The sequence below is a fragment of the Amycolatopsis iheyensis genome (assembly GCF_024703995.1).
Lineage (GTDB): Bacteria > Actinomycetota > Actinomycetes > Mycobacteriales > Pseudonocardiaceae > Amycolatopsis > Amycolatopsis iheyensis.
The window spans coordinates 56014-112964 of the sequence record NZ_JAMXQV010000030.1 but is presented as its reverse complement, the minus strand read 5'-3'; the positions used below and the strand labels follow the sequence as shown (position 1 = coordinate 112964).

General features: G+C 73.3%; 50 protein-coding genes and 2 tRNA genes (1 of these 52 running past the window's edge). 13 read left to right on the top strand and 39 right to left on the bottom strand.

Translation table 11 applies throughout. The features are described from left to right. The first annotated feature begins 417 nt into the window (after positions 1-417). Positions 418-2400 (top strand): glycosyltransferase, encoded by a 1983-nt coding sequence (locus M8542_RS40825; RefSeq protein WP_257925747.1) that lies wholly within the window; start codon positions 418-420, stop codon positions 2398-2400. A 76-nt stretch (positions 2401-2476) separates the two neighbouring features. Beyond that, positions 2477-3373: an undecaprenyl-diphosphate phosphatase gene (locus tag M8542_RS40820; RefSeq protein ID WP_257925746.1), complete on the top strand. Its 897-nt coding sequence runs from the start codon at positions 2477-2479 to the stop codon at positions 3371-3373. A 100-nt stretch (positions 3374-3473) separates the two neighbouring features. Here the strand turns inward: M8542_RS40820 and M8542_RS40815 are convergent, their stop codons facing one another. Continuing rightward, positions 3474-3818: a hypothetical protein gene (locus tag M8542_RS40815; protein WP_257925745.1), complete on the bottom strand. Its 345-nt coding sequence runs from the start codon at positions 3816-3818 to the stop codon at positions 3474-3476. Beyond that, a complete protein-coding gene (locus M8542_RS40810) occupies positions 3815-3958 on the bottom strand; it encodes a hypothetical protein (RefSeq protein WP_257925744.1) in 144 nt (47 codons plus the stop codon). The genes M8542_RS40815 and M8542_RS40810 overlap by 4 nt, the downstream gene beginning before the upstream one ends. Before the next feature lie 222 nt (positions 3959-4180). On the opposite strand from M8542_RS40810, the gene M8542_RS40805 reads away from it, so the two are divergent. Beyond that, entirely contained in the window at positions 4181-5617 is a 1437-nt protein-coding gene (locus M8542_RS40805; RefSeq protein WP_257925743.1) for an NsdA family TPR-like regulatory protein, read from the top strand. Between the two features lie 16 nt (positions 5618-5633). Here M8542_RS40805 and M8542_RS40800 read toward each other — a convergent pair whose 3' ends face one another. From M8542_RS40800 to M8542_RS40775, 6 genes are all read right to left on the bottom strand, one after another. Further along, positions 5634-6257 (bottom strand): nitroreductase family protein, encoded by a 624-nt coding sequence (locus tag M8542_RS40800; protein WP_257925742.1) that lies wholly within the window; start codon positions 6255-6257, stop codon positions 5634-5636. A gap of 47 nt (positions 6258-6304) precedes the next feature. After that, positions 6305-7105 (bottom strand): hypothetical protein, encoded by an 801-nt coding sequence (locus M8542_RS40795; protein WP_257925741.1) that lies wholly within the window; start codon positions 7103-7105, stop codon positions 6305-6307. 60 nt (positions 7106-7165) lie between these two features. Continuing rightward, on the bottom strand, positions 7166-7570 hold the full coding sequence (locus M8542_RS40790) for a peptidase inhibitor family I36 protein (protein ID WP_257925767.1): 405 nt from the start codon (positions 7568-7570) through the stop codon (positions 7166-7168). 134 nt (positions 7571-7704) lie between these two features. Continuing rightward, entirely contained in the window at positions 7705-10461 is a 2757-nt protein-coding gene (locus M8542_RS40785; RefSeq protein ID WP_257925740.1) for an AfsR/SARP family transcriptional regulator, read from the bottom strand. 124 nt (positions 10462-10585) lie between these two features. Continuing rightward, a complete protein-coding gene (locus tag M8542_RS40780; protein ID WP_257925739.1) occupies positions 10586-11224 on the bottom strand; it encodes a hypothetical protein in 639 nt (212 codons plus the stop codon). Positions 11225-11283: 59 nt separating this feature from the next. Further along, positions 11284-11796, bottom strand: coding sequence for a lytic polysaccharide monooxygenase auxiliary activity family 9 protein (locus M8542_RS40775; protein WP_257925738.1), 513 nt, complete (start codon positions 11794-11796; stop codon positions 11284-11286). A gap of 274 nt (positions 11797-12070) precedes the next feature. Between M8542_RS40775 and lexA the strand changes: the two genes are divergently transcribed. Then, positions 12071-12724, top strand: coding sequence for a transcriptional repressor LexA (gene lexA, locus M8542_RS40770; RefSeq protein ID WP_257925737.1), 654 nt, complete (start codon positions 12071-12073; stop codon positions 12722-12724). A gap of 9 nt (positions 12725-12733) precedes the next feature. Here the strand turns inward: lexA and M8542_RS40765 are convergent, their stop codons facing one another. Next, positions 12734-13939, bottom strand: coding sequence for a cytochrome P450 (locus M8542_RS40765; RefSeq protein WP_257925736.1), 1206 nt, complete (start codon positions 13937-13939; stop codon positions 12734-12736). Positions 13940-14122: 183 nt separating this feature from the next. Between M8542_RS40765 and M8542_RS40760 the strand changes: the two genes are divergently transcribed. After that, complete coding sequence (locus tag M8542_RS40760) at positions 14123-15484, top strand: MFS transporter (RefSeq protein WP_372508731.1); 1362 nt, start codon at positions 14123-14125, stop codon at positions 15482-15484. A gap of 112 nt (positions 15485-15596) precedes the next feature. Then, a complete protein-coding gene (locus M8542_RS40755; RefSeq protein WP_257925734.1) occupies positions 15597-16343 on the top strand; it encodes an SDR family oxidoreductase in 747 nt (248 codons plus the stop codon). 433 nt (positions 16344-16776) lie between these two features. Here M8542_RS40755 and M8542_RS40750 read toward each other — a convergent pair whose 3' ends face one another. Both M8542_RS40750 and M8542_RS40745 read right to left on the bottom strand, forming a co-directional pair. Continuing rightward, positions 16777-17028 carry a DUF4287 domain-containing protein gene (locus M8542_RS40750; RefSeq protein WP_257925733.1) on the bottom strand — a complete coding sequence of 84 codons (252 nt, stop codon included), beginning with the start codon at positions 17026-17028 and terminating at the stop codon, positions 16777-16779. Between the two features lie 68 nt (positions 17029-17096). After that, complete coding sequence (locus M8542_RS40745) at positions 17097-17879, bottom strand: class I SAM-dependent methyltransferase (RefSeq protein WP_372508728.1); 783 nt, start codon at positions 17877-17879, stop codon at positions 17097-17099. Positions 17880-17956: 77 nt separating this feature from the next. On the opposite strand from M8542_RS40745, the gene M8542_RS40740 reads away from it, so the two are divergent. Then, the gene (locus M8542_RS40740; protein WP_257925732.1) at positions 17957-18556 is read left to right on the top strand and encodes a TetR/AcrR family transcriptional regulator; all 600 of its coding nucleotides are present in this window, start codon (positions 17957-17959) and stop codon (positions 18554-18556) included. A gap of 89 nt (positions 18557-18645) precedes the next feature. On the opposite strand, the gene M8542_RS40735 is transcribed toward M8542_RS40740, so the two are convergent. Then, positions 18646-18717, bottom strand: a tRNA-Val gene (locus M8542_RS40735). Between the two features lie 41 nt (positions 18718-18758). Next, positions 18759-18833, bottom strand: a tRNA-Val gene (locus M8542_RS40730). A gap of 190 nt (positions 18834-19023) precedes the next feature. Here M8542_RS40730 and M8542_RS40725 point away from each other — a divergent pair. Further along, on the top strand, positions 19024-20463 hold the full coding sequence (locus tag M8542_RS40725; protein ID WP_257925731.1) for a DHA2 family efflux MFS transporter permease subunit: 1440 nt from the start codon (positions 19024-19026) through the stop codon (positions 20461-20463). Between the two features lie 218 nt (positions 20464-20681). Here the strand turns inward: M8542_RS40725 and M8542_RS40720 are convergent, their stop codons facing one another. Beyond that, the gene (locus M8542_RS40720) at positions 20682-21089 is read right to left on the bottom strand and encodes a MarR family winged helix-turn-helix transcriptional regulator (protein WP_257925730.1); all 408 of its coding nucleotides are present in this window, start codon (positions 21087-21089) and stop codon (positions 20682-20684) included. 73 nt (positions 21090-21162) lie between these two features. Between M8542_RS40720 and M8542_RS40715 the strand changes: the two genes are divergently transcribed. Next, complete coding sequence (locus M8542_RS40715; protein ID WP_257925729.1) at positions 21163-22077, top strand: quinone oxidoreductase family protein; 915 nt, start codon at positions 21163-21165, stop codon at positions 22075-22077. Here M8542_RS40715 and M8542_RS40710 read toward each other — a convergent pair. The 14 genes from M8542_RS40710 to M8542_RS40645 all read right to left on the bottom strand — a co-directional run bounded on the left by M8542_RS40710 (position 22067) and on the right by M8542_RS40645 (position 40057). Beyond that, a complete protein-coding gene (locus M8542_RS40710) occupies positions 22067-25402 on the bottom strand; it encodes a serine hydrolase (protein WP_257925728.1) in 3336 nt (1111 codons plus the stop codon). The genes M8542_RS40715 and M8542_RS40710 overlap by 11 nt on opposite strands. Positions 25403-25430: 28 nt before the next feature. Beyond that, on the bottom strand, positions 25431-26363 hold the full coding sequence (locus M8542_RS40705) for an ABC transporter ATP-binding protein (protein WP_257925727.1): 933 nt from the start codon (positions 26361-26363) through the stop codon (positions 25431-25433). Beyond that, a complete protein-coding gene (locus M8542_RS40700) occupies positions 26360-28243 on the bottom strand; it encodes a dipeptide/oligopeptide/nickel ABC transporter permease/ATP-binding protein (protein WP_257925726.1) in 1884 nt (627 codons plus the stop codon). The genes M8542_RS40705 and M8542_RS40700 overlap by 4 nt, the downstream gene beginning before the upstream one ends. Position 28244: 1 nt before the next feature. Beyond that, positions 28245-29225 (bottom strand): ABC transporter permease, encoded by a 981-nt coding sequence (locus M8542_RS40695; RefSeq protein ID WP_257925725.1) that lies wholly within the window; start codon positions 29223-29225, stop codon positions 28245-28247. Beyond that, on the bottom strand, positions 29222-30811 hold the full coding sequence (locus M8542_RS40690) for an ABC transporter substrate-binding protein (RefSeq protein ID WP_257925724.1): 1590 nt from the start codon (positions 30809-30811) through the stop codon (positions 29222-29224). The genes M8542_RS40695 and M8542_RS40690 overlap by 4 nt, the downstream gene beginning before the upstream one ends. Further along, positions 30808-31698: a serine hydrolase gene (locus M8542_RS40685; RefSeq protein WP_257925723.1), complete on the bottom strand. Its 891-nt coding sequence runs from the start codon at positions 31696-31698 to the stop codon at positions 30808-30810. Before M8542_RS40685 ends, M8542_RS40690 begins: the two co-directional genes overlap by 4 nt. Further along, positions 31695-33074: a serine hydrolase domain-containing protein gene (locus M8542_RS40680; protein WP_257925722.1), complete on the bottom strand. Its 1380-nt coding sequence runs from the start codon at positions 33072-33074 to the stop codon at positions 31695-31697. The genes M8542_RS40685 and M8542_RS40680 overlap by 4 nt, the downstream gene beginning before the upstream one ends. A gap of 100 nt (positions 33075-33174) precedes the next feature. Further along, a complete protein-coding gene (locus M8542_RS40675) occupies positions 33175-33351 on the bottom strand; it encodes a hypothetical protein (protein WP_257925721.1) in 177 nt (58 codons plus the stop codon). A 26-nt stretch (positions 33352-33377) separates the two neighbouring features. Further along, a complete protein-coding gene (locus tag M8542_RS40670; RefSeq protein WP_257925720.1) occupies positions 33378-34622 on the bottom strand; it encodes an MFS transporter in 1245 nt (414 codons plus the stop codon). Then, positions 34619-35725, bottom strand: a complete 1107-nt coding sequence (gene menC, locus M8542_RS40665; RefSeq protein WP_257925719.1) for an o-succinylbenzoate synthase — start codon at positions 35723-35725, stop codon at positions 34619-34621. Before menC ends, M8542_RS40670 begins: the two co-directional genes overlap by 4 nt. After that, on the bottom strand, positions 35722-36603 hold the full coding sequence (locus tag M8542_RS40660) for a GNAT family N-acetyltransferase (protein WP_257925718.1): 882 nt from the start codon (positions 36601-36603) through the stop codon (positions 35722-35724). Before M8542_RS40660 ends, menC begins: the two co-directional genes overlap by 4 nt. A 32-nt stretch (positions 36604-36635) precedes the next feature. Further along, on the bottom strand, positions 36636-37748 hold the full coding sequence (locus tag M8542_RS40655; protein WP_257925717.1) for a M20 family metallopeptidase: 1113 nt from the start codon (positions 37746-37748) through the stop codon (positions 36636-36638). Further along, entirely contained in the window at positions 37745-39217 is a 1473-nt protein-coding gene (locus M8542_RS40650; RefSeq protein ID WP_257925716.1) for an amidohydrolase family protein, read from the bottom strand. Before M8542_RS40650 ends, M8542_RS40655 begins: the two co-directional genes overlap by 4 nt. Before the next feature lie 198 nt (positions 39218-39415). Beyond that, positions 39416-40057: a TetR/AcrR family transcriptional regulator gene (locus tag M8542_RS40645; RefSeq protein ID WP_257925715.1), complete on the bottom strand. Its 642-nt coding sequence runs from the start codon at positions 40055-40057 to the stop codon at positions 39416-39418. 128 nt (positions 40058-40185) lie between these two features. On the opposite strand from M8542_RS40645, the gene M8542_RS40640 reads away from it, so the two are divergent. The 3 genes from M8542_RS40640 (at position 40186) to M8542_RS40630 (ending at position 43992) form a co-directional block, all read left to right on the top strand. Next, positions 40186-40602 carry a DUF6010 family protein gene (locus M8542_RS40640; protein WP_257925714.1) on the top strand — a complete coding sequence of 139 codons (417 nt, stop codon included), beginning with the start codon at positions 40186-40188 and terminating at the stop codon, positions 40600-40602. A 2-nt stretch (positions 40603-40604) separates the two neighbouring features. After that, positions 40605-40805, top strand: coding sequence for a hypothetical protein (locus M8542_RS40635; protein WP_257925713.1), 201 nt, complete (start codon positions 40605-40607; stop codon positions 40803-40805). Between the two features lie 469 nt (positions 40806-41274). Continuing rightward, positions 41275-43992, top strand: a complete 2718-nt coding sequence (locus M8542_RS40630) for an AfsR/SARP family transcriptional regulator (protein WP_257925712.1) — start codon at positions 41275-41277, stop codon at positions 43990-43992. Here the strand turns inward: M8542_RS40630 and M8542_RS40625 are convergent. Next, positions 43989-45278 (bottom strand): MFS transporter, encoded by a 1290-nt coding sequence (locus M8542_RS40625; protein WP_257925711.1) that lies wholly within the window; start codon positions 45276-45278, stop codon positions 43989-43991. The genes M8542_RS40630 and M8542_RS40625 overlap by 4 nt on opposite strands. Positions 45279-45345: 67 nt before the next feature. Here M8542_RS40625 and M8542_RS40620 point away from each other — a divergent pair, with 67 nt between their 5' ends. Beyond that, entirely contained in the window at positions 45346-46329 is a 984-nt protein-coding gene (locus M8542_RS40620; RefSeq protein ID WP_257925710.1) for an ArsR/SmtB family transcription factor, read from the top strand. On the opposite strand, the gene M8542_RS40615 is transcribed toward M8542_RS40620, so the two are convergent. The 10 genes in view from M8542_RS40615 to M8542_RS40570 are tightly spaced (at most 48 nt apart) and all read right to left on the bottom strand, a layout consistent with a single transcriptional unit that may run on beyond the window. Further along, positions 46318-47544, bottom strand: a complete 1227-nt coding sequence (locus M8542_RS40615) for a hypothetical protein (protein WP_257925709.1) — start codon at positions 47542-47544, stop codon at positions 46318-46320. The genes M8542_RS40620 and M8542_RS40615 overlap by 12 nt on opposite strands. A gap of 48 nt (positions 47545-47592) precedes the next feature. Then, on the bottom strand, positions 47593-48408 hold the full coding sequence (locus M8542_RS40610) for an HpcH/HpaI aldolase/citrate lyase family protein (protein WP_257925708.1): 816 nt from the start codon (positions 48406-48408) through the stop codon (positions 47593-47595). Beyond that, positions 48405-49613 carry a CaiB/BaiF CoA transferase family protein gene (locus tag M8542_RS40605; RefSeq protein WP_257925707.1) on the bottom strand — a complete coding sequence of 403 codons (1209 nt, stop codon included), beginning with the start codon at positions 49611-49613 and terminating at the stop codon, positions 48405-48407. Before M8542_RS40605 ends, M8542_RS40610 begins: the two co-directional genes overlap by 4 nt. Beyond that, complete coding sequence (locus tag M8542_RS40600) at positions 49610-51451, bottom strand: SUMF1/EgtB/PvdO family nonheme iron enzyme (protein ID WP_257925706.1); 1842 nt, start codon at positions 51449-51451, stop codon at positions 49610-49612. The genes M8542_RS40605 and M8542_RS40600 overlap by 4 nt, the downstream gene beginning before the upstream one ends. After that, entirely contained in the window at positions 51448-52329 is an 882-nt protein-coding gene (locus M8542_RS40595) for a ribokinase (protein ID WP_257925705.1), read from the bottom strand. The genes M8542_RS40600 and M8542_RS40595 overlap by 4 nt, the downstream gene beginning before the upstream one ends. After that, entirely contained in the window at positions 52326-53597 is a 1272-nt protein-coding gene (locus M8542_RS40590; protein WP_257925704.1) for an ADP-ribosylglycohydrolase family protein, read from the bottom strand. The genes M8542_RS40595 and M8542_RS40590 overlap by 4 nt, the downstream gene beginning before the upstream one ends. Continuing rightward, the gene (locus M8542_RS40585) at positions 53594-54748 is read right to left on the bottom strand and encodes an ADP-ribosylglycohydrolase family protein (RefSeq protein ID WP_257925703.1); all 1155 of its coding nucleotides are present in this window, start codon (positions 54746-54748) and stop codon (positions 53594-53596) included. Before M8542_RS40585 ends, M8542_RS40590 begins: the two co-directional genes overlap by 4 nt. 13 nt (positions 54749-54761) lie before the next feature. After that, a complete protein-coding gene (locus M8542_RS40580; protein WP_257925702.1) occupies positions 54762-56039 on the bottom strand; it encodes an ABC transporter substrate-binding protein in 1278 nt (425 codons plus the stop codon). Positions 56040-56070: 31 nt separating this feature from the next. Next, complete coding sequence (locus M8542_RS40575) at positions 56071-56898, bottom strand: carbohydrate ABC transporter permease (protein WP_257925701.1); 828 nt, start codon at positions 56896-56898, stop codon at positions 56071-56073. Further along, positions 56898-56951: the final stretch of a carbohydrate ABC transporter permease gene (locus M8542_RS40570; protein ID WP_257925700.1), read on the bottom strand. 891 nt of this gene lie beyond the right edge of the window; the window shows 54 of its 945 coding nt (coding positions 892-945); its start codon lies off the right edge, out of view — the gene reads right to left on this strand; it ends in the stop codon at positions 56898-56900. Before M8542_RS40570 ends, M8542_RS40575 begins: the two co-directional genes overlap by 1 nt.

Below are 56951 nucleotides of genomic sequence, written 5' to 3'. Positions count from 1 at the left end.
GCTCCACGGTCCGCCCCTTCGAAGGCCGCCCGATGACCGCCATCGCCATCGTGCCGCTCGCCTTGCGGCGGGCCGCCCGCGCCCCACGGCTCACCCCCTCGGAGGCCACCCGATGACCGCCATCGCCATCGCGGCGCCCGCCCCGCGACCGGCCGCCCACACCCCACAGTCCACCCCACCGGAATCCACCCGCACCGTCGCGACCGCGCCGCTCCCCCCACGACCAGCCGCCCACCAACCACAGCCCACCCCACCGGAATCCACCCGCACCGTCGCGACCGCGCCGCTCCCCCCACGACCAGCCGCCCACCAACCACAGCCCACCCCACCGGAATCCACCCGCACCGTCGCGACCGCGCCACCCGCCCCACGACCAGCCGCCCACCAACCACAGCCCACCCCACCGAAGGCCACCCCATGACCCCCATCGCCGTCGTGTGCGCGCTGCTCGCCGCCGTGTTGTTCGCCGTGGCCGCGACCCGGCAGCACGCCGAAGTCACCGACCTCGCCGTCCAAGGAACGCGCGGCGTGCTTGCCCTAGCCCGGTTGCTGCGCTCCCCCGGCTGGTGGGCCGGGACCGCGCTGGCCGTCGGCGGGAGTCTGCTGCACCTCGTCGCCCTCTCGCTGGCTCCGCTGCCCGTTGTCCAGCCGCTGGGTGTGTTCAGCCTGGTCCTGACCGTCCTCTTCGGACGGCGAGCCCGCGGTCGCCGGGTGGTGACCGCGGTCGCGCTCGTGGTCGCCGGTGTGGCCGGGTTCGTGGTGTTCGCCGCTTCCGCCGCACCGGCCGCCGCGATCGGCGCGGGGACCGCCGAAGGGGTTGCCGTCGCCGGGTTCGTGGTCGCGGGGCTCGCCTGGTTCGCCCGGGCCGGGTGTGCCGCCCTCGCCGCGGCGTCGGCCGTCCTCTTCGGACTCGGCTCGTCGGTTGTGCACGCCGCCGCGTCGCAGCCGTTGCCCAGCGCGGTCCTGCTCGGCGGCCAAGCCCTCCTGCTGCTCGGCGCCGGTGGCGTGCTCCTGCACCGGGCCTATGCCGCCGGTCCGACGGCCGTCGTCGTCGGCACGACCACCGTGCTCGATCCCCTCACCGCCGTCGCCGTTGCCGCCCTGGCCTACGGCGAAGTCCCCCAGCCCGCCGCCGCGCTCGCCGCGGTCGTCGCGCTCGCCGGCGTGCGCGTGCTCGCCGGTGCCGTTTCGCACACCCACCCGCAATCCGAGGAGAACCCCGTGCACCCGACCGGTCTTCGCGTCCTGATCGGCGCCGACACGTTCCCGCCCGACATCAACGGTGCCGCGTTCTTCGCCGCACGCCTGGCCCGGGGACTCGCCGGCCGCGGCCACGACGTCCACGTCGTCTGCCCCTCCGACACCGGCCCCGCCCGCACCGAACAGCACGACGGCTACACGATCCACCGCCTCCGCTCACGCGCGATCCCGTTCCACGGCGACTACCGGTTCTGCACCCCCGGCGGCGCGCGGGCGGCGCTCGACGAGGTCCTGGACCGGGTCCGCCCCGAGGTCGTCCACGTCCAAGCCCACTTCGGCGTCGGCCGTGCGCTGCTCGAAACCGCCGCCCGGCGCGACATCCCGGGCATGGCCACCAACCACTTCATGCCGGACAACCTGCTCGGCTACACCCCGTTCCCCCGCCGCGTGAAGGCCGCGCTCGCCCGCTGGGCCTGGCGGGACCTGGTCCGCGTCTACCGCGACGCCCGGATCGTCACCACGCCGACCCCGCGCGCGGCCGAAGTCCTCGCCGGGATCGGGCTCGGCCGGCCGGCCCAGGTCATCTCGTGCGGCATCGACCTCGCCCACTACGCCGGTCCGGCCCGCCCCGCCGACCGGCCGGTGTCGGTCCTGTTCGTCGGGCGCCTCGACGCGGAGAAGAACGTCGACCAGCTGTTGCGCTCCCTCACCCCGCTGCCGCACGTCCGCGCGGACCTCGTCGGCGACGGCACCCGCCGCCAGGACCTCGAAGACCTCGCCGCCGAGCTGGGGATCGCCGGCCGGGTGGCCTTCCACGGGTTCGTCTCCGACGCCGACCTCGTGCGCCGGTACGCGGAGGCCGACGTCTTCTGCATGCCGGGCACCGCCGAGCTGCAGAGTCTCGCGACCATGGAGGCCATGGCCGCGGGCCTCCCGGTCGTCGCCGCCGACGCGCTCGCGCTGCCGCACCTGGTCCACCACGGCGAAAACGGCTACCTGTTCGCACCGGGCGCGGTCACCACGATCTCGCGGTGGATCGCCGAGCTGGCCGCGGACCCGGACGCGCGGGCGCGCATGGGTGAGGCGTCGCGGGCCATCGTCGCCGGCCACGACCTCGCCGGCGCGTTGGCCGCTTTCGAGGCGCAGTACCGGATTCTGCTCGGGCTGCCCACGCCCGCCGCCGTCGGCCAGGCCGCCTAGCCCGTCCCCCGGCCCGGGTCAGCACCCGGGCCGGGGATCAACATCCACAGCACCGTAGAGACACCGGGAAGGCGTCATGCTGGACTACTTCGAAGCCATCGTCGTGGGGGCCTTCCAAGGCGTCACCGAGCTGTTCCCGGTGTCCAGCCTGGGGCACTCCGTGCTGCTCCCGGCGGTCGTCGGCGGGAAGTGGGCGCGGGACCTCAGCGTGTCGACGCCCGAATCGCCCTACCTGGCGTTCATCGTCGGCCTGCACGTGGCGACCGCCGCCGCGCTGCTGCTGTTCTTCCGGCGCGACTGGGTGCGGATCACCGGCGGGTTCTTCAGCTCGATCCGCCACCGCCGGGTGCGGACGTCCGGCGAGCGGCTGGCCTGGCTGATCGTGCTCGCGACCATCCCGGTCGGGGTGAGCGGGCTGCTGCTGGAGCACCTGTTCCGCACCACGCTCGGCAAGCCGCTCCCGGCCGCGGCGTTCCTGATCGCCAACGGCGTCGTCCTCTACGGCGGGGAACTGTTGCGCCGCCGGGCGGTGACGGCCGTCGACGCGCCGGGCGCCGCGAGCGCCACCGACGTCGCCGCCGACGAACGGCTGTCGCGCATGTCCTTCGGCCGCGGCGTCCTCATCGGCAGCGCCCAGGTGCTCGCGCTACTGCCCGGCATCAGCCGGTCCGGGGTGACGATGGTCGCCGGGTTGCTGCGCGGGCTGTCGCACGAGGACGCCGCCCGCTTCTCCTTCCTGCTCGCGACCCCGGTGATCCTCGCCGCCGGCGTGCTCAAGATCCCCGACCTGTTCGGGCCGCTCGGCGCCGGCATCCACGGCCAGGTCCTGGTCGGCAGCCTCGCCTCGTTCGTCAGCGCCTACCTGGCCGTCCGGTTCCTCACCCGCTACTTCCACACCCGGACGCTGACGCCGTTCGCGCTCTACTGCGTGCTCGCGGGGGCGGGTGCGCTGGCCGTCCTCACCCTCCGCTGATAGGACAGCGGTGTGGAACGCCGGGCGGGCCGGCGGTAGCGGTCGATGCGCTCGCTGGAGGAGGACGCTGTCGCGGTCGGGCTCGGCGTCGAGGTCTTCGTCATCTCGCGGGCCACGAGGCCGGCTTCGTCGTCGACGCTGCGGGCCGCGGACCTCGTCTCGCCGCACTGACTCCCGCGTCGCGGCGCGGCGGTGACAGGGCGAGCAGGGCGGCGATCACCGACAGCGTGTCGCCGTCCCGGCGCCACACCGGCTCCTCGACCGGATCGGTCCGCGTGCGCGCCGCCGAGGCCTCGTGCTCGCCGTGGATCTCGATCCGGTCGGCGAACCCCGGCCAGCCGTAGGTGCCGACGATGATCGCCAGCTCGCCGTGTTCGTCGGCGATGTGCTGGAACCGGAACCCGCGGGTCATGAGCGCGTGCAGCGCCTCCTCGAGGGCACTCACCGGCGGTCCCGCTCGTCCGCGGCCCGCCGGGCGGGTGGGCCCGCCGGTTCGGCCGCGCGGGCGCGCGTGGTCCGCGCCGACCGGACGCCGTCGGGCGGTGTCTCGCGGGGGCGGGTGTTTTCGACCCAGCGCACGGTCATGACCGCCGCCCCGGGTGGGTACCAGCGGTGTCGCGAAGCACGGATCCTCCACTTGGCTCGGTGCGGCGGACCAGCATTCCCGATCGACGCGGCCGGCGGGATTCCCGCCGGGTGGGAGTTTTCCCCGGAATTTCCGGGTGCTGTGGCGAAAGGCGGTGATGCGCTACGGTGACCGACCGTCGGCGGTGGGGTGCATCCCTTATTCGGTCTCGGAGCGGCGTCATGGGAACCAGCAGGTCGAAACCCGGGAGCAAGCCCGAGCGGGAGCGGCTGCGTCACGAGCTGCTCGCCGCCGGCTGCGGCCCGGCCCGGATCGCGGCCGAGATGTCCGGCCGCTGGCAGTTCAACCCGCGCCAGGCCTGGCGCTACACCCACGGTCTGTCCCAGACGGCGGTCGCGGCGCGCTGCAACGACCTGCTCGGCGACGGCCGGGCGCCGATGACCGGCAAGCGGATCAGCGAATACGAGGCGTGGCCGCAGCGGGGCATCCGCCCCACCGTGCACGTCCTCGCCCTGCTCGCCCGGGTTTACGGGACCGTGCCCAGCGCCTTGGTCGGCGACGACGAGCGGCCGCTGCTGCCCGAGTCCGAGCGGCTCGTGCTCGACCAGCTGCCGCCGGCCGAACAGGACACCGCTCCCCCGCCGCCGGAACCCGGACGGCTCAGCCCCGCCGCGGTCCGCGCCGCCGCCCACGCGTCCGGCGCGCACGCCGAGCTCGCCGAAGTGACCGAGGTCGGCGCGATCACGCTCGAGCAGCTGGACCACGACGTCGTCGAGCTCGCGCGCGCCGCCATCCGCACCCCGCCCGCCGAGGTCTTCGGCGAGCTCGTCCGCGTGCGCGACCGCGTCTTCCGGCTGCTGGGGCGGCGCGCCCACCCGGCCCAGCAGTCGCACCTGTACCTGCTCGCCGGCCAGACGTGCGGGCTGCTGGCGAACGCCAGCATGGAGCTGGGCTGTTACAGCGCCGCCGCCGAACAGTCGCGCGCCGCCTGGGTCTACGCCGAGATCATCGGCCACAGTGGACTCAAGGCGTGGCTGCGCGGCACCCAGGCGCTCATCGCGTTCTGGTCCGGGAACCCGCGGGAGGCGGCGGACCTGGCGCGAGCCGGTCGCGAACACCTCAAGCACGGCACCGGGTTCGTGCGGCTGTGCAACATCGAAAGCCGGGCCTGGGCCCACCTCGGCGACGTCCGCGAGACCCGGAACGTGATCGGCCTGGGACACCACGCGCGCGAGCACACCACCGAGCTCGACGAGCTGCACGACGTCGTCGGCGGCGAGTTCGGGTTCGACGAGGCACGGCAGTTCTTCTGCAACGCCGGCGCCTGGGTCCAGGTGGGCCGGCCGGTGCTGGCGATCGACGCCGCCGAACGCGCGCTCCGCCTGTACGCGACGGACGCCGAGCGCACCCGCCGCTACGGCGGTGAAGCGTCCACCCGGCTGGAGATGACCGACGGGTACCTGGCCATGCGGGAGCTGGACGCCGCCGACGCCGCGCTCGACCCGGTGATCAGCACGTCCGACACCGCCGGCGTCGCCCACCTGGCCACGCGCCTGTCCGACATGTGCGCGACGCTGGACAGCCCGCCCTACCGCAACTCCCGCGAAGCCCGGGAGCTGGCCGAACGGATCCGCGCCCACCCGGCGACCGGGCTTTAGCGGGAAGTCCAGGTCCCTACCCTGCGGCCTCGCCGTTTCCCCAGGTGTCGAAGTACGTGACGTCTTCCGCGGCCGGGCGCGCCGCCGCCCGGAAGTCGGGCTGGGTGGTGTACGCGACCGCCAGCAGGGTCACCGGCATGACGTCCTCGGGGATGCCGAGCACGGCCGCGACCTCCGCTTCGTGGTCGCGCAGGGGGTAGCCGCAGATCGAGCTGCCGAGGCCGCGGGCGCGCAACGCCAGCTGGAAGCTCCAGATCGCCGGGTAGGCGGAGCCGAAGTACGCGGACTGCCCGAACTCGTCGCCCGGCGGGCGGGTGAGCATGCACGGGATCGCCAGGACGGGCACGCGCGCGAGGTTGCGGACCAGGTGCTGGGTCGAGACCAGGGTGCGTTCCTCGATGAGGTGACCGAACCGCGCCCACGCCGCCTCGGCGGTTTCGCGGGTGTACTCGGCGATCTTGCTCTTCAAGCCGGCGTCGCGGACGAGGAGCCACCGGAGCTGCCCGGCCATGTTGCCCGCGACCGGCGCCTGCTGGGCGACGCGGACGCAGTCGGCGAGGACGGCTCCGGGCACTTCGCGCTCGAGGTCGAGCTTGCGGCGGACCGATCGGGTGGTGGTGAGCACGGTTTCGGCGTCCATGCCCCCACCGTACGGATTTTCTCACCGCGGCCGAGCGGCTGATCGCGTCAGGACGAGCCGAGGACGCGCCGGGCCGCGGCCAGCTGGGTCCGCACCGCCGTGGCCAGCCGGTCGAAGCGGGCCGCGTCCTGGCGGATCCGGGCTTCTTGCACCGCCGCGTCGACGTCGTGCCAGGTTTCGACCAGGTGGACCTCGGCCTTGCAGCGGACGTCCGCGAGGGCCGTTTCCTTTTCCGCGTCCGGGATCAGGGCCGAGTCGAGGTTCCAGCGCCGGTCCGAGATCGCCGCGGGCGGGTCTTGGTAGCTGTAGCCCTGCTCCGCCATGCACGCCCGCCACGCCGCGAAGGCCGCGCCGACCCGAGGGTCCGCCTGCGCGGTCCGCAAGGAGCGGAAGTCCGCGTCGGTGAGGAAACCGTCGTCGACCTTCGTCAGCGTCGTTTCGGCCTGGTCCGTGCAGTGTGCCAGGGTCGCCTGCTGGGCGTCGGTGAGACCGGCCGACCAGCGGAGGCGTTCGGTCTGCCCGTCCTTTTCGGCTTGGGTACGGGGAAAGTGGTATCCGTAGCCGGTGGCGGACGCTTCGTCGATCACGCCGTAGCGGCGCAGGTTCGGGGAGCGGTCGAGGACGCCGGGCGCCGCGTCCTGCGCCGGCAGTTCGACGACGCCGTGCAGGCAGGCCCGGACCAGCGTGGTGCGGGCCCGCGTGATTTCCGACTGCTGCGCGAAGTCCGGCCGGTAGCGGTCGAACGGCAACGCGAGCCGCTCGGCGGGCAGCGGGGGCGCGACCGGTTCGGTCCCGCACGCGCTCAGCGTGAGCAGGACCAGGGCGGCGGCCAGGACCTTCTTGAACACACGACCTCCAGGAGACGCCGGTGGTGCCCGGCGGGGGACGGGCACCACCGGCCGGACACGTCAGTCCTTGGTGCAGATGTCCACGGCGCTGAGCCGGTTGTCGCCGATGGCGTTGTTCGCCAGGAACCCGTCGTCGGTGTTGCTGATCGACTTCGTCTTGGCGCCGGTGCCGCCGACGTCCTGGTACAGCATCACGTTGCAGCCGATGCGGTTCTTCACCGAGCTGGTCTCGTTGTCGATGCTGTCGTCGGTCTGGTTTCCGTTGCCGTCGTACCAGTAGTTGTTGCGCAGGTCGTAGTCGTCCGCCCGGAGGTCGAGCCAGTGGTTGGTGTTGCCCCGGTTGAAGTCGTTGTTCTCGAACAGGCAGAAGTTGCCGCTGGCACAGCTGCCGACGGCGAACGCGGGCGAGGCCGCGAACGTCAGCGCCGTTCCCACGGCCGCGGTGGTCAAGGCCACCGAGATCATCTTTCGCACATCTCCTCCTCACCGTTCCCGAAGCCGGGAACCGATCCGATCGGGCGGTGGCGACCGTAGGGGCCGGAAGCTGCGGGGCGGTTGCGCGCCGGTGCAATCGCCCGGTGGGCCGGGGTGCGTCCCGGTCAGCGGCCGGCCGGGATCCGTGCTCCCGCCAACCGGCGGCGGGCGGTTTCGGCCAGGACCGCCCGGTGCTGCGTCACGCCGAGCTGCTCCGCCTCCTCCCACGCGCGGCGGGCCTCGCGGAGCCGGCCGAGCTCCGCGTACACCTCCCCCAGGTTCAGCTGGATGACCGCCTCGTCGTAGACGTCGCGGGTCGCGCGCACGACGTCGAGCGCGTCCTCGTAGCGGCCCAGCGCCTCCGCGGGCCGGCCCAGCCGCTGCGCGATGAACCCGAGGCTGTGCAGGGTCTGCGCTTCGGCCCGGCGGTGGCCGAGCCGGCGGCACAGGGCCAGCGCCCGTTCGCAGGTGTCGGCCGCTCCCGGCAGCTCCCCCAGCCGCGCCTGCAGCCAGCCGACCGAGTTGAGCGCGTCGGCTTCGCGCATCGCGTTGGCGTCCGCGCGGTAGAGCTCCAGCGACCGGCGGGCGTGCGGCAGCGCGCGCTCGTGCTCCCCGCGCTGCGTCCACACCCAGCCGAGGGTGCGGTGGACGTCGGCGAGGACGTCGGGGGCGGCCCCGGCCAGGTCCAGCGCCTGGTGCAGGTGACCCACCGCGGCCACGTGCCGGTCCACCCGCGCGCACGCCGTCCCGGCCTGCAGGTGGGCCACGGCGAGGGCCGCCGGATCGCGCAGCTCGCGGGCCGCGGCGACCCCGGCCTGCCAGGCGGTCAGGTCTTCGACCAGCAGGCCGCGGCCGGCGTGGTAGGCGCTGAGGAACCAGGCCAGCTGCCACACCGTACGGTGCCCGCCCCGCGCCGCGGCCGCGTCGAGCAGCGCGAGCAGCCCGGCGTGTTCGACGTCGAACCAGGCCGTGGCCGCCGCCCGGTCCGCGAACCCGGGGACGACGGCGCCGGCCGCGGGGGCCAGCTCGATGACCGGGTGCTCCGGGCGCAGCAGGCGGGCCGCGGCGCGGGCGGTGTGCAGCTGGCAGTCCGTGAGCCGGCGCAGTCCAGTGGCGCGGACGTCGTCGCCGGCGAGCTCGGTGGCGTACAGCCGCAGCAGGTCGTGCATCCGGTACCGGCCGGGCACCGGCTCCTGCAGCAGGTTCGCGTCGACCAGGCACCGCAGCACCGAGCGGACCCGCGGGGCGTCGAGCCCGGTCAGCGCCGCCGCGGCGGTCAGGCCCAGGTCCGGGCCGGGCGCCACGCCGAGCAAGCGGAACGCCTCGGCCGCGACGGGGTCGAGGGCGGTGCAGGACCACGAGAACACCGCGCGCAGGTTGGCGTTGAGCTCGCCCGCGTCGAGCGCGTCCAGCCGCGCCGACGCGTCGTGGCACTCCTCGGCCAGCACCTCCAGCGGGAACCCGGGCCGGGCGGCGGCGCGGGCGGCCACGATGCCGAGGGCCAGCGGCAGCCCGGCACACCAGCGCACCAGGCGCTCGACCGCGCCGGGCTCGCCGTCGACGCGCTCCGGGCCGAGGGCGCCGGCCAGCAGGTCCCGCGCGGCGGCTTCGGTCAGCACGTCCAGCTCGACCAGCGCGGCGCCCCGCACACCGAGGCCCGTCAGCCGGTGGCGGCTGGTCACGAGCACCGCGCACGTCCCGCTGCCCGGCAGCAGCGGCGCCACCTGGGCGGCGTCCCGCGCGTTGTCCAGCACGACGAGCAGCCGCTTCCCCGCCACCAGGCTGCGGTAGAGCGCGACGAGCCCGTCTTCGTCCGCGGGCAGCGCCGCCGGGTCGGCCCCCAGCGCGCCGAGCAGCCGGCGCACCGCGGTTTCCGCCGGCATCGGCGTGCCCGAGGGATCGAAGCCGCGCAGGTCGACGTGCACCTGCCCGTCGGGGAAGCGGTCGAGGTGGTCGTGCGCCCAGCGCAGCGCGAGCGCCGTCTTGCCGACCCCGGCCGGGCCGCCGATCGCGCAGACGGGCACGGTGCCGCCCGGCTCGGTGAGCGCGTGGGTCACCGCGGCCGCTTCGCGATCGCGGCCGACGAGCCGGCGCGGGGCGGCCGGGAGCTGTCGCGGCACCGTGCCCCGCGGCGGCGCGGTCACCGGCGGCGACTCAAGGCCGGGATCCGCGGTGAGGATCTTCCGGTGCAGCTCGCGCAGGGCGTGGCCGGGATCCGCGCCGAACTCGTCGGCGAGCCGCCGCCGGGTCCGTTCGTAGTGCTCCAGCGCGTCGGCCTGCCGCCCCGCGCGGTAGAGCGCGAGCACGAGCTGGCCGGCGACGCGTTCGTCGAGCGGGCTCGCCGCGGCGCGGGCGGCGATCCCGGCCAGCACCGTGTTGTGCCGGCCCAGCCGCAGGGCGAGGTCGGTGCGGTCGAGCTCGGCCGCGGCCCGCTCGGCGGCGAGCGTCTCCCGCATCGTTTCGCCCCACGGCGTGTCGGCGCCCGCGAAGGCGTCGCCGCGCCACAGCTCCAGCGCTTCGTCGAAGCGCGCCAGCGCCTGGTCGGCCCGGGCGTCGGCGACCAGCGCGCGGAAGCGGTGCAGGTCGATCGCGTCGGCGGCCACCCGGATGACGTACCCGCCGGGCCCGTGCGCGATGACGACGTCCTCGGCGGCGGCCAGGCTCCGCCGGAGCCGCGACAGGTAGCTGGCCAGGCAGCGGTGCGCCCGCAGCGGCGCCCGGTCGGCCCACACGCGGTCGGTGAGCTGGTCGGCCGACACGGGCTTGTTGGCGTCGGCGAGCAGCGCGGCCAGCACCCCGCGCTGCCGTGCGTGGCCGAGCTCGACGGGCACGCCGTCGACGTCGGCTTCGATGTCCCCGAGCAGGCGGAACCGGACGGGCACGGCGAGGTCCTCCTCGTGGCCGAGGGCGCGGGCGAGCCGAGCGGTCGGACCACAGTGGAGGACGTCGGCACGCGCCGACGTTAGGACCCCGGGCTTCGCTCCGGCTTCCACACCGCTTCGGCGCTCAGCCGAGACCGGCCAGGTCGCGGTCGGCGAGTCCCGAGTGGACGAGGGTGGTGCGGTACGGCGGGAACGCGCAGGCCCGCGCTTCGCCCCGGTGGACCGCGACGAGGGTGCCGTCGCCGCGCCACCAGGTGTCCGCGAGGCCCGCGACCTCGGGGATCTGAACGCATCCGTCGAGGGAGAAGTCTTCGGCCGCGTCGCCGGTGAGCCGGGTCGTCCGGCTCGCCCACCGCGTCGCGTGGGCGGCGAGCGCGAGGGATTCGACCCAGCCTTCGACGCTCGCGTGCAGCGGCGACCACTCGTTGCCGTCGAGGCCGAACTCCCCGGCGGGCCCGATCGCGAAGCCGTAGGGCAGCGCCGTGCGGGTCGTCCCGGCGTCGAAGAGCCAGCCGGCGCCCGGCCGCCACTCGGGGAAGTCGGCGTGGAAGGTGCGCGGGCCGCCGTCGTAGCAAGGCGATGGCGGCAGGCAGAGGCCGCCCCAGCGCTCGTGGAACGCCTCGGCCCGGTCGATCTGCTCGGCCGGGATGCCGTCGCGCAGCCACCGCGCGCGCATCGGCTCGAGCGACGGCACGGGGAGCCGCACGCCGTGGCCGGCGACGAACGCCCGCGCTCGGCGGCTCAGCCCGGCGTCGAAGTCCACCCCGCCCACGATAGGACTCTCCCCGCCCGGGGGCCGCGCGCCCCCGGGCGGGGAGGGGTTCAGCCCACCTGCACGTCGATGCAGGAGTAGAAGGCGTTCGACGTGTCCGCGATGTTCCAGATCGCCAGCACCGTCTGGCGTCCCGTGTGGCCACTCAGGTTCACCTGGTGCGAAACGGTTTCCGGCGGCTGCTGGTTGTTGCCGCTGATGTCCGCGACCTTGCTGCCGCCGATCCAGTACTCGTAGTTCGTCGTGCGGTGGCGGGCGGTGAAGGTCCAGGTGAACGTCGCCGTCGTGCCGACCGGGGACGCCTTCCAGCCCTTGCCGTTGTCGTTCAGCTCGGCGAACTGCGCGTTCCCGCCGTTGCAGGACTTCAGGCCCTTCGGGCCCTCGACGCTCTGGGGCTCGTACTTGATGTCGCCGCAGGACACGGTGCCCTGGGCGCACTGCGCCTGGCGGCTCGCCGGGGCGTTGACGTAGCCGTGCGCGCTCGCGATGCCGGCGGGGTTGACGACCACCAGCACCGGGGCCAGGAGGGCACCCGCCGCGACCGCGACCAGTTTGCGTTTCATAGCAGCTCCTTCGGGGACAGGCTCGGTCCCGTCGCCGGGTACGGCGAAGTCGCGGTCCGGGCCTCGCTGGGAGGTCCGCCCGCGCCGGGAAGGGGTTCGAGCGAAGGAAAATTGTGGTCTAGACCATACGTCGAATCGAGACCTAGGTCAACAGATGGCAAAGTCCTGGCTCATGTTGGTAAGACGCCAACCGTCACCCGATGTTCCGGTCAGCGGGACTCGCCGGGGCGACCGGGCGGCGGCGCGCGGACTCCGTGCCTCTAGGATTGCGCCGGTGACCACCTACGACGACACGTTCGAGCACCTCGACCCCTCGGCCCTGCCGGAGCGGCAGCAGAAGATCCTCGTGGCGATCCGCGACTGGGTGGTCCGGTACGGCTACTCCCCCAGCACCCGGGACATCGGCGAGGCCGTCGGCCTGCAGTCGACGTCGTCGGTGTCGAAGCACCTGGCGAGCCTGGAGGACAAGGGTTTCCTGCGCCGCGGCGCCACGGTGTCGCGCCCGATGGACGTGCGCGCGTTCCTTCAGGGCAGCGAAGCGCGGGAAGACCGCGACTCGGTCCCGGTCCCCGTGGTCGGCGACATCGCGGCGGGCACGCCGATCTCGGCGGTCGAGCACGTCGACGACGTCCTCAAGCTCCCCCGCGACCTCACCGGCCGCGGCACGGTGTTCGGCCTGCGCGTCCGCGGCGACTCGATGATCGACGCGGCCATCTGCGACGGCGACATCGTGGTGGTCAAGCAGCAGAACGAGGCCCACTCGGGCCAGATCGTGGCGGCGATGATCGACGAAGAGGCGACGGTGAAGGTCTACCGCCGCCGCGACGGGCACGTGTACCTGGAGCCGCGGAACCCGGCGTACCAGGTCATCGACGGCGACCGGGCGGCGATCCTGGGCGTGGTCGTGTCGGTGCTGCGGAGCGTCTGACGCGCCGCTTCACCAGGTGACCGGCAGCTCGTAGACCCCGTACACCGAGCCGTCGTGCTTGAACGGCACCTGCTCGACGTCCGTGGCCAGCGCCAGCGTCGGGATCCGCCGGTACAGCGTGCTGTAGACGACCTGGAGTTCGAGCCGCGCAAGTGGCTGCCCGAGGCATTGGTGCACCCCGAAGCCGAACGCGACGTGCCGGCGCGAGTCGCGGCTCAGGTCCAGGCGGTCGCCGTCCGGGAAGACCGCGGGGTCGCGGTTGGCGATGTCGTTGGCCAGGATCAGGCCCTCGCCCGCGCGGATCGTCACGCCCGCGATCTCGATGTCCTCCAGCGCCAGGCGGCGGCGGCCGTTGTGGGTGATGTTGAGGTAGCGCAACAGCTCTTCCACCGCCGACGCGACCAGGGCCGGGTCGTCGCTCTCCCGCAGCAGCGCGAGCTGGTCCGGGTGCTCCAGCAGCGCCAACGTGCCCAGCGCGATCATGTTCGCCGTCGTCTCGTGGCCGGCGATGAGCAGCAGCACGCCCATCTGCGCCGCCTCGAGCCGGGACAGCTCGCCCGCGTGCACCCGGGTCGCGAGGCCGGACAACAGGTCGTCGGCCGGGGACTCGAGCTTCTCCCCCAGCAGCGCGTCGAGGTAGCCGACCAGGGCCCGGTGCCCGGCCGCCCGCTCCTCCGGCTTCGCGTCGCGGCGGATGATGACCTTGCTGTTCTCCTGGAAGAAGTCGTGGTCGGCGTACGGCACGCCGAGCAGCTCGCAGATCACCAGTGACGGCACCGGCAACGCGAACGCCTCGACGAGGTCGACCGGGTTCGGGCCGGCCAGCAGCCGGTCGAGCTGGTCGTCGACGATCTGCTGCACCGCCGGGCGCATCGCGGCCACCCGCCGGATCGTGAACGGCGCGGTCACCATCTTGCGCAGCCGCGCGTGCTCGGGGTTGTCCATCAGGATGAAGCTGATGCCGGTGCCGCCCTTCGGCAGCGGCGCCGGGCTCGGGTAGCCGGGGCGCGCGATGTCGGCGCTGACCCGCGGATCGGCCAGCAGCGCGCGTTGCTCGACGTAACGCGTCACAAGCCACGGCGTGCTGCCGTCCCACAGCCGGACCCGGGCCAGTGGCGCCTGTTCCTGCAGCGCGCGGGCGGCGGGCGGCGGGTCGAACGGGCAGCCCGCGGCGCGGGTCATCGGGAACTCGGGGATCTCGGCGGTGCTCGTCATCGTTCCTCCGCGGTGGCCGTCAGTTCGTGATCAGTCAACCGAAGACTGCTAAGCTAAGTCAAGCGACTGATTTAATTCGGACATCCCCACGGAGGACCGCTCGTGCCCGACCCAGCCACGCCCGCGAGACGCGCGAACCTCGTCGTCGCGGTCCTCGCCCTCGCGGGTATCACCGTCTCGCTGATGCAGACGCTGGTCATCCCGCTGATCCCCGCCCTGCCCGGGCTGCTGCACGCCTCCGCCGCCGACGCGACGTGGGCGATCACCGCCACGCTGCTCGCGGGCGCGGTCGCGACGCCGACCATGGGCCGGCTCGGCGACATGTACGGCAAGCGGCGGATGCTGCTCGTCAGCCTCGGCGCACTCGTCGTCGGCTCCGCGATCGGCGCGCTGTCCGACAGCCTCGTGCCGATGGTCGCCGGCCGGACCCTGCAGGGCCTGGCCGCCGGCGTGATCCCGCTCGGGATCAGCATCATGCGTGACGAGCTGCCGGCGGAACGCCTCGGTTCGGCGACGGCGATGATGAGCGCGTCGCTCGGCGTCGGCGGCGCGCTGGGCCTGCCCGCGGCAGCACTGCTGGCCGAAAACGCCGACTGGCACGTGCTGTTCTGGACCGCGGCCGGGCTCGGCCTGGTCGTCACCGCGCTCGTCGTCGCGCTGGTGCCCGAGTCGCCGCTGCGCACCGGCGGCCGGTTCGACGTCCTCGGCGCGGCCGGGTTGTCGATCGCGCTCGTGTGCCTGCTGCTGGCGATTTCGAAGGGCGCCGACTGGGGCTGGGGCAGCGCGGCGACGCTGGGCCTGTTCGCCGCGGCGCTCGTCGTCCTGCTGCTGTGGGGCCGGTGGGAGCTGCGCACGCCGCGGCCGCTGGTCGACCTGCGCACCAGCGCGCGGCGCCAGGTGCTGCTGACGAACATCGCGTCGGCGGTCTTCGGCTTCGCGATGTTCGCGATGTCCCTGGTGCTCCCGCAGCTGCTGCAGCTGCCAGCCGCCACCGGCTACGGCCTCGGGAAGTCGATGCTGGTGGTGGGCCTGGTGATGGCGCCGTCGGGGCTGGTGATGATGGCGCTGGCACCGGTGTCGGCACGCATCACGGCCACCCGCGGTCCCAAGACGACGCTGATGTGCGGTGCGGTGGTCGTCGCCGCCGGGTACGCCCTCGGCGTCGTGCTGATGAGCGCGACCTGGCACCTGGTGCTGGTCTCGAGCATCATCGGCGCCGGCATCGGGCTCGCCTACGGCGCGATGCCCTCGCTGGTGATGGGCGCCGTGCCGGTGTCCGAGACCGCGGCGGCGAACAGCCTCAACACGCTGATGCGCTCGATCGGCACGTCGGTCTCGAGCGCGACGGCGGGCCTGATCCTGGCCCGGCTGACCGTCCAGTTCGGACCGGTGGCGTTGCCGTCGCGGGACGGCTTCCGGCTGGTGCTGGGCATGGGCTCGGCCGCGGCGATCATCGCGTTGGCGGTGGCGGCGTTCCTGCCTCGGCGGTCCGCGGCGACGTCGGCGCCCACCGAGCCGGAACCCGCGGCGGCGGCGAGCCGCTGACCGGGCCGCCGGCGGCCGGTTCGCGTTCGGTGCGCGGGCGGTCAGCGGCGGACGGAAACCTTCGGTCGTCGCCGGGTCACCACGGCCCGGCCACGAACCGGAGGAGCCGGAGATGACGAGGAACGCTTTGGTGACGGGGGCTTCGCGCGGAATCGGCCGGGCGATCGCCCGGCGCCTGGCCGCCGACGGGGCCACCGTCGCCGTGCACCACGGCGGCAACGAGGTCGCCGCCAAGGAAACCGTCGCCATGATCGAGGACGCCGGCGGCCGCGCCTTCGCCGTGTGCGCCCGCTTCGGCGAAGCCGGCGCGGTCGAGCAGCTCGCCGACGCTGTCACGTCGGCGTTCGGTGGGCTCGACATCCTGGTGAACAACGCGGGCATCGGCTCGCACAGCACGATCGGCGAGGTCACCGAAGCCGAGCTGGACCGGCTGCTGGCCATCAACGTCAAGACGCCGATGCTGCTGATCCAGCGGCTGCTGCCGGCGCTGAACGACGGCGGCCGGGTCGTCACCGTCGGTTCGATGGCTTCGCGGATCGCGGTGCAGAGCCAGATCGCTTACACGGTCAGCAAAGCCGCGGTCGAGGCACTCGCGCCGACGCTGGCGAACGAGCTCGGCCACCGCGGGATCACCGTGAACACCGTCGCGCCCGGGCCGATCCGGACCGACCTGACCGAGCCCCTGCTGGCCATCCCGGAGGCCGCGGCCGGCCTCACCGCGATGACCGCGCTCGGCCGGATCGGCGAGCCGGAGGATGTCGCCGAGGTGGTCGGGTTCCTCGCCGGGCCGGGCGGGCGGTGGATCACCGGGCGCGCGCTCGACGTTTCGGGGGGTACTTACCTCGGTCCGATCGCGTGACCGGCGGCGGCCGCCCGGGGCGCGCCCGGGCGGCCGGTGGACCTCCGGTCACACCCGCGATAACACCGGTAGGACCCACCCCGGCCCGACCGCATGAGCCACGGCCGGCCTCCCACACCCGCCCGGGCGGCCAGCGGGACCGGGCGGCCGGCCGCGCCACGCCTGGGCGGCCAGCGGGACCGGCCGGCTGGTGGAGCACCGGCGGCGGCCGGCCTCCCGCATCACACCCGCGCGGCCGGCAGGACCGGGCGGCCACTGGAGCACCGGCGGCGGCCGGCTGCGCCACGCCTGGGCGGCCAGCGGGACCGGCCGGCTGGTGGAGCACCGGCGGCGGCCGCCCCGCATCACACCCGCGCGGCCAGCCGAGTTCCTCGCCGTGCGGCCGATGGATCACCGGCCACACCTTCGACATCTCCGGCGGCGGCCGCCCGCATCACGTCCGGGCGGCCAGGCCGTCGAGGTGCAGCACGCCGTCCGTGTGGTTCTGGGCCACGAACTCCGGGCCCTTCGTGATCAGCCGCGCGATCGCCGTCGCGTGGCCATGGCCCAAGCCGTGGTCGGTCTTGAGCCACGTGATGATCTCGCCGTGCTTCGTGAGGTTCTTGCCGGCCGCGAGGTCGACGAAGGCGCGCGGGGTGATGCCGGTCTGCTTCTCCGCGTTGTCGAGGTAGGCCTGGAAAGACATGGGGACTCCCGGAGGTCGGGCCGAAGGTGTTCTTGCTTGCCCCAAGGTCTCACCGACAACTTTTTTTGTCAAGCCTTCGCCGCGATCACCGCCAACGTCGTGTACGCCATCGTGAAGCGGCCGCCGATCGCGTCGATGGCCGCGCCCACGCCGGCGAGCACGTCCGCCAGCGCGTCCGGCCCGAGCCGCGTCAGGCCGCCCGTCGTGGGCAGGAGGTCGAGCCATTCGTCACGCGTGTACGGCTTCTCCCAGTCGAACCGGCGCCGGTCGGGCTCGCCGAACCGGCCCGCCTCGCGGATCCCGTCGGCGAACCGGCTGAACATCACTTCGTAGAGTTCGGCAGCACTTCTCGACTCTCCCGCCATCGGCGAACCGGGCAGCACCCGCCGGTACGCCTCGGCCAGCGCACCGGCCACCTCGGCCGGCGGCTGGAACACGTGCGCGAACAGCGCGAGCACCCCGCCGGGCCGCAACAGCCCCGCCGCCTTGGCCGGACCGGCGACCGGATCCACCCAGTGCCAGGCCTGCCCGGCGACGACGGCGTCGAACACGCGCCCGGCCGGGTCCCAGTCCTCGAACGTCGCCACCTCGACGTCGATCCCGCTCCCCCGCGCGAAGGCGGCCATCCGCGGATCGGGGTCGACGCCGAGCACCCGGGCGCCGGCGTCGCGGAACTGCCGCGCCTCGATGCCGGTGCCGCAGCCGACGTCGAGGAAGTCGGCGCCGGGCGCCGCGGCGAGGACGTGGTTCACCAGTTCGGCGGGGTACGCGGGCCGGGCGCGGTCGTAGCGTTCGGCGTCGACCCCGAAGGATTCGGCCATCTTGCGGGCTTCATGAGGTTGAGTGGGCATGCGCCCACTATAGTGGGCAGTCGCCCACTCGGGCCACCGTGTGGGCGTGCGCCTTCGGCGTACCGGAGAATGGGGGCATGCCGACCGGGGTTCACCTGCGCGATGTGCGCCAGCAGCTGTTCCACGCCGCCGAGCGCGTGCTGCTCCGCGACGGTCCGGACGCGCTGACCAGCCGCGCGGTCACAGCGGAGGCCGACGTCGCGAAGGGCGTGCTGCACCGCCACTTCGCGGACTTCGACGCGTTCCTGGCGGAGCTGGTGCACGACCGCATCGCCCGCCTGCGCGACCAGGAAGCGTTGCTGCACGCCGCGGCCGGCACCCGAACGGTCCCCGAACACCTGGTGGACACGCTCACGGAGCTGTTCGACCCGGTGTCGGTGGCTTTGGTGAGCCTGCTGTTCTTCCGGGACGAGCTGCGCAAGCGCCTGCACCGTCCGGGTGGTGGCTTACCCCTTTTGGTGGAAGCTCGCGCCATGGTGGCGGGTTACCTGAGGGCCGAGCGCGCTCAGGGCCGCATCGCGGCGGACGCGGACGCGGATTCCCTGGCCCTGTCCCTGATCGGCGGCGCCCACCTGCTCTTCGCCGGCCGCCGTCGAGGCACTCGGCCGGCGGACGACGAACTGGCAGGCGTGGTCAACGCGGTGCTGGCGGACGTGATCCAGCGCCGCCTGCTGTGAGCAGTCCGAAAAGGACGAACCCGGGGCCCGGCTTTCCCGAAAACGAAAGAGCCCCTGTCCGCGGACAGGGGCTCTTTCAGCGAATCTCGTGGGCGATACTGGGATCGAACCAGTGACCTCTTCGGTGTGAACGAAGCGCTCTCCCCCTGAGCTAATCGCCCTTGCTGTGGTACTGCCACGAAGTCCGGAGGGTGGACTCTCGTGGTGCGCGATACTGGGATTGAACCAGTGACCTCTTCCGTGTCAGGGAAGCGCTCTCCCGCTGAGCTAATCGCGCGCTGCGGAACTTCTCAACGGGGAGAAGCATATCGGACGCCCGCGAGCGGTTTTCGGGGGGTCCGGTGTGACCGGGCGCACCGCGGAAACCGCCGTGACACGAAGGGGCCGAAACGGGCAGACTGCGAGGGACAGCGCGCCGCTGCCTCGGTCTTCGCCGGGCCCGCGCGCCCCCGACCAGGAAAGCTCCGATGACCGAAACCGTGTCCTCCCCGCCCGCCGGCCCGGCTCGCCCCCCGGTGCGCTCGGGGCTCCTCATCGGGGTTCTCGTGCTGTCGGCGTTCGTGATGATCCTCAACGAGACGATCCTGAGCGTCGCGCTGCGCGACCTGACCGTCGACCTGCGGGTGCCGACGACGACCGTGCAGTGGCTGACCAGCGGGTTCCTGCTGACGATGGCCGTGGTCATCCCGACGACCGGGTTCCTGCTGGAGCGATTCACGCCGCGGCAGGTGTTCCTCTTCTCGCTCTCGGCGTTCAGCGTCGGCACCTTGCTGTGCGCGGTCGCGCCCGGGTTCGGGCTGCTGATGGCCGGGCGGGTGGTGCAGGCGTGCGGCACGGCCGTGATGCTGCCGTTGCTGATGACGACGGTGATGCGCTTGGTGCCGCCGGAGCGTCGCGGCGCGACGATGGGCACGATCACGATCGTGATCGCGGTGGCGCCGGCGATCGGGCCGACGATCGGCGGCGCGGTGCTCACGTCACTGGGCTGGCGGTGGATGTTCGGGATCGTGCTGCCGTTGTCGGTGGCGGCGCTGGTGATCGGCGCGGTGCGGCTGCGCCTGGACAGCGAGCAGCGGCGGGTGCCGCTGGACGTGCCGTCGGTGCTGCTCTCGGCGATCGGCTTCGGCGGGGTGCTGTTCGGGCTGTCGTCGACCGGTGAAGCCGCCGGCGCCCAGCCGCCGCTGCCGCCGTGGCTGTCGATCACGATCGGGGTCGTCTCGCTGGCGGTCTTCACCTGGCGTCAGCTGCGGCTGCAGCGCCGGGACCGCGCCTTGCTCGACCTGCGCCCGTTCACGCACCGGAGTTTCGTGCTCGCGCTGGTGCTGACGGCGTTGCTGTTCGTCTGCCTGATCGGCGCGGCGGCGATCCTGCTGCCGCTGTACCTGCAGACGGTGCTGCACACGAGCACGTTCGTCAGCGGCCTGGCGGTGCTGCCGGGCGGGCTGGTGCTGGGGCTGCTGGGCCGCCCGGTGGGTGCGCTGTTCGACCGGGTGGGCGCGCGCCCGCTGGTCATCCCGGGCGCGGGCGCGATGGCGGTGTCGCTGTGGCTGTTCACGACGCTGGGGCCGACCTCGCCGCTCATCGCGGTGATCGGGATCCACGTCCTGTTGATGGCGGGGCTCGGCCTGATGATGACGCCGCTGTTCACCGAGTCGCTCGGGGCGCTGCCGGAGCACCTGTACTCGCACGGCAGCGCGATCCTGTCGACGCTGCAGCAGATGGCCGGCGCACTGGGCACGGCGGTGTTCATCAGCGTGGCGACGCTGGGCAGCGCCGACACGGCCGCCACCGGCCCGGACGCTTCCGGGCTGCGGTCGGCCTTCATCGTGGCCGGGGTGATCGGGGTGCTCGCCTTCGCGGGTACCTGGCTCATCCGTGGCACCAAGGGAACCGCGAAGCCCCACTGACGAAAAGGCCCGCTTCCGCTCGGCGAAGGCTGGGGGGAGACCTGCGAGCGGAAGCGGGAGTTCGAGGCCGGTACGGGGGTCGCCTCGCGGCGAGTGGCGCTACACGGCTCCAGCCGGACTGGCACTCCGTGAAGGCAAGGGGTGAGGCCCGGGGACTCCTCCGTACCGACACCCGTTACAACGCTCCACGCCCGGCGTTGTTCCCCACGTGACCGGGCTCATGCCAGCATGCGGCTCAGCAGGACGCCGAGGCGGTTCCGGTCCGCCGCGCCGAAGTCCGCCGTCAGCGGCGCCAGCAACGCCGCCACCTCCGCCGTGAGCTCCCGGGCCAGCGCCTGCCCCTCGGGGGTGAGCGCGACCCGCACCGAGCGCCCGTCTTCGCGGTTGGCCTGCCGCGAGACCAGGCCGCGCTTGGCCGCGCGGTCGATCAGGCCGCTCACCGACGACCGGTCCAGGCCGAGGTGGGTGGCGAGCTCCGCCATCTTCGGCGTGCGGTCACGCAGGATGCCCAGCACCCGCAGCTGCGTCAGGGAAAGCTCGTGCGCGGCCGCCACCTGGCTCAGCTTCGCCATCACCACGAAGGACACCTGGGCCAGGTCGTCGAGCACGTCGCCGGGTTCGGTCATGCGTCGAGACTACCTTGAACTAGTTGGCGATACCAGCTAACTTAGTGGGCATTACCAACTAAAAGGAGACTCCATGCGCGCCGCGGTCGTCACCGAGTTCGGTACCTCGCCCACCTGCCAGGACTTCGCGGAACCCCAAGCCATCGGCGAAAACGAGGTCGTCGTCGACGTCGTCGCCGCCGGGCTGCACCCGCGGGTCCGCTCGCAGGCCGGCGGCTCGCACTACACCAGCACCGGGGACCTCCCGCTCGTCCCCGGCATCGACGGCGTCGGCCGGGCGCCCGACGGGACGCTGCGGTACTTCGTCCTGCCCGACACCACGCTCGGCTCGATGGCGCAGCGGACCGTCGTGGACAACCGGCGCAGCGTCGTCCTGCCCGAAGACGCCGACCCGGTGCTCGTCGCGGCCGGGATGAACCCCGCGATGTCGGCCTGGGTCGCGCTGCGCAAGCGGATCGCGTTCGCCGCCGGGCAGGACGTGCTCGTGCTCGGCGCCACCGGGAACGCCGGCCGCCTCGCCGTCCAGGTCGCCCGGCACCTCGGGGCGGGCCGGGTGATCGCCGCCGGCCGCGACACCGAGCGGCTGGCCGGGACCGAAGCCGACGAAGCACTCACCTTCGACGAGCTCGGCAAGGCCGCCGACGTCGACGTCGTGCTCGACTACGTCTGGGGACCGCCCACCACCGACGCGCTGCGGACCGTCGTCACCGAGCGCGCCGACCGCGGCCGCCCGCTGACCTGGGTGGAAATCGGCTCGGTGGCGGGCGCGACCATCGAGCTCCCCTCGGCCGCGCTGCGGGCGGCGCGGCTGCAGCTCGTCGGCAGCGGTCAGGGTTCCGTGCCGACGCGCGACATCGTCGCGGAGCTGCACGCCCTCGCCGCGGAGATCGGCCGCTTCCGGATCGACGCGCGGCCGGTGCCCCTCCAGGACGTCGAAAGTGCCTGGCGGGACACCGGAAGCACGCAGCGGCTCGTCGTCACTCCTTGACCTTCGGGGTCGCCCGCACGCCGGTGTGCAGGTACCGCTCCCCCGTCGGCAGTGAGTAGAACGTCACCGAGATCCAGCCCCGCATGCCCTTCGGGCGGTGCGCGAACTGCGCCGGCCCGATCGGCACCAGCTCGTCCTCGGTCGTCGTCTCCGGCATCAGCTCGGCGAGCGGGCCGGTGACGGTCTGGCGCAGCCACAGCTTCCCCTCGCGGGCGGTGACCTCGGTCCGGATCGACTCGCGCTCGTAGACGCCGAGGAACTCCGACGCGTCGACCTCGACCGGCGGCTGCGCCGGCTCGAGCGGGCGCGGCATCGCGACGCCGGCCAGCTCGGCGAAGATCTCGCGGTAGAGCTCTTCGTAGAGGTCGTGGGTGCTGCCGCCGTTGGCCAGCAGCGTCACCGCGAGGTCTGCGCCCGGGAGGATCCGCAGGAACGCCGACTGCCCGATCGTGTTGCCGTCGTGGCCGTGGACGCGGTGGCCGTCCCAGTCGAACCGGATCCAGCCGAGGCCCCACGAGTCGCCGAGGGTGTCCTTGTCCGGCATCTCGAACTGGTGCTCGGTCATCGCCGCCGCGGACGCCTCGGACAGCACCCGCGCACCGCCGGTCGCCAGGCCGCCGCGCAGGTGCATGCGGGCGAACGCCAGGACGTCTTCCGTCGACGCCGTGATCAGCCCGGCCGGGCCCGCCGAGCGCGGCAGCCCCCACACCGGGGCCGGCTGCGGTTCTTCGTCGCCGGCCGCCGCGTGGCCCATCGCCGCGCGGTGCAGCAGCGCCTCCTCCGGCAGGGTGCTCGTGCGCTTCAGGCCGAGCGGGGTGAACAGCCGCTCGCGCAGCGCCACGTCCCAGGTCTTCCCGGTCAGCTTCTCGATCACCCGGCCGACCAGGACGAAGCCGGAGTTGCAGTAGGACAGGGTCGCGCCGAGGGGATGGGTCTGCGCGGCCCGGTCGAGCAGCCCGACGTACTTCTCGAGGCAGTCGTCGCCGCGGCCGGTGTCGGTGAAGACGTCGCCGTCGATGCCGCTGGTGTGGGTCAGCAGGTGCCGCAGCGTCACCTGCTTCGTGACGTCGGGGTTGGCCAGCTTCAGGTCGGGCAGCACGTCGGCGATCGGCGCGTCGAGCTCCAGCAGCCCTTCGTCGACGAGCTGCATCGCCACCGTGGCCGTCCAGACCTTGGTGATGGAGCCGATCTGGAACACCGAGTCGTCGGTGACCTCGACGCCGGTGGCCTTGTTCAGCACGCCCGTGCTGACCAGCACCCGGTCGTCGCCGCGCTGGATGCCCAGTGCCGCGCCGGGCACGCGGTGCTTGCGCGCGAGCTCGGCCAGGCGCCGCCGCCAGTGCGCGGTGTCCAGCGGCACGCGCGCCGGCTTGCCCGGCTCGCCCGCGTGCTGCTCGACCCAGTCGACGATCCGGCGGTTGAAGTCCACGCGGTGCGAAAGGCGGCCCTCGAGGATGAACAGGTGCGACGCGCCGGGGTAGAGCACCATCCGGGTCGGCACGCCCTGCTCGCGCAGCGCGGTGAACCACTGCTCGGCCTGCCCGGCCGGGCACCGCTCGTCGTCGGCGCCGTGCACGATCAGCGTCGGCGTGCGCACCTTTTCCACCTGGGCCAGCGGGGAAAGCGCCGCGTAGTGCGCGCGGTTCTCCGAGGCGATCGCACCGAGCTCGACGACGCCGAGGTAGTGCCCGCTGTCGGAGGTGCCGGCCATGCTGGTCGCGTCGCTGACCACGCCACCCGCGACCGCGGCGGCGAACCGGTCGTCGCGGCTGGTCAGGTAGCAGGTCATGTAGCCGCCGTAGCTGTAGCCGGACACCGCGAGCCGGCGGGCGTCCGCCGCCCCTTCGGCGACGAGCTGGTCCAGCGGCTCGAGGAAGTCCTTGGCGTCGGCCACGCCCCACGCGCCGACGGCGGCGGTGTAGAACGCTTCGCCGTAGCCGTCGCTGCCGCGCGGGTTGAGCAGCAGCACCGCCCAGCCGCGCGCGGCGAGCTCCTGGTGGTAGACGTGCGCCGCGTCGGCGGTGGCGTTCCACGCGTTGTGCGGGCCGCCGTGGATGTCGAGCAGCAGCGGCAGCGGGCCGGTGCGGGCGGGGTCGCGCAGCAGCCAGCCGTGCACGACCGTGTCGTCGGAGATGGTGAACTCGCGTTCCTCGTGGGCGAACAGCTCGATCTCGCCCGCGCCGTGGGTGGTGTGCACCTTCGCCGCGCCCCCGGCGACGTCGACGGTCGCGATCTCGCCGTAGGAGGTCCGCGTGGCCAGCACGACCGCCGCGGTGGTCCCCGCGACGCTCAACCCCGCCACCGCCTGCCCGGCCTCGCCGAGCACCCGCCGCGGTTCACCACCTTCGACGTCCACTGCGTACAGGTGCGTGTAACCGCGGTCGCGGACGCAGAACAACGCCGTCGAGCCGACGACCTGCGGGAGCGCGCCCGGGTACCCCGGCCCGCCGGGCATCACGTTGCGGTCGAGCGGCGCCGCCAGGTCGACGGTTTCGCCGCCGTCCACGGGAATCCGCAGCAGCCCGGCGTGGCCCGGGGCGGTGTCGCGACGGCCGACGGCGAGCAGGGCCCGGCCGTCGGAGGTCCAGGTGACCGTGCCGCACATGCCGTCACCCGCGCCGGCCAGGCGAGGCTCCGCCGTGCGGTCACCGGGCTCCACCACGTAAGCACCCGAACGGAACGTCAGGTCGGCGTCCACGTCGCGGGCCGCCGGGAAGGCCAGCCGGTCGCCGTCCGGGGACCACGCGGGGTCGCCGGCGTGCCAGTCCCCCGACGTCACCCGCCGGACCTCGCCGGTGGCGACGTCGAGGACGTGGACGTGCTTGCGCAGCGTGCGCAGCAGCCCGGCGCCGTCGGCCTTGAAGTCGAGCCGGTCGGCGACCACCGGGGCGCTCGCGCGACGCCCCTGCGCGCCGTCGTCCTCGCCTTCCTCGGCGTTGAGGTCGATCGGGGCGCTGAAGGCGATCTCGGCGCCGTCCGGGCGCCACACCGGCGCCCCCGCGCCGAGCGGGAGCTTGGTGACCTGCTCCGGCTCGCCGCCGTCGGCGGGCAGCAGCCACAGCTGCGGCGGGCCGTCCTGGGCGCGCAGGAACGCGATCCGCGTGCCGTCCGGGGAGAACGCCGGGGCCGCGTCGGCCTTGCCCCGGGTCAGCCGGCGTGACTCGCCGCCGTCGGTGGCGACCTGCCAGAGCGAGCGCCGGTCTTCGTCGGCGTCACGGTCGGTGGTGCGCAGCGCGTAGACGATCCGGGCGCCGTCGGGCGAGATCGCCGGGTGCTCGGGGAACTCGAAGGCGGCCAGGTCGTCGGTGCCCAGGCGTCGGGTCATGCGTGTTCTCCTTGTGGGATAACGGATCTCAGGCGGCGAAGTGGCAGGCCGCGTGGTGCGGCCGGTGGGCGGCGTCGGCGGCCGGATCGGCGGTGACGCACAGGGTGCGGTCGGTGTGCACGAGCGGGCCGATCGGGCACCGCGGGTGGTAGCGGCAGCCGGGCGGCGGGTGGTGCGGGTCGGCGGGTTCGGTGTCGGCGAGCACGTCGTCGCCGCGGTCGTCGAGCAGGTGGCGGTGCGCGGACGGCGCGGCGGCCAGCAGCTCCCGCGTGTACGGGTGCCGCGGATCGGTGAGGACCTGCTCGGCGGGCCCGGCCTCGACGATCCGGCCGAGGTACATCACCGCGACGACGTCGCTGACGTAGCGCACCACCGCGAGGTTGTGGGAGATGAACAGCATCGACAGCGCGAGCCGCCGCTGCACGTCACGGACGAGGTTGAGCACCGCGCCCTGCACCGAGACGTCGAGCGCGGAGGTGATCTCGTCGGCGATCAGCACCTTCGGCTGCCCGGCCAGCGCCCGGGCGAGCGCGACGCGCTGGCGCTGCCCACCGGAAAGCTGCCCCGGCAGCATCGCGGCGCGTTCGGGGTCGAGGTTGACCAGGTCGAGCAGCCGGGCCACCTCGGCGCGGCGGTCCCCACGGGACGTCCCCCGCGGCATCGCCTCGGTGATCGACTCGCCGATCGCCATCCGCGGGTCCAGCGACGAATACGGGTCCTGGAACACCATCTGCAGTGGCCGGCGCCTCGGCAGCCGCCGCACATCGACGCCGTCGAGGCGCACCTGGCCCGCGCTGACCGGCGCGAGCCCGACCGCGGCGCGGGCCAGCGTCGACTTGCCCGAGCCGGATTCGCCGACCAGGCCGACGACCTGTCCGGCCGGAACGGTCAACGAGACGCCGTCGACCGCGGTCAACCGGCCGTAGCGGACGCTCACCGCGTCGAACTCGAGCGCGCTCATGCGGCCCCCTCCTCGTGCGACTGTCCGGAAAGGACGCTCACCTGCGGGTGCCAGCACGCCACCCGGTGCCGGCCGGCGGCCGGCACCAGCACCGGATCTTCGCTGCGGCAGCGGTCGGTCGCCAGTGGACAGCGAGCGGCGAACGCGCAGCCGCCGGGCACCTGGCCGGGTTCCGGCGGACGGCCGGGGATCACGGCCAGTGGCTCGTCGCGGTCGGTGTCGAGGTCCACTGTGGTCGCCAGCAGCGCCCGCGTGTACGGGTGCTGGGCCGGGCTCCCGGTCGGCAGGTCCTCGACGACGCGCCCGGCGTACATCACCAGCATCCGTTCGCACGTCTGGGAAACGACGGCGATGTCGTGGCTGATGAGCAGGATCGCCGCGCCCTCGGCCTCGCGCGTGCGGGCCAGCAGGCGCAGCACCTGCCGCTGCACGGTGACGTCGAGGGCGGTCGTCGGCTCGTCGGCGATGACGAGCTTCGGCCGGCCCATCAGGCCCATGCCGATCATCGCCCGCTGCCGCATGCCGCCGGAGAACTCGTGCGGGTACTGCCGGGCCCGCCGGGCCGCGGCCGGCACGCGCACCGCGGCCAGCTTCTCGACCGCGCGGGCGAACGCCGCCCGCCGCGACAGGCCGTGGTGCTGCTCGGACACCTCGGCGAGCTGCCGCCCGACCCGGCGGGCCGGGTTGAACGACGTCATCGGGTCCTGGAACACCATCGCCAGCGACGTGCCGAGGTCGCGGTCCGCCGCCTTCTCGACGGGCTTGCCGTCGAACTCCAGCCGGTCCGCGGTGACCACGCCGGGTGCTTCGATCAGGCGCGACACCGCGAGCGCGGTCAGGCTCTTGCCCGAGCCGGACTCGCCGACGACGCCGATCGCCTCGCCCGGGCGGACGCTGAAGCTCACCCCGCGCACCGGCACGGTCCACCCGCCCGGGCCCGGGAACGCGACCCGGAGGTTCTCGACGACGAGCACGGCGTCGGCGGCGGGCTCGGCCACGACCGCCGTCGACGCGGGTGGCAGCGGAGCCGCCGAGCGCTTCGTCGCGCGGGTGCGGACGCCGACCACCGCGGCCACCGTCTCCCCGACCAGGTTGAACGCCAGCCCGGCCAGCACCACCGCGGCACAGGGCGCGAGCGCCGCCACCGGGTTCACGTAGATGCCGTCGAGCCCTTCGCGCAGCAGCCGTCCCCAGTCGAAGTCCGGCGCCTGCACGCCGATCCCGAGGAACGACAGCCCGGCGAAGGCCAGCAACGCCGAGCCCGCGCCGATGGTCGCGTTCACGACCAGGGGCTCCCCGATGTTGGGCAGCACATGCCGGGCCAGCAGCCGGATCCGGCCGACGCCGGAAACCCGCGCCGCGTCGACGAAGTCGCGGCCGCTGACCGACGCCGTCAGCGTCTGCACCAGCCGGGCGAACGCCGGCGCCACCGCGAACCCGATCGCCAGCACCGCGCCCTGGGTGCCGACGCCGAAGATCACCGCGAGGAACAGGGCCAGCAGCAGCCCGGGGAACGCGACCGCGACGTTGACCGCGGCGGTGAGCAGCCGGCCCGCCCAGCGGGGCAGCACCGACGGCAGCGTCCCGAGCACGACCCCGGCGCCGACGCCGATCACGGTCGCCAGCACCGCGAGGCCGACCGAGAGCCGGGTCGCCACCAGGGTGCGGAAGAACAGGTCACGCCCGAGGGAGTCGGTGCCGAACCAGTGCGCCCCGGACGGGCCCTGGCCGATGGCGTCGGTGTCGATCGCCGCGGCGGCGTCACCCCACAGGACCGGGGCGAGCACCGCCAGGACGACGACCGCCGCCAGCAGGACCGCCGAACACGCGCCCACCGGCGTGCGCACCGCCGAGAGCCAGACCGAACCGCGTCGCGCCATCTCACGCCTCCCGAATCGCCGAGCGCGGGTCGAGCAGCCCGAGCACGACGTCGACCAGCAGGTTCACCAGCAGCACGCCGACGCCGTAGACCAGCACGACTCCCTGCACCAGCGGGTAGTCCTTCTGCAGGATCGACGCGACGATCGTCGAGCCGAGGCCGGGCCAGGCGAACACGTTCTCCACCAGCACCGTGCCCGCGACCATCGCGGTCAGCATCAGCCCGCCGAGGGTGAGCGTCGCGGTCAGCGCGTTCGGCAGCGCGTGCCGGACGTACACCAGCCGCGCGGGCAACCGCTTCGCCCTCGCGGTGCGCACGAAGTCGGCGCCCAGCACCGAAAGCAGCTCCACCCGCACCATCCGGGCGAGCACCGCCGCCGGGCCGACCGCGAGCGCCGCCACCGGCAGGACGTACGCGCTCGCGTCGTCCCCGCCGGCGACCGGGAACCAGCCGAGGCCGACCGCGAGCAGCGCGACGAGCCCGACCGCCACCAGGAACTCCGGGATGGCGGCCACGAACACGGTCACCGACGTGAAGCCCAGCTCGGCGCCGCGGCGGCGGCCGCCGCGGGTCAGCACCGCGAAGCCGACGCCAACCGGGATCGCTACGACGACCACCACCGCGAAGGCCAGCACCGCCAGCTGCAGCGTCGCCGGCAGCCGGTCGCCGATCACCTGGGTGACCGGCTGGCCGCTCGCCATCGACGTGCCGAAGTCGCCGGTCAGCAGGCCGCGCAGGTAGTGCCCGTACTGCGTCCACAGTGGATCGTCCAGGCCGAGCTCGGCCCGCTTGGCCGCCACCAGGTCCGCGGGCGCGGTGAGCCCGAGCGCGGCTCGCACCGGGTCACCGGGCACCAGGTGGATCATCAGGAACGCCGCGGTCACCAGGGCCCACAGCGACACCACGAACCGGGTCAGCCGGCGCGCGGCGAACGCCGGCCACGGGCTGCCCCGCAGGCCGGCGGGCGCCGTCGCCGTGGTCATTTCGCGTACATCCGGATCGAGGACGGCGTCAGGCTGCCCTGGCTGAGGGCGAACTTCGCGCCGCTGGCGTAGATCGGGACGACGGAGTCGAAGTAGGGCACCGCGTCCACCCGCTTGACCAGCGCGGTCTCCGCCGCGTTCCAGTCCGCGCAGCTGGCGTCACCGGGTTTCGCCGCCGCGGCCTGCGCTCCCTGGTCGTAGCCGGGGTTGCTGATGTGCGCGAAGTTCGTCCCGTCGGGCGCGGCCGGGCCGGAGACGAACGGCACCAGCTGGCTCGGCAGCGAGAACCCGACCGGGCCGAGGGAGACCTCCCACTCGCCGGTGCCGAACAGGACCTGGCTGAGGCCGGGACTGTCGACCGCCTTGAGCGTGACCTCGACGCCGAGGGTCTTCCACTGCTGCTGGACCAGCTCCGCGGTCGGCGCCATCGTCGGGCCGAGCTGGGTGCCGTAGAGGACGGTGAGCGAAAGCTTCTTGCCGTCCTTCGCGCGGACGCCGTCCGCGCCCTTCTTCCAGCCCGCGGTGTCCAGCGCGGCCGCCGCGGCGGCCGGGTCGTGCGCCGGCAGGCTGCCGGTGACGGTGTCGCCGGGACACACCTGCGGCTCGTTCGTGATCATGCCTTTCGACGGCCGCCCGGCGCCGTTGGTCAGCACCTTGCCGAGCTGGGGCAGGTCCAAGGCCTGGGTCAGCGCCCGGCGGACGGCCTCGTCCTGCCCGGGCCGCCCGGTCGCCTGGTTGTAGAACACCTCGCCGATCGGGGCGGTGAAGTCGGTGTGGAAGAGCTTGCGCGCCTCCAGCCGCTGCCGGTCCTGGCCGTTGATCTGGGCCGCGTTCAGCTCGCCGGACAGCAGCAGGTTGGTGGCGGTCGTGGTGTTCGGGATGACCCGCACGACGACCTTGTCCGGCAAGCCGGTTTCGGCCTTCCAGTCACCCGGGCCCCACGCGTAGTCCTTGCGGCGGGTGAACGTGTAGTGGTCGTTGGGCACGGACTCGGAGACGGTGAACATCCCGGTGCCGGCGTCGCCCTTGGCGAGCAGCTTGCGGTCCGCGAGGCCCTTGGCGCAGGCGATCGGCACCCCGCCGACGTTGCGGGCCAGGAACGCGTCCGGCTTCCCGCTGGTGACGTTGATCGTGCCGGCCGCGTCCGCGGTCGCCTTGGTGCCCGGGGCGATGTAGAGGCCGGCGATCGGCGACTTGTTCGCCGGGTCGCCGATGAAGTTGATGTTGGCCGCGACGTCGGCGGCGGTCAGCGGGCTGCCGTCCGCGCAGGTGAGCCCCTGGCGCAGGGTGAACGACGCGGTCGTGGTCGACGCCTCCCACTTCGCGGCCAGCCCGGCGATCGGCTTGCCCGCGTCGTCGAGGCCCAGCAGCGAGTCGTAGAGGAACCGGTCGACCTGGATGGCCACTGACAGCACCGTCATGTGCGGGTCGAGGCTGCCGGGGTCGGAGCCGACGCCGAGGCTGAACGTCTTGCCGTCGACCGGGGTCCCGTCGCCGCTGCCGGCGCTGCCGCCCGGGCCCCCGCAGGCGGTCGCGGCGAGGGCGACGACCCCGAGCAGGACCGCCGCGGTCCGTGTCTTGGTCATGGGGTTTCCTTCCGGAGGTGGTCCACGGCGAGCCGGGCGGCTTTGCCGATCGCGGCGTCGACGGCGGGTTGCCGCTCGGCGAGGGAGTCCGCGCGGGTGAAGACGGCGACGGCGAACCGGCGGCCGTCCGGGTAGGACAGGACGCCCGCTTCGTTGCGCACCGCGGGCAGGGTGCCGGTCTTGGCGGCGATCGTGACGTCGGAGCCGAAGCCGGAGGAGATCCGGTGCGGCCAGATCTGCTGGGCCATGATCTTGCGCACCCGCTCGCAGGCGGCGGGCTCGGCGGCGCGGTCGGTCCAGATCGCCTCGAGCAGCGTGGTGATCTCCCGCGGCGTCGAGGAGGTCGTACGGTCGGGGTCGAGCACCGCGAGCTTCCAGACCTGCTCGGGGGTCGCGGCGGCGAGCACGGCGTCGAGGTCGTCGGCGCCGGCGGCCCCGAGGTCGGCGAGCACCGACGCGAAGAGGTCCTCGCAGCAGCCGATCAGCTGCGTGCGCCGCAGCTCGAGGTCCGCGAGCACCCGGTCGACGGCGTCCTGCCCGACGCGGTGGTAGATCACGTCGGTGGCGGCGTTGTCGCTCATGGTCAGCATGAACAGCGCGAGGTCGCGCCAGCTCAGCTCGACGTCGTCGGCGCAGCCGGCGGTGCCGATCCCGCCGATGCGGTAGCGCTTACCGACCCGCGTGCGCTCGGTTTCGTCGAGCCGCCCGGCGACCACCTCGCGGGCGTAGGCGAGGGCGACCGGGATCTTGAACACCGACGCGAGCACCACGGGGTCGTCCGCGCCGAGCGCCACCTCGGCCCCGCCGCCGATCTCCCGCGCGTGCACGAAACCCCGCGCGCCCGCCGCCAGGAAGGCGTCCGCGATCCTCGTTTCGACCTTCTTCACGCGCTCACCCGCCGGTCGGCGCGGCCGGTGTGCAGGTACAGCGCGCGGCCGGTGCCGTCGTCGCCGACGAAGGCGTGCGGCAGGTGCATCCCCTGCATCGGCTCGGCCAGGATCAGCGTGTCGCCGTTCATCGCGACCAGCTCGCTCTTCTGCGGGCCCATCAGTTCCTTGAAGATCCCCTTCGGGATGCGCTCGACCCAGACGCGGCCGTCTTCGTCCTGGCTGACCACGATGTCCGCGACGGACGAGGAGTACTCGCCGACGTACCGGGTGGCGTCGACGCGCGGCGCGTCCGGCCGCGGCACCGGCGGCACCTTGAGCTCGATGCCGGTCAGCTCCTTCAGGAGGTGGCCGACGACCTCGGTGTAGACGGCGATCGGGTTGCCGCCGTTGGTCAGCAGTGCCACGGCGACGTCGTGCCCGGGCGCCAGGCGCAGGAAGGCCGACTGGCCGATCGTGCCGCCGTCGTGGCCGACGACCGCGCCGCCCTCCGACAGCGACCAGCCCAGGCCCCACGCCTCGCCCATCAGGCCGAGGTCGGGCAGCTCCACGACGCGTTCCCGCATGGCGCGGGCGCTTTCCGCGCTCAGCACGCGGGTGCCGTCCGGGCCTTCGCCGTCCCGCAGGTGCATGCCGGCGAAGGTCACCAGGTCGCGCGGGCGCATGGCGAGCATCGCGCCGGCCGGAGCGTTGGACGCCGCCAGTGCCCAGACCCCGGCGGGCTGCGGGTCCGCGCCGGGCTCGGGGGTGAGGTGGCCGAGCGCGGCCCGGAAGCGGATCGCCTCGTACGGGCTGGCCGCGGCGTGCGTCAGTCCCAAGGGGACGAACAGGTGGTCGGCCAGGCAGTCGTTGTAGGACTTGCCGCGCAGCACCTCCACGACCCGGCCGAGCACGCAGAAGGCGGCGTTGTTGTAGGAGAACATCTCGCCGGGTGCGAACAGCTGCGGGACGTCGCCGAGGGTGGCGACGTACTTCTCGACGCAGTCGGCGCCGCGGCCGGTGTCGGTGAAGATGTCGCCTTCGAAGCCCGAGGTGTGGCACATCAGCTGCCGGACCGTAATATTGGCAGCTGCAACACTGTCGGCGATCGTGAACTCGGGCAGGTACTTCCGCACCGGCTGGTCGAGGTCGAGCAGGCCCTCGTCGGCCAGCTGCAGGGCCAGCGTGGTCGTCCAGATCTTGGTGATCGACCCGATCTGGAACAGCGAGTCCGTGTCCGCTTCGACGCCGGTGCCCTTGTTGAGCACCCCGGCCGCGTGGTCGATGATCTCGCCGCCGGCGTACACGGCCACGGCCGCGCCGGGCACGTGGTGCTCGGCCAGGACGGCGGGGAGCCGGCTTTCCAGCCAGGCGGAGAGTTCGGTGAGTTTCGACATGGTTGCCTCTCGTCCGACGATGGGAACCGGCGATGCCGGGATGCTAGGGCGAAGGCCGGGGCGCCCGATTCGTCGAAACCGACGACTCCCGGCGAATCTTTCATCGCGGCGGACGAACCGCCCCGCGTGCCGCGGCGGCGGCTCGCAGCGCCGCGCCGCGCACGGCGACCAGGACACGGACCCGCGCGAGCGCGACCGCCGCGGTGGCCGCGTGCCGCCGGACCCGCGCGCCGGCCTCCGCCACGCGGCGGGTGATGGCCTCTTCGGCTGACTCCATCGGTTTCTCCGTCCGTTGTGGACTGCTCAGGCGAAGGTGAACTGCTCGGCCCGCTGGGGCACCCAGAACGCGACGACGGCGGCGAGCAGCGTCGTGCCGATGAGGAAGCCGAACGCCGCCGGGTAGGAGAAGCGGTCGGCCAGCCAGCCCATCACCACCGGGGCGACGGCGCCGGCGACCTGACCGCCGAAGTTCATGATCCCCATCCCGACCCCGATCACCGCGGGCGGGATCACCCGCAGCGGCAGGCCGAACACGCCCATCGTGGCGAGGCCGGCGACGCCGAGCGAGAGCGTCTCGTAGACGGTGAACTCGGTCGTGCTGCCCGCGGTCACCATCAGGCCCAGCAGCACCCCGGTGGTGAGCAGGATGCCGCCGAGGAACCAGCGGGCCCGGTCGTGGAAGAACCGGTCGAACAGCCAGCCGCCGAGCATCGTGGTGCCGATGCTGACCAGCATCGGGATCGCGGCCAGCACGCCGGTCTGGGCGAGCGACAGGTGCCGGGCCTCCACCAGGTAGCTGGGCACCCAGGTGATCAGGCCGTAGGCGAGCATGTTCACCAGGCAGAACAGCAGCGCGAACTTCCACACCACGCCCGAGCGCAGCACCCGCGACCGCGGCACGGCCGGCGCGGCCTTCTCCTCGGGCAGGCTGCTCAGCCGCTCCGGCAGCGCCTTCGGCAGGATCGCCCAGACCGCGATGCCGATCACCGCGCCGCAGCCGGCCATCCAGAAGAACGTGTGCCGCCAGCCGACGGCCATCAGCAGCGGGCCGACGATCAGCGGCGCCAGGCCCGCGCCGATCCCGCTGGCCGAGAGCATCACCCCGCTCGCCGTCGCCCGGTTCGCCGGGGTGGTCCGCTCGGCGACGGCCTTGAACGACGCCGCCGGGAAGCAGCCCTGGCAGACGCCGAACAGGGCCCGCACGAGCAGCAGCAGGCCGAAGGTGCCGGCCATGCCGGTGAGCGCGGTGAACAGCGACCACAGCACGAGCGTCACCAGCATCGGCCGGCGCGAGCCGTAGCGGTCGGCCAGGTAGCCCGCGGGGATCTGGCAGACCATGTACACCAGCGCGAAGACCGTGACCAGCCAGCCCTGCTGGGCCTTGGACAGCGCGAACTCGGCGCCGATCGACGGCAGCGCCATGCTGATCGCGAACCGGTCGATGTAGTCGACCGACCACGCGAGCAGCATGACGACCATCGTCACCAGCGCGGTCCGGTTGACCCGGCGCGCGGTCCACAGCTCGGTCTGGGTGTCCACAGTGGTCATGAAGCCAGCCAGGACTGCTCGGTGGTGACCTCCGCCAGCCGCTCCGGGATCGGCGTGACGCCGAGGCCGGGCCCGGACGGCACCGGCAGCCGGCCACCCTCCAGCACGAACGGCTCGGTGATGTCGCTGGTGTAGAACCGGTCCGACGCCGAAGTGTCGCCGGGCAGGGTGAACCCCGGCAGCGACGCGAGCGCGACGTTGGCCGCCCGGCCCAGCCCGGTCTCGATCATCCCGCCGCACCAGACCGGGACGCCGTGCGCGGCGCAGACGTCGTGCACCCGCCGCGCCTCCAGGTACCCGCCGACGCGGCTGGGCTTGATGTTGACGATCCGGCAGGCGCCGAGGCGGATCGCGTCGGCGGCCGAGCGAGCCGAGACGACGGACTCGTCGAGGCAGATCGGCGTCCGGATGTGCTTGGCCAGCTCGGCGTGGCCGAGCACGTCCTCCTCTTCGAGCGGCTGCTCGATCAGCAGCAGCTCGAAGGGGTCGAGCCGCTGCAGCTGCGGCACGTCCGAGAGCGTGTACGCGGTGTTCGCGTCGACCTGCAGCAGGATGTCGTCGCCGAAGCGTTCGCGGACCGCGCGCACCGGCTCGACGTCCCAGCCCGGCTCGATCTTGAGCTTGATCCGGACGTAGCCGTCGTCGAGGTAGCCGCCGACGACGTCGAGCAGGTGCGGGATGGTCTCCATGATGCCGACGGACACCCCGCACGGCACCGAGTCCTTTGTGGACCCCAATGCGGTGCCGAAGGAGATGCCGTGCGCGCGCAGCTCGGCGTCGAGCACCGCCATCTCCAGCGCGGCTTTGGCCATCCGGTGGCCCTTGAACTTCGCCAGCAGCGGCGCGACCTTGTGCGCGGTCAGGTCGTCGGCGGCGAGCAGCGCCGGCACCAGGAAGGTCCGCAGCACGTGCTCGACGCCGTCGACGTATTCGGAGGAGTAGAGCGGGTCGACCATCGCCCCGCACTCGCCCCAGCCTTCGCCTTCCGACGTCACCGCGCGCAGGAGCAGGAGCTCACGTTGGTTCTGCGTGCCGAACGACGTCCGGAACGGCGCGACCAGGGGCATCCGGACGCGGCGGAGTTCCACACCACTGAGTTTCACGACTGCTCCTTCGCGACCACGTACCAGCCGGCACGATCGAATCCGACGACCGAGGCGCCCTCGGCCAGCAGGCCGCCCAGCACCTCCCGCAGCGCGACCCGCCACGCCCGGCCCTGGCCGGGGTCGACGCGCCGCAGCGTTTCGATGTCGGGCGGGACGGCGACGAGCACGACCCGCGCGTCGGCCGGTCCGGTGACCGGGCCGCCGTCGGGGCCCGCCGCCAGCGCCACCGCGGCACCCTGCCGCGTCAGCGTGGCCGCGTCGAGCCGGGCCGGCTTGCCCTCGGCGGCGGCCCGCACGGACGGGCTCGCCAGGTCCCAGACGGCCATGATCCGGTCGGTGTCCCCCGCGCCGTTGATGCCGTCGTTCATCGGGCCGTAGAAGTCGGGCAGGTACTGGTCGGGCAGCGCGGCGAGCTTGGTCAGGTTGAAGTGGGCGTTGCGGCGGACCAGCGGGTCGAACGTCCAGGAGATCACCGGGACGTCCTGGCGCAGCGCCCAAGCACGCTGGTGCAGCTTGAGCGCGAAGCCGATGCCGCGGCCGTGCCCGGCGGTGGCGACCCCGGCGATGTGGCTGTGCAGTCCCCCCTTCGCGGGACCGCCGAAGAACCCGAAGCAGGCGCCGAGGAGCTCGGGTCCGTCGAACGCGCCCGCGACGTAGTTGCCCGCGGACACCATGGCCCGCAGCAGTTCGGTCGTCACGGGCTGGTTGCCGGGAGCGGGACGCCAGATCGACTCGAAGAGCCGCGTCACGGCGGTCAGGTCGGCGACCTCGGCCAGGGTGCGGACTTCGACCCCCGAGGCCGTGGCGGCGGCGGTCGCCGCGGCGGCCGCCTCGTCCCGCAGCGGCGGGGCTGTGTTCGTCACGACTTCTGTCACGCCTGGAATCCTCTCCACCCGCGGCCCGCCGGTCACCGTTGTGCCGCACCGGATTCACCCGGCGCGTTCGTCGGCGCGGACGAACTCCGGTGGTTCAGCACGGTTTCGGTGAGCGCTTTCAGCAAGGCGGTGCGGCGGTCCAGCTCGGCGACGAGGACGTGCTCGTCGTCGGCGTGCGCGCCGCCGCCGACCGCGCCGAGGCCGTCGAGCGTCGGAATGCCCAGTCCTGCCGTGAAGTTGCCGTCGGAGGCACCCCCGACCGCCGCCTCGGTGAGCGGTCCGCCGAGTTCGTTCGCCAGGGCGAACAGCTCCGCCGACGCCTTGGCGTCCAGTGGCGGCCGGTTGATGCCGCCGACGATGTGGATCCGGGCGTTTTCGGTCACCGGCTTGAGGTTTCTGATCGCGCGGTCGACGCGGACCTGCTCGGCGGCGTCCCACACGCGGGCGTCGACGGCGACGCTTGCCTTGGCGGGCACGGTGTTCGTGGTGGTCCCGGCGCTCAGCGCGGTCGGGACGACGGTGGTGCCCTTCGCGGGATCGGCGAGCGCGGCGACGGCGAGGATCTGGTGGGCGACCTCGATGCCGGCGTTGACGCCCTTTTCAGGTTCGAGGCCGGCGTGCGCGGCCCGGCCTTCGATCTCGATCCGGTACAGGGAAACACCTTTGCGGCGGGTCTTCAGCGCGCCGCCGTCGGCCGAGGCTTCGAGCACGAATACCGCGGCGCAGCTCTTGGCTTCTTCCTCGATGAGCGTGCGCGACAGCGGTGAGCCGATTTCCTCGTCACCGGTGATGAGGATCGACACGCCGTCGCGGTCGGCCAGCGCGGCGGCCGCGTGCAGGGCCATCACGACGCCGGCCTTCATGTCGAAGCAGCCCGGTCCGCGCAGGACGCCGTCGCGGACTTCGAACGGGTGTGTTTCCAGGGATCCCAGTGGCCACACGGTGTCGTGGTGGCCGAGCAGGAGCACCCTCGGCTCTCCGAACTGCCAGCGCAGGTGCGTGCAGCCGTCGGTGACGATGCGCTCGGGCTCGACGCCGAGGAGCCGGTGGCCGATCTTCGCGACGGCCTCGGCACTGCGCGCGACGGCTTCGTGGTCCTTGGACGGTGACTCGCAACGGACGAGCGTCTCGATGTCGTCGATCACTTCGGCTCACCCCGCAGCGGCTGGCCGGGCAACGCGTCGGTGTTCAAGTTCCCTTCGGTGACCACGGGAACTCCGGCGACGTAGAGGTGCCGGACGCCGACCGACGGGCGGGTGGGGTCGGTGTAGGTGGCCGTGTCGGTGATCTTGGCGGGGTCGATCACGACCAGGTCGGCGTCGGCCCCGGCGCCGAGGTGGCCCTTGCCGCGGGCCGACGGCGCGACGTCGTCGAGGAGCCGCGACGGCAGGTAGGAGCAGCGGCGGAAGGCTTCGAGCCAGCTCCACGCCCCGGCTTCGCGGACCATCAGGCGCAGGGTCTTGGCGAAGGTGCCCGCGGTCCGCGGGTGCGTGGTGCCGCCGGCCGGCAGCGGCCAGTCGGTGGACTCGGTGCGGCCGTCCTTCCAGTACACCGGCATCGCGTCGCTGGCGACGACGGCGTCGGGGAACGCGAGGGCCTGGTGCAGCAGGTTCCGGTCGCGGTCGTTCGTCTCGTCGAGGAACTCCAGCAGACAGGGTGCACCCGGGTCCTGCGCGCGGAGCTGCCGCAGCCGGGCTTCGTCGCGGACCCGCTCCCCCGTCTCGAGGATGACGACGCTCGACGGCCCGAGTCCCTTGAGCTTCAGGCGTTCCGGCTCGATGAACGCGGCGCCGACGGCGGTGCTGCCCGCGCCGTAGGGGTAGGCCTCGACGGTGACGCGCGAGCCTTCGCGGCGGGCGGTGTCGAGGGTGGCGAGGACGCGGTCGATGTGGTGGCCGGAGGTGCTGTTGACGTGGCAGTGGTGCATCGCGGCGCCGGTCTCCCCCGCGGCGGCGACGATCTCGACCGAGCCGTCGACGGGGATGTCCGGGTCGACCTCGACGAGCTCGCGCACGTGGGTGTAGGTCGGCACCCCGGCCTTCGCGGCGAGGTGGGCGACGGCGAGGAACTCGCCGGGCTCGGTCGCCGGCGCGTAGCCCATGAGGATGCCGATGCCCAGCGCGCCCTTGGCCAGCTCGCCCTCGAGCAGCGACAGCCAGGCTTGGAGTTCTGCTTTCGAGGAGCTCCGTTGCCACCGGGGGTTCCCGAGGACGGCGAGCCCGCTCTCGATGCTCGCGTCGGGCGCGATGTCCGCGAGGACCTGCGCGCGGGCGGCGCCCCAGGAGGCGGAAAAGCCGTAGTGCAGCGGCCGGCCGGCTTTCGCGGCTTCGGCGTACGCGCGGTCGACGGGCATCAGGCCGGCCTCGAGGTCGAGGGCGGTGGTGACGCCGTCCATGGCCTGCAGCCGCTGCCCGGCGACGGAGTGCACGTGACTGTGCAGATCGACGAACCCTGGCCCGACGACGAGCCCGCCGACGTCGACCTCCGTGGCGTTTTCCGCGCCGAGCCCGGTGCCGACGGCCTCGACCTTGCCGTCGTCCAGGAGCACGTCGGCGACGCCGTCGAACCCGGTCCCGGGGTCCACGACCCGTCCGCCCCGCAAGAGTGTCCGCACCCGTCAGCCTCCTCGTCGTCGCTTCCCGGCGACGTTAGGAGGAATGGGGGCGGCACCGTTCGTCCGCGGCGACGAACCGCGGCGCCGGTCTTGATCCGCGCGGACGAACCGGCTCGGTCCCGCTCAAGCGCCCCAATGTGGCCTTGGTTGCGTCAGACGCACCGAAGGCCACATTGGGGCGCTTGGCACCGGCGTGGGTCAGGAAGGCGGCGTCACCGGGGCCAGGATCAGCCCGGTGATCGCGTCGATCAGGCCCGTCCCCGCGTCGTCCCAGCTCGCCCGCGGCGTCGCCGTCCCCTCCGCCAACGCCCGCTCGCGCTCCGCCGTCATGTGGATCATCAGCTGCCGCGCCATGTCACCGCGTTCCGCGCGGACGTCCGGGGGCAAGCCGTCCATGCTGCGGTTCATGCCCTCGACCGCGCGGGCCAGCGCCGGCGACGCCAGGGACTCCTCCGCGATCAGCTCCCGCAGCGCCGGGTCGGTCATCACCTGGGCGCTGAACCGGGCGAACCACGTCGGCGCGCCCAGCTCCCGCAGGTACGTCGTGCTCGGGCGGACCAGGCAGGCCACCCAGTCGCGCAGCGAACCCGCGCCGTCGACGGCCTCGACGAGCTCCGCGCGCAGGGCCTCCATCCGATCCGAGTGCTTGCGGATGATCGCGCGGACCAGGTCCACCTTGGTGCCGAAGTGGTAGTTGACCGCGGCGTTGTTGCCCTGCCCGGCGGCCTCGCTGATGTGCCGGTTGGACACCACGTGCACCCCGTGCTCGGCGAAGAGCCGCTCCGCCGTCACGAGGATGCTCTCCCGCGTCGCACTCGCGCGGGCCGCCTTCACGTTCATCGAACCACCTGGTCAGCCGATCATCTGGTGGCCCTACCTTACGGAAACGCGCCGGTGGCGAGAATCCGGCGGACCCTGGCCGGACAGCCACTGGCCGCCCGGGACGGCCGAACCTAGCGTGCTCGACCATGATCGCCGTGCTGGCGCCGATCCTGATCGGCCTCCTCTACGTCCTGCTCAACTCCCTGATCGCCGAGCCGCACCGGCGCAAGTTCAACGCCGTGATGGTGGCCGGCGCCGGCGCCGCCTACCTGTCCGGCGGCGCGCTCGGGCCGTGGGAACTGGCCTTCTGCGCGGTGCTGACCTACGTCGCCTTCCGCGGGCTCGACTCGTGGACGTTCATCGGGATCGGCTGGCTCCTGCACACCGGGTGGGACGTCGTCCACCACCTCAAGGGCCAGCCGATCCTGCCGTTCGCGCACGACTCGTCGTTCGGCTGCGCGTTCTGCGACCCGGTCATCGCGATCTGGTGCTTCACCGGCGGCCGCCCGGTCACGGCGTGGTTCCGGCGGGTTGGCGCGGTCGAGCCGCGGGTACCCCGCTGAGCATGAGCACGGACGTCGAACGCGCGGCGCACGCCTTCTGCCCGCGGTGCCACCCGGACCCGAAGCCGGGCGAGGTGCTCACGGCGCTGTGCGGCGCGAAGCACCCGTACTTCGGCCGCCGCGACCGGCCGGTGAACTCCTGCCCGGCGTGCGTCACCCTCGCCGCCGCCTCGACGTACGCCTGCGGCCACCCCGGCGGCTGACTAGCGCGGGTCCGCGCCCGGCGCGATGACCACGAACTCCCGGCGCGCGACCCGCATGACCCACCACTGCTCCCCCCTCGGCCACCCCAGCGGCCGACTACTGCGGATCCACACCCGGCGCGACGACCACGAACTCCCGGCGCGCGGCCCGCACAACCAGCCACCGCTCCCCCGCCGGCCCCACCACCGTCGACGTCCGCCACACCACCACCGACACGGACCGGAACCCCGGCTCCTCGGCCCGGACCACCCTGGCGGGGGCGATCCGGGCCGTTACGAGGGGTCCGGCGGAACCTCGCCCGGGGCCGCCGCCGACACGGCCAGTGCGACGAGCGGGACCCAGGCCCGGACCGTCCTGCGCATGCTTCCTCCCGGCTGCTCGGTGCCGTCGCGGCACACTCTCGGGGCAGGATCGTGTGTAATCCTTGCGGGATTTCTGCATCACGCTGGTCAGGGGAGGTGCTCGGCGATGCTCTGCGTGCTCGGCGAGGTCACCGTGCGGGATGAGGCCGTCGACCTGGGGCCGGCCCGACAGCGGTGCCTGCTGGCCGCGCTGGCCGTCGAAGGCGGCCGGGTCGTGGCCGCCGATCGGCTGGTCGAACGCGTCTGGGGCGCGCAGCCGCCGCGGCGGGGCCGGGCCACGCTCTACAGCTACCTCTCCCGGCTGCGCCAGGCACTCGCCGGCGCCGAAGGGCTCGCCATCCTGCACCGCTCCGGCGGGTACCTGCTGACCGGGCCGGTCGACCTGCACCGGTTCCGCGAACTGACCGCCACCGCCCGGGCCGCCGGCGACCCCGAACAGGCCGCCCGCGCGCTGACCGAGGCGCTGGCCCTGTGGCGCGGCGAGGCGCTGACCGGGCTCGACGGCGAGTGGGCCGAAGCCGAACGGGAACGCCTCGGCCAGGAACGCCTGGCCGCGGAGCGGGACCTGGCCGACGCCCGGCTCGCGCTCGGCCACGGCGACCGGCTGGTCGCCGAGCTCGCCGCACAGGCCGCCAACCACCCCCTCGACGAGCGTGTCGCCGGGCAGTACATGACGGCGCTGCACCAGGCCGGGCGCACCGCCGACGCCCTCGCGCACTACCGGCTCGTGCACACCCGGCTGGCCGAGGAGCTCGGCACCGATCCCGGCGCACCCCTGCGGCAGGTGCACAACCGGCTGCTGGCGGAGTCGGCCGAACCCGGCCCCGGAACGCGGACCGCTCGTCAGCTGCCCGCGGCGCCCCGGCCGTTCGTCGGCCGCTCGGCCGACCTCGCCCGGCTGGACGCGGCGCTCGACGCGGGCGGCACCGTCGTCATCTCCGCCATCGCCGGGGCGGGCGGCATCGGCAAGACCTGGCTCGCCCTGCACTGGGCCCACCGCCACGCGGCGCGCTTCCCCGACGGCCAGTTCTTCGTCGACCTGCGCGGGTTCAGCCCGGACAGCGCGCCGATGGACCCGGCCGCGGCCATGCGCGGGTTCCTCGACGCGCTCGGCGTCGAACCGCACCGCATCCCGCTCGACCCGCACGCGCAGGCGGCGCTGTTCCGCGGGCTCGTCGCCGGGAAGCGGATGCTGCTGGTACTCGACAACGCCGCCGACACCCGGCAGGTCACGCCGCTGCTGCCGGGCAGTGCCACCTGCACCGTGCTGGTGACGAGCCGCTTCCGGCTCACCGGCCTGGTCACCGGGCACGCCGCCCGGCACCTGCCGCTCGACGTGCTCTCCGGCGCCGAGGCCCGCGCGCTGCTCACCGACCGGCTCGGCGCGGCCCGCACCCGCGCCGAAGAGTCGGCCGTCGAGCGGCTGATCGCCCTGTGCGGCGGGTTCCCGCTGGCGTTGAGCATCGTGGCCGCGCACGCCCACACGCGCCCGCACCGGTCGCTGGCCGCGCTGGCCGACGAGCTGGCCGAGCTCGGCCTCGGCGCGCTGGCCGACGACGACCCGACCGCCAGCCTGCCCGCCGTGCTCTCCTGGTCCCACCACGCCCTGACCCCGGCGCAGGCGAGCGCGTTCGCCCTGCTCGGCGTCGCGCCCGGGCCCGACATCGGGCTCGCGGCCGCCGCCGCGCTGGTCGGCGAGCCCGCCGCGGAGACCCGCCGGCTGCTGCTCGGGCTGGAACAGGCGTCGCTGCTGGCCCAGGACGCGCGGGGCCGCTACCGGATGCACGACCTGATCCGCCGGTACGCGGCCGACACGGCGAGCCGGCTGCCCGAAGGCGCGGTGGCCGCGGCGCGGAACCGGGTGGTCGGCTGCTACCTGCACACGGCGTTCGCGGCGAACCGGCTCGAGAACCCGCACCGCGCGCCCATCGTCCTGGCGCCGCTCCCCGCGGGCGTCACGGCGGAGGTGTTGCCGGACGAGCGCGCGGCGCTGGCCTGGTTCGACGCGGAGCACCCGTGCCTGCTGGCCGCGCTCGACGTCGCCGGCGCGGCGGCCTGGGACCTGGCCTGGACGCTGGAGACGTTCCACCGGCGCCGCGGGCACTTCCGGGACCGGCTCGCCGCGTGGCGGACCGGGCTCGCCGCGGCCGAGCACCGGCTCGACCCCGCCGCGCTGATCCTGACCCACCGCCTCCTCGGCCGCGCGCACGCCGACCTCGGCCGCCACGACGAGGGGATCGAGCACCTGCACCGGGCGCTCGCCCTGGCCGAGGCGCACGCGGACGCGGCCAACCAGACCCACACCCACCGGACCCTCGCGGCGGCGTGGGTGGCCGGTGGCGAACCCCGCAAGGGGTACGACCACGCGGTGCAGGCGCTGCGGATCGCCCGCACGCTGGCGAACCCGGTGTGGGAGGCGGGCGCGCTCAACGCGGTCGGCTGGTACGCCGCCCAGCTCGGCGAGCACGACCACGCCCGCGAGAACTGTGAGGCGGCGTTGACGCTCTTCCGCGCGCACGAGGACGCCGAAGGCCAGGCGACGACGCTCGACAGCCTCGGCTTCATCGCCGACCGGACCGGCCGGCACGAGGAAGCGGTTTCCCGCTACCGCGACGCGCTGACGCTGCTGCGGGCCATCGGGTCGCTGTACGAGGTGGCGGGCACCCTCGACCGGATCGGCAGCGCTTACGCCGCGCTCACCCGGCACCGGCAGGCGCGCGAGGCGTGGGAGGAAGCACTCGAGCTGTACCGGCGGCAAGGCCGGGACGAAGAGGAGCGGCGGGTCCGGCGGCAGCTCGACGCTCTTCCGTCCACAAGAGACTAGTCCCGCACCGCCCGGATCAGCACCGGCAAGGCGACGACCAGCGCGAGCCCCCGCAGCGCCGCCGCGACCAGGTACGGTGCCCGCAGCCCCAGCGCGTGCGCCACCTGGCCGCCGGCCAGGGTGCCCAGGGGGATCAAGCCCCAGCCGAGGAACCGGTTGACGCTCGTGACGCGGCCCAGCAACGCCGGGGGCACCAGCTGCTGGCGGAAGCCGACGGTCACGATGTTCCACATGGTCGTGACGAACCCGGTCACCGCCAGGAAGCTCCCGAGCACCACCGCGTTCGGGCTCAGGCCGATGCCGGCGAACGCGCCGGCGTTGGCCGTCAGCGCGACCACCAGCGCCGGCAGGGCGCCGATCCGCGCCACGATCCGCGCGTTGACCAAGCCGCCGAGCACGCTGCCGAGGGCCGCGCCGGCCAGGAGCACGCCGTAGCCGCGTGCGTCGAGGTGGACGACCTCGGTGGCGAGCAGGACGAGGGTCGCGTAGGCGAGCTGGCCGCAGAACGTGTTGACGCCCAGGAGAAGCGCCAGCGTGCGCAGCAGCCGGTGCCGCAGCAGCCAGGTCAGGCCTTCCCGTACCGCCGGGCGGGTGGTGACCTGCGAAGTGCGCCGCGGCAGTGTCGCCACCAAAAGCGCGGACAGCGCGAACGACACGGCGTCGAAGCCGAACGGGAGGGCCCCCGCCACGCCGAACAGCAGGCTGCCGAGCGGCGGTCCGGCGAACTGGCCGGTGATCGTCGTGATCGCCTGCTGGTGGCCGTTGGCTCGGTGCAGCCGGGACTTCGGCACGAGGTCCGGCAGGATCGCCTGTGCGGCGGTGCCGAAGACGACGTCGCCCGCGCCGATCCCGAACGCCGTCACGACCAGGACCGGGATGCCGGCTTCCCCGAAGGCGGCCAGGATCGCGGTCACGGCGACCAGCGCGGCCTGGAGTGCCTGCGAGCGCCACATCAGCTGGGCCTGCCGTCGCAGGGCCGCCAAGCCGCGGGCCTCGACGCCACGGCGATCACGAACTTCGCGATCCTCGACGGCATCATGACGGGTGAGTGGGACGCCGTCTGGGACGCGATCAAGCACCTGATCCGCGCGATCGTGCCGGTCGGCCAGCGCGCCCGCCGGGAGCGACAGCAGCAGCCACGGCAGGTACGCCGCGGTCGAGACCAGGGACACGAGCCGCGGGTCGTGGGTGACCGTGACCGTCACCAGGGGCACCGCCGCGGTGTAGGCGCCGGAGCCGAGGTTGTCGATGCCGGTCGCCCACCAGAGTCGCCGGAAAGCCGTCATGCGGTGATCTTTCGGCCCGCCTCGGCACCCGCGACACCATTTAGCGCAGTGCTACATACTCGAAGGCATGGCACTGGTGATCGAACTCGGCGTCGCGGAGCTGGCGACGACCCGGGTCGCGATCTCCCCGCTGTCGGAGACGGTCGAGTGCCTGCGGCAGCTGGGCGGCCGGGACCGGCAGGCGGTCAACCTGCCGTGGCTGCGCTGGGCGGAAGACGAGCTCGCCCGCGAGCCGCTCGCGCTGCCGTGGACGTGGCCGCTGCTCGTGAGCGACCGGCCCAACTGGCCGCAGTTCCTCGTGCCCGCCCCGCGCGGCGCCGGTCCGTCCATCGACGACGACCTGGCCGCGCTGCGCGCCACGACGGCGCGGCAGGTCCGGCGCAGTCTCGGCCGGGTGTTCGGCGACGACCCGCGCGGCACGGTCACCGACTTGGCCGCCCACCCGGCCGCCGGCCTGAAGGCGGTCGCCGCGGAGCTGCGCGCGGCGCACGACCGGCTGGTCGCCCCGCACTGGCCGAGGATGCGCGCGGTCCTCGACGCCGACGTCGCCCACCGCGCGCGGGTGTTCGCCGCCGGCGGCGCGGAAAAGCTGTTCGCCGGGCTGCACCCGGACCTGCGCTGGGACGACGGCCGGCTCCTGCTGACCAGCGAGCACGTCCGGGACGACGTCGTGGTGAACCGCGGCCCCGGCGGGCTGGTGCTGATCCCCGTCGTGCTCGGCCCACCGCACGTGATGATCAAGAAGAACACCTCGACCCAGACCACGGTCCGCTACCCGGCCCGCGGCCGCGGCGCCCTCTGGACGGCGGGCACCCGACCACCCGCCGAGGCCACCGTCCGGCTGCTGGGCCGCGCGCGGGCCGGGCTGCTCGAAGCGCTGCGCTCCCCCGCCACTACCACCGACCTGGCCCACGCGCTCGGCGTCACCCCCAGCGCGGTGTCCCAGCACCTGGCCGTGCTGCGCGAAAACGGCCTGGCGCAACGCGAACGCTCCGGGCGCCAGGTCTTCTACCTGATCACGGCGCTCGGCGCGGCCCTGCTAGCCGAGTGAGGTCAGCGGCACCGCGAACACCGACCGGCCGCAAGTCTGGCCCTGTGCCTCGCAGTCGGCCGTCGACCACTCCGACTGGGACCACACCAGGCCCGTCGACCAGTCGTAGGTCAGCGCCTCCGGGTGCACCGCCCAGCACGCGCTCGTCGTGCCGCAGGTGGCCGACGTGCTCGCCGTCGTCGTCTGGGCCCAGAGCTGGCCGTTGAGCGTGGCCGAGCTGTGGGCCACGTACCACTTTCCGTTGTGGGACAGCACGCCCTGCATGTTGCCCACGTAGCTGCGGTAAGCCTCGGTGGCGGTCCCGGTCAGCAGGTAGTCCGTGCCCGCCGGGTAGCGGTAGAGGCGGCCGTGGCGGCTCTGGTCGGAGAAGTACTCCGTCGTCACGATGCTCGCCGGGCTGGTGCTGCGGTCCAGCGACAGCGACGAGAAGCACGGCACCCCGGTGTCGGAGGACATGCTGCAGGTGCCGCCCGCATAGGTGTAGTAGCCGACCTGCATCATCGCGTACTTGTAGGTCCAGGCGGCGTACCCGCGCGAGGTCTTGCCGATCGCGTTCGACGTCGTGTCGGTCAGCTGCAGGATGTGCTTGGTGCTGAACACCCGGATCGCGGTCGAGGTGTTCCCGACGGCGGTGACGTAGATCTTGTCGCCGTACCACGCCATCCCGCCCATGTGCGCCTGCGCGCCGGAGAAGCTGCTGCCGGTGCTGTTCGGCACGGCCAGGTACACCATGCGGTGCGCGGCCGACGCCGGGTCGTCGTAGTTGACGGCCTGGATGCGCGCGTCGTCGTACCGGCCGAGCGCGGCGGTGCCGTGCCAGCCGGACAGGATGATCTTGTCCGCGCCCCACATGCCGTCGTCGTCGGCGTCACCGGAGGTCGTGATGCCCTGCGGGACCCAGGTCGTGCTGCCCGCGCGTTCGGAGTCCCAGCACAGCGCCTTCGTGGCGGCCGGCGCCTTGGGCAGCGCGGCCTTTTCGGCGGCGGTGCAGCCGGTCATCGCGTAACTGGGGTCGTTGACGACGGTGTTCATGCTGACGTTCGGCAGCGCGTTGTCCAGCGCGGTCAGCGCGGCGGCCGGCGTCGCGTGCCAGACCAGGTTCTGCTTCGTGGTGGTGGTCAGCGGGTCGCTGTAGGCCGCACTCGCCGCCGGAGTCAGCGTCAGCGCGCCGGCCACCACCGCCAGCGCCAAGAGGATCGCTTTCGGAATTCGCATGTCCGCCAGTGCGCCACGCGGGCGTCCAAATTCCGTACAACGCTCGTACTAATCGGCCAGGGAAAGCACCGTCCGCGCCTGTTCCACCATGGCGACGTCGAGGAAGGTCCCGTCGGCGAGGGCGATCGCGCCGACCCCGGCCGCCGTCGCGCCCGCGACCCGTTCGATGACTTCCCGCGCCCGCGAAACCTCCTGCGGTGTCGGCAAGAACGCGGCCCGGATCGTCTCCAGCTGCACCGGGTGGATGGCGGTCCGGCCGCGGAACCCGAGCGCCCGGCCCGCCCGGCAGGACGCGGCCAGCCCGTCGAGGTCGCGGACGTTGGCATAAGCGGACATCGCGGGCGGTACCAGACGCGCCGCCCGCGCCGCGACGATCACCCGGCTGCGCGCCCAGGTCAGCCCGGCCTCGTCGGCGACGCCGAGGTCCGAGCGCAGGTCGGCCTCGCCGAGCCCGATCGACGCGATCCGCGGCGACGCCGTCGCGATCTCCAGCGCCCGTTCCACGCCCAGCGCCGACTCGATCAGCGGGTTCAGGGCCCGGCCCGGCAGCACCCGGTCGATCGCGAGGATCTCGTCCGGCGCCTCGACCTTCGGCAGCCGCGCGCCCACCGCGAGCGGCAGGCCGGCGACCGTCGCGAGGTCGGCGTCGTGCCACGGCGTGCTCGGGTGGTTGACCCGCACCTGCACCGGGCGCGACACCTCGGCGAGCAGCTCCACCACGTTCGAACGGGCTTCGGCCTTGCGCGCCGGGGCGACGGCGTCCTCGAGGTCGACGAGCACGACGTCGGCCTCGGACGCCAACGCCTTGCGGACCCGGTCCGGGCGGTCGGCCGGCGCGTAGAGGAACGTCAGGGCCGGGCTCACACCGCACCCCGCTCCCGCAGCGCGGCGACGCGCTCGGGCGAGAACCCCAGCTCTTCCAGCACGGCGTCGGTGTCGGCCCCGTGCGGACGGCCGGTGTGGCCGATGACGCCGTCGTGGCCCGAAAGCCGGAACAACGGTCCCTGCATGAGCATCGGGCCGAGGTCGTCGTCCTCGATCTCGTGGATCGTGCCGAGCGCCCGGAACTGCGGGTCCTCGACGATGTCCGCGGCATCGTAGATCGGCGCGACGGCCGCCTGTGCCTCCTCGAAGGCCGCGACGACCTCGTCGCGGGTGCGCTGCCCGATCCACTTCCCGACGGCTTCGTCGAGCTCGTCGGCGTGCCGGGCCCGCTCGGCGCCGGTGGCGAACCACGGCTCGTCGGCCAGGTCCGGCCGCCCGACCATGCGCACCACGCGCTCGGCGATCGACTGGGCCGACGTCGAGACCGCGACCCACTGGCCGTCGGCGGTGCGGTAGGTGTTGCGTGGCGCGTTGTTGGTCGACCGGTTACCGGTGCGCGGCTGGACGGTCCGCAGCTGGTCCCAGCGGGTGATCTGCGGGCCGAGCATGGCCAGCATCGGCTCGATGATCGCGGTGTCGACGACCTGCCCGCGGCCGGTGGTCGCGCGGGCGGCCAGTGCGACCATGATCGCGTATGCCGTGGCCAGCGACGCGACGCCGTCGGCGAGCCCGAACGGCGGCAGCGTCGGCGGGCCGTCCGGCTCCCCGGTGGTCGCCGCGAACCCGCTCATCGCCTCGGCGAGCGTGCCGAACCCCGGCCGCGACCGGTACGGGCCGAGCTGCCCGAAGCCGGTCACGCGGGCGAGCACCAGCTTCGGGTTCCAGCTCGCCAGCTCGTCGTACCCGAGGTGCCAGCGTTCGAGCGTGCCCGGGCGGAAGTTCTCGATGACGACGTCGGCGGTGGTGGCGAGCGCGAGGAACACCTCGCGGCCGCCTTCGCTGCCGAGGTCGGCGGTGACCGTGCGCTTGTTGCGGCCCAGCGTCTTCCACCACAGGTTGACGCCGTCCTTCGCGGCGCCGTGGGTGCGCGACGGGTCGGGTTTGCGCGGGTGCTCGACCTTGATCACGTCGGCACCCATGTCACCCAGGTGCATCGCGGCCATCGGGCCGGCGAAGAGCGTCGAGGCGTCGATGACGCGCAGCCCGGCGAGCGCGCCGGCCGAAGGATCGCGGGAGACGCTCACGACCGGACCTCCCACGCGCACCGGAAGCCGACCGTCGCGCTCCGGGCGAGACCGAAGCCGGGCAGGAGGAGCTTCACGGTGTAGTCCGGAGCTTTGACGCCGCCTTCGACGTACCACTCGGAGCCTTCGGCGCGGTAGTCGCTGCCGCCCTTGAGCATCACGAACCGCGTGCGGCCGTCGGAGTGCTCGCTCTCGGTCCAGTTCCAGACGACGGGTGTGCCACGGCGCAACCGATCCCCCGCCAGCTGCCACTCGTCCTCGGTCGGCAGGCGGCCACCGCGCCAGGCGCAGTACGCGCGGGCGTCGTCGAGGTCGACGTGGGTGACGGGCTCGTCCGGGGCGCCCGGCTGTCTCGGCTCCTGACCGGTGGCCGCGAGGAACTCCGCGTACTGCGCGTTGGTCACTTCGGTGGCCGCCACCGCCACCGCCGTGGTCAGCTCGCCTTCGCGTTGCAGCGTGCGGGCGTCGTGCAGGCGCGGCGAAAGCGGCTTCCATTCGTCCACATAGGGCGCACCCTGGTACATGCCGGTCTCGCGGGCGCGGTACCGGACGGTGAGGACGTACGGTCCTTTCGGGATTACGACAGCATCTTCATCGGGCTCACCGGTAGTCCTTTGTGGACTTACTCGGTTCGCGATCCGGTGCGGGAACCGAGCGTCCGGGTTGTGCGGCAGCGGCGGGAGGTCCGGCGACCAACCCTGCACCGCGGCGCCGATCCCCCGAGCCGGGACGCCGTCGAAGAGGTCGGCGCCGGGCAGCGGGCCGCGGTAGTCGGTGTCGCCGCGGTTGACGAGCGTCCAGAGGATCTTCCCGTCGAGTTCCCACTTCGACGCGTACACGCCGGCGGCCTCGGCTTCCGGCGCGAGTTCGGCCAGCGGTGTCCATTCGCCGTCCAGCAGCAGGTCCTGGGCCGCACGCTGGAGGGTGACCATCCGGCGCACGGTCCCGGCGTCACGCGGCGACCAGCCGACCCACACGCCGAAGACGACTTCCCAGACCATGACCCCGACGCCGTTGAGCCACGCGGACTGCAGCTCCTCGCTGTGGTCGCGGTGCCAGCGGCGGACGTGGTGCTGCATGTGGCGCCGCTCGTACCAGTGGGCGCGCAGGACACCGGGCACGGGTGAGTCGGCGAAGAACTGCGCCCACGACGCCGGGTGGTCCTCGATCCGCTCGACCGCGAGCTTGGATTCGCCTTCGAGGACGAGCCCGGGCCGCGCGGCTTCGAGCCGCTCGACGAAGTCCGGCTCGGCCTTCTTGAGCGTGTCGAGGAAGACGCCGTCGGCCTTCAGGTCGGCGACGAGAGCGGCCAGCTCGGTCAGGTCGTCGGCACCACGCCGGGTGCCGACGTCCCAGGGGTTGTAGTCGACGAAGACGTGCAATCCGGCGGTGTGCAGTGACTCGATCAGCTCGGTGAGGCCGGGGACGTCGCGGTAGAAGTCCCACTGGTTGCGGTCGTCGAGGCCGATCACCGGGTAGGCGTGCCAGAGCACGACGGCGTCGAGGCCGCCGAAGCGCTCGCGGGCGTCGGCGAGGAAGCGCTCGGGGGTGAAGCGGCGCTCGTTGAAGTCGTAGAGCAGTTCGTCCCAGAGCCACACCTGGGCGACGGTGTGGCAGGTCGCGGCCCAGGCGGCGCCCGGGCGTTCGTACATCGCGCCGGTGTAGCCGTGCCGGGCCCGGGCGTCGTCGCGCCAGTTCTCGAGCGCCTCGCGCCACGCGGGCCGGTCGGCCGGGTCGGCGGGCGCGGCGAAGATCTTGGCCGCGTCGGGATCGGGGCCGGTCACCTCGGCGGGCCGGTCGATCGGCCGCGGCACGAGCGGGTCGAACGTGTAGGTCATGGTGCGTTTCCTCCGAGCGCGGCAACCTCGTCGACGGTGGGGACGGCGGCCTGTGCCCCGGGCCGGGTGACGGCGAGCGCCCCGGCCACGGTGGCCTGCTTCGCGGCGTCGGGCAGGTCTCGCCCCCGCGCGAGCGCCGCGGCGAGCACACCGCAGAAGGTGTCGCCGGCGCCGGTGGTGTCGACGACGTCGACCGGGATGCCGGGGATGCGCACGGGTTCGTGGTCCCGTCGCAGGACCACGCAGCCTTCGCCGCCGAGGGTGACGACGACCGCGGGCACCCGCTTGAGCAGCCGCTCCGGCTCGCCGGCGAGGTCGGCCGCTTCGTGTTCGTTGACGACGAGGATGTCGAGCACGTCCCAGAGCGAGTCCGGCAGCTCCCGCGAAGGAGCGGCGTTGAGGATCATGCGTGCGGTGTTCTTCCTCGCCGCGGCGGCGGCCGCTACCACGTCGAGAGGGATCTCCAGCTGGGCGAGCACCACGTCGGCTTCGGCGATCCGCTCGGCCTGAGCGGCCCCGATCCGGACGTGGTCGTTGGCGCCGGGGGCCACGACGATGGCGTTCTCACCGTCCGGGGAGACGGTGATGAAGGCGGTGCCGGTCGGTGCTTCGGCGCGTTCGACGAGGTCGGCCCGGACCCCGGCGCCGCCGAGGGAGACGAGGAGCAGGTCGGCGCCTTCGTCCTCACCCAGGGCGCCGACGAAGGTGGTGTCGGCGCCGCCCGCCAACGCGGCGGCAACCGCCTGATTGGCGCCCTTGCCGCCGGGACTCCGGCGAAGGCGGCCACCGAGAACGGTCTCGCCGGCTTTCGGCGGCCGCGGCACGTCGACGGCGAGGTCGACGTTCGCGGACCCCACGACCACGACTCTTCCGGTCATGCGAGTGCCGCCGTCCGCGCCGCGAGGTCCTCGATCCGCCGTTCCCCGCCGGGCAGCGACGTCGCGATCCGGCCATCGAGGGGCTTGCTCCAGTACTCGTCCACGCCGCTCACCGCACCGGCCACTCCCCCGACCGTCGCGGCCACCGAGTCCGTGTCCCACCCGGCCGTCACCGCGATCGACACGCTCGGCCCGAACTCCCCGCCGCCCTTCGCGAGCGCGTAGGCGATCGTCGCCGCGTTGTTGAGCACATGCACCCAGTGCAGGTGCCCGTACTGCGCGTGCACCCGGTCGAGTCCACTTCGGACATCACCGTCGGCCGCCGCCGAACGGCCGAAGGAGACCGCCGCGGCCAGGTCGCTGGACGCCGGGATCACCGACGATGCCGCGTCGAGGACCTCGTCCACCGTGTCGCACACCATCGCCGCCGAGGCGAGGGCGGCGGCCCACATCGCGCCGTACACCCCGTTGCGCGTGTGGCTGAGCCGCGCGTCGACTCGCGCGAGCCTCGCCGCCTCGTGCACGTCACCCGGCGAGACCCAGCCGAACACATCCGCGCGGATCAGCGCGCCGATCCACTCGCGGAACGGGTTGTGGTGGGTCGCGGTGTCCGCCCGCGCGTCGAGGAGGTTCCGGTACGCGGCCCGTTCCGCGGTGAAGACCCGCCCGGCGGGCAGGTTGTCCAGCCACAGCTGAGCGACGTCGGACGTGGTGAACGACCGGCCGTGCGCCTCCACAAGGGACAGTGCGAGCATCGGGTAGTTGAGGTCGTCGTCCTCGGGCATCCCGTCGATGTTCTCTTCGAGGGACGTCGGCGCCGAGCGGCGGTTCCACGGCCACCGCTCGGCGACGTCGGCAGGCAACCCCACCGCGGTGAACCACCGGTCGAGGGGCCAGCGGCCGGTCGCGCGCAGGATTTCCTCGATCCCCTCGCGCGGGATCTTCTCGACCGGCTTGCCGAGCAGGCACCCGGCCGCGCGCCCGGTCCACGCCGCCAGTTCACGACCGCGGGAACCGCGGGGCAGCACCGGCGCCGCGGGCAGGACCGGCTCCGGCTCGTCGACCGGCGAGTCCAGCTCGTCGAGCAGCTCACGCGCCAGCGAACGCAACTCCGGCATCGCCGGACCGGCGCCACCGACCGCGGGGATCGGCGACCCACCCGCCGCGACCCACCGCTCCCGCACCGCGGTGACGTCCTTGCCCTCGGCAGCGGACTGCACCAGCTCGTGCGGGAGCAGATCCTCGGGCTGGGCCCAGGTGAGCCTCACGCCGTCTCCTCGAGGAACGCGGCCCGCGCCGCGGCACGCTCGCGGTCGGCCTTCAGGATGTCCGCGGCCGCCGAGGCCAGCAGGTGCCCGGTCTCCCGCAGGTCCATCCGGCTGGCGTCGCCGATCTCGTCGACCCACTCGGCGGGCACGACGGCCGTACCGCCGAGGCCCGCGCAGATCGCCGCCGCCATCACGGCGATCGAGTCCGCGTCGCGGCCGTAGTTCACCGAGGCCAGCACCGCGCCCCGGAAGTCACCCCGGTGCGCCAGCACGAACGCCAGCGCCGCCGGCAGCTCCTCGATGGCCTTCGTCCGCGACGGCCGCCGCGCGTCCATCGACATCTCCCGGTAGTGCGGCCCCACCGAGTCGAACGGCGCCACCGTCTCCCGGACGAGCGCGGCGAGTGCCCGCTCTTCGTCGTCGGTGGCCGGGGGGACGGTCCGGCCACCGAACTTTTCGACGACCGCGCGCAGCGCCGCCGCGGTCCCGTCGTGGGCCACTTCCAAGGCGGCCGCGACGACGTCGTCCAAAGTGGCGCCCGGGGCGACGGCGGCGGCCACCATCGCGGCCAGCACGCCCGCCGCCTCGCGGCCGTAGCTCGACTGGTGCGCGCCGGTGAGGTCGATCGCCTCCGCGTAGGCGGCCCGCGGGTCACCCGCGTTCACCACCCCGACCGGGGCGACGTACATCGCCGCGCCGCAGTTGACCACGTTGCCCACGCCGGCTTCGCGCGGGTCGACGTGTCCGTAGTGGAGTCTCGCGACGATCCACTTCTCCGCCAGGAAGACCCGCTGCAACAGCAACGCGGTCGACTCCAGCTCCGGCACCCAGCGTGGTTCGCCGATCATCAGCGGCACCAGGTCCTCGGCCATCGCGTAGGCGTCGAGGTGCGCGCGGCGCTTCGCGTACACCTCGACGAGCGCCCGCGTCATGAGGGTGTCGTCGGTGATGTGCCCGTCGCCCTTGTGGTACGGCGCGATCGGGCGCGCGGTCCGCCAGTCGGGGTACCAGGGCCCGACGACCCCGGTCACCCGGCCACCGTGCCGCTGCTCGATCTGTTCGGGTGTCCACCCTTCGGTGGCGCCGCCGAGGGCGTCCCCGACGGCCGCGCCGGTGATCACCGCGACGGCCCGGTCTTCCAGCCAGCTCAAGTTCCCGCTCCTGTCACTTGCTGACGCTCTTCCAGCCGTCCTCGAGCTGCTTCGCGAGGCCGGCGGCGTCGATCTTCTGTCCGAGGAACTGCTGGTACGCCGGGGTCGCGACGGTGTCCTTCCACTGCGCGTACTTGCCGGCGAACAGGTAGGGCGCCGAGGTCGGGTGCTCCCCCGACGCGAGGATCGCGTCCCAGCCGTTCTTCCCCGCGAGCTTCGTGGCCAGTGCCTTGCGCGCCGAGGTCGTCGGCGGGATCAGGGCGTCGGCCTCGTTGATCGCGGCCAGGTTCTCCGTGCTGGTGAAGAAGTCCACGAACTCCGCGGCCTCCTTGACGTGCTGGGAGTCCTTGTTCACCGACAGCGTCTGCGGGTTCGCGGCCTGCGCGGGCCCGGCCGAGCCGGCCAGCGGCGGGAGCACGACCCAGTCGAAGCCCTTCGGCGCGTCCTTGGCGATGTTGGCCGCCTGGTAGGAGCCCTGGACGGTCATCGCGATCTGGCCGGCGTAGAACGGCGCGAGCGCCTTGGTGCCCGACTGCGTCAGCGTGACCGGCAGGATCGAGTGGTCCTGGTGGGCCATCGCGTCGACCAGCTGCGGCAGCGCCTGCTCACCCTGGCCGACGCTCAGCTGCGCCTTGTCCCCGGTGCCGTCGAAGTACTTGCCGCCGAAGCCGGGGGCCAGCGCGACGAACGCCGCGGTCGGGCTCGACAGGCCCCAGCCGAGGCCGAACTTGCCGTCCTTGGTGGTCGCCTTCGCGATGTCGCGCAGCTGGTCCCAGGTCATCGACGCGCCGGTCGGGATGGTGACGCCGGCCTGCTGCAGCTGGGTCTTGTTCGCGAAGACCACATAGGACTGCAGCTCGGTCGGCGCGGCGATCACCTTGCCGTCGACGGTGACCGAGTCGAGCACGCCCTTCGGGATGTCCGAGCGCTTGGCCTCCGGCAGGTACTGCGTGAGGTCCGCGAGGTAGCCGTCGGTGGCGAACGGCGCGATGCCGGCCGCCTCGTAGTGGACGATGTCCGGCGCCGTGCCCGCGTTGAACTGGGTGATCAGCTTGTCGTAGACGCCGTCCCAGCCCGCCTGCACGATCTTGACCTGGACGTCCGGGTGCGCCTTGTTCCAGTCACCGACGATCTTCTGCGTCGCGGCGATCGCGGCGGGCTGGTCGGACAGGGACTGGAAGGACAGGGTGACCGGGCCGTCGCCGCTGTCCCCGCTGCCGCCACCACACGCGGTGAGCAGCAGGCCGGCGACCGACAGGAGGGTGGCGGCAATCATGCGTCGTGTCTTCATCGACCGACCTTTCGGGGTTTCTCGGTGGGGTTCATCCCTTCACCGCTCCCGCCATCAGGCCGCTGGTGAGCTTCCTGCGCAGGATGCTGAAGAAGACGATGCTGGGGATGGCGGCGAGCACGGCGCCGGCGGCCAGCGGGCCGAGGGCGACCTTGCCCTCCCCGCCGACGAACATGTTGAGCGTGATGGGCAGCGTGTAGTTCTCCGGCGTCTGCAGGAGGACCAGGGCGAAGAAGAACTCGTTCCACGACGAGACGAAGCTGAACATCGCGGTCGCGACGACGCCGGGCATGAGCAGCGGGAAAACGATGGTGCGCAGCACGGTCACGCGGCTCGCGCCGTCCATCGCGCCGGCTTCCTCGAGTTCGACGGGAATCGCGGCGACGTACCCCTGCAGCATCCAGAGCGCGAACGGCAGCATGTACGTCGTGTGCACGAGCGTCAGGCCGGCCAGGTTGTCAGCCAGGCCGAGCGTCCGCAGGATCAGGTAGAGCGGCAGGATGATCAGCACGACCGGGAACACCTGGCTGACCAGGATCCAGCCGACGCCGGCCGCGCGCACCTTCCCCTTGAGCCGGGCCAGCACGTAGGAGGCGGGCACGGCGATGAGGACCGACAGCGCCGTCGAGGCGAGCGCGACGACGAGGCTGTTCGCCGCGGACCGGACCAGCCCCTGCTTCTCCAGCGCTTCGGTGTAGTTGTCCCAGTGCCATTCGCTCGGCAGCAGGCTCACCGTGAGCGAGTTCAGCTCGCCCGACGACTTCACCGACGCCGAGAGCAGCCACAGCAACGGAAAACCGAGGAAGAGGATGTAGAGCGCGAGGGCGGCGTATTGCGCCGGGCGCACGAGAACCCGCATCAGCGTCCCTTCCCGGCGGCGCGGTCGTCGCGGAACTGCGACCGCAGGTAGAC

Coding starts and splice junctions, on each gene's coding strand:
- M8542_RS40805 (WP_257925743.1), top strand. CDS start 4,181: ATGGGAACCAGCAGGTCGAAACCCGGGAGCAAGCCCGAGCGGGAGCGG.
- M8542_RS40790 (WP_257925767.1), bottom strand. CDS start 7,570: ATGATCTCGGTGGCCTTGACCACCGCGGCCGTGGGAACGGCGCTGACG.
- M8542_RS40760 (WP_372508731.1), top strand. CDS start 14,123: ATGCAGACGCTGGTCATCCCGCTGATCCCCGCCCTGCCCGGGCTGCTG.
- M8542_RS40715 (WP_257925729.1), top strand. CDS start 21,163: ATGCGCGCCGCGGTCGTCACCGAGTTCGGTACCTCGCCCACCTGCCAG.
- M8542_RS40690 (WP_257925724.1), bottom strand. CDS start 30,811: ATGACCAAGACACGGACCGCGGCGGTCCTGCTCGGGGTCGTCGCCCTC.
- M8542_RS40810 (WP_257925744.1), bottom strand. CDS start 3,958: ATGACCGTGCGCTGGGTCGAAAACACCCGCCCCCGCGAGACACCGCCC.
- M8542_RS40700 (WP_257925726.1), bottom strand. CDS start 28,243: ATGGCGCGACGCGGTTCGGTCTGGCTCTCGGCGGTGCGCACGCCGGTG.
- M8542_RS40600 (WP_257925706.1), bottom strand. CDS start 51,451: ATGACCTACACGTTCGACCCGCTCGTGCCGCGGCCGATCGACCGGCCC.
- M8542_RS40575 (WP_257925701.1), bottom strand. CDS start 56,898: ATGCGGGTTCTCGTGCGCCCGGCGCAATACGCCGCCCTCGCGCTCTAC.
- M8542_RS40635 (WP_257925713.1), top strand. CDS start 40,605: ATGAGCACGGACGTCGAACGCGCGGCGCACGCCTTCTGCCCGCGGTGC.
- M8542_RS40615 (WP_257925709.1), bottom strand. CDS start 47,544: ATGCGAATTCCGAAAGCGATCCTCTTGGCGCTGGCGGTGGTGGCCGGC.
- M8542_RS40755 (WP_257925734.1), top strand. CDS start 15,597: ATGACGAGGAACGCTTTGGTGACGGGGGCTTCGCGCGGAATCGGCCGG.
- M8542_RS40645 (WP_257925715.1), bottom strand. CDS start 40,057: ATGAACGTGAAGGCGGCCCGCGCGAGTGCGACGCGGGAGAGCATCCTC.
- M8542_RS40640 (WP_257925714.1), top strand. CDS start 40,186: ATGATCGCCGTGCTGGCGCCGATCCTGATCGGCCTCCTCTACGTCCTG.
- M8542_RS40620 (WP_257925710.1), top strand. CDS start 45,346: ATGGCACTGGTGATCGAACTCGGCGTCGCGGAGCTGGCGACGACCCGG.
- M8542_RS40580 (WP_257925702.1), bottom strand. CDS start 56,039: ATGAAGACACGACGCATGATTGCCGCCACCCTCCTGTCGGTCGCCGGC.
- M8542_RS40675 (WP_257925721.1), bottom strand. CDS start 33,351: ATGGAGTCAGCCGAAGAGGCCATCACCCGCCGCGTGGCGGAGGCCGGC.
- M8542_RS40775 (WP_257925738.1), bottom strand. CDS start 11,796: ATGAAACGCAAACTGGTCGCGGTCGCGGCGGGTGCCCTCCTGGCCCCG.
- M8542_RS40695 (WP_257925725.1), bottom strand. CDS start 29,225: ATGACCACGGCGACGGCGCCCGCCGGCCTGCGGGGCAGCCCGTGGCCG.
- M8542_RS40740 (WP_257925732.1), top strand. CDS start 17,957: ATGCCGACCGGGGTTCACCTGCGCGATGTGCGCCAGCAGCTGTTCCAC.
- M8542_RS40630 (WP_257925712.1), top strand. CDS start 41,275: ATGCTCTGCGTGCTCGGCGAGGTCACCGTGCGGGATGAGGCCGTCGAC.
- M8542_RS40745 (WP_372508728.1), bottom strand. CDS start 17,879: ATGCCCACTCAACCTCATGAAGCCCGCAAGATGGCCGAATCCTTCGGG.
- M8542_RS40825 (WP_257925747.1), top strand. CDS start 418: ATGACCCCCATCGCCGTCGTGTGCGCGCTGCTCGCCGCCGTGTTGTTC.
- M8542_RS40800 (WP_257925742.1), bottom strand. CDS start 6,257: ATGGACGCCGAAACCGTGCTCACCACCACCCGATCGGTCCGCCGCAAG.
- M8542_RS40670 (WP_257925720.1), bottom strand. CDS start 34,622: ATGACCACTGTGGACACCCAGACCGAGCTGTGGACCGCGCGCCGGGTC.
- M8542_RS40725 (WP_257925731.1), top strand. CDS start 19,024: ATGACCGAAACCGTGTCCTCCCCGCCCGCCGGCCCGGCTCGCCCCCCG.
- M8542_RS40705 (WP_257925727.1), bottom strand. CDS start 26,363: ATGAGCGCGCTCGAGTTCGACGCGGTGAGCGTCCGCTACGGCCGGTTG.
- M8542_RS40680 (WP_257925722.1), bottom strand. CDS start 33,074: ATGTCGAAACTCACCGAACTCTCCGCCTGGCTGGAAAGCCGGCTCCCC.
- M8542_RS40625 (WP_257925711.1), bottom strand. CDS start 45,278: ATGACGGCTTTCCGGCGACTCTGGTGGGCGACCGGCATCGACAACCTC.
- M8542_RS40765 (WP_257925736.1), bottom strand. CDS start 13,939: ATGACGAGCACCGCCGAGATCCCCGAGTTCCCGATGACCCGCGCCGCG.
- M8542_RS40750 (WP_257925733.1), bottom strand. CDS start 17,028: ATGTCTTTCCAGGCCTACCTCGACAACGCGGAGAAGCAGACCGGCATC.
- M8542_RS40820 (WP_257925746.1), top strand. CDS start 2,477: ATGCTGGACTACTTCGAAGCCATCGTCGTGGGGGCCTTCCAAGGCGTC.
- M8542_RS40710 (WP_257925728.1), bottom strand. CDS start 25,402: ATGACCCGACGCCTGGGCACCGACGACCTGGCCGCCTTCGAGTTCCCC.
- M8542_RS40595 (WP_257925705.1), bottom strand. CDS start 52,329: ATGACCGGAAGAGTCGTGGTCGTGGGGTCCGCGAACGTCGACCTCGCC.
- M8542_RS40720 (WP_257925730.1), bottom strand. CDS start 21,089: ATGACCGAACCCGGCGACGTGCTCGACGACCTGGCCCAGGTGTCCTTC.